This window comes from Nocardioides marmotae (genome assembly GCF_013177455.1).
GTDB lineage: Bacteria > Actinomycetota > Actinomycetes > Propionibacteriales > Nocardioidaceae > Nocardioides > Nocardioides marmotae.
Genome location: NZ_CP053660.1, coordinates 1,470,058 through 1,526,551, shown reverse-complemented (window position 1 = coordinate 1,526,551; position 56,494 = coordinate 1,470,058). Strand labels below are relative to the sequence as shown.

Genomic DNA, 56,494 nt, shown 5'->3' with positions numbered 1-56,494 from the left:
TGGGCGCGGCCGCACGAGGGGCAGGAGACGATCTCGAGCTTGCGGGGGCGCAGGTTGAGGGACTGGAGGATCTGGATGCCGACCTTGACCTCCTCGACCGGCGGGGCCGAGAGCGAGACCCGGATGGTGTCGCCGATGCCCTGGGAGAGCAGCGCACCGAACGCGGTGGCGGACTTGATGGTGCCCTGGAAGGCCGGGCCCGCCTCGGTGACGCCGAGGTGCAGCGGCCAGTCACCCTCGGCGGCGAGCAGCTCGTAGGCGCGGACCATGACGACCGGGTCGTTGTGCTTGACCGAGATCTTGAAGTCGCGGAAGCCGTGCTCCTCGAAGAGGCTGGCCTCCCACTTCGCGGACTCCACCAGCGCCTCGGGGGTGGCCTTGCCGTACTTCTCCATCAGCCGCTTGTCGAGCGAGCCGGCGTTGACGCCGATCCGGATCGAGGTGCCGCGGTCGGCCGCGGCGCGGGCGATCTCCTTGATCTGGTCGTCGAAGCGCTTGATGTTGCCGGGGTTGACCCGGACCGCGGCGCAGCCGGCGTCGATCGCGGCGAAGACGTACTTCGGCTGGAAGTGGATGTCGGCGATGACCGGGATCTGGCTCTTGGCGGCGATCGCCGGGAGCGCCTCGGCGTCGTCCTGGCTGGGGCAGGCCACCCGGACGATGTCGCAGCCGGACGCGGTCAGCTCGGCGATCTGCTGGAGGGTCGCGTTGATGTCGGCGGTGACCGTCGTCGTCATCGACTGCACCGAGATCGGGTGGTCGCTGCCGACCCCGACCTTGCCGACCTGGATCTGACGGGTCTGGCGACGGGGCGCGAGCACCGGCGGCGGGGCCGCGGGCATGCCGAGACTGATGGCGGTCATGGGCCCCAGCCTACGGCTCGGGCCGAGCCGCTCAGGAGCCCGTCAGGCTCAGCGGCACGACCAGGTCGCCGACGATCAGCACGACGCCCATGACCAGCATGGCCGAGGCCACGACGTACGCCACGGGGAGCAGCTTGGCGGCGTCGACGTAGCCCGGGTCCGGGCGCCGGGTGAGCCGGGCGAAGCCGCGCCGGAGGGCCTCCCACAACGCGCTGGCGATGTGCCCGCCGTCGAGCGGCAGCAGCGGCAGGAAGTTGAACATGCCGATGAAGAAGTTGAAGCCCGCGATGAGCAGCAGGAGGAAGGCGGCCTTGTCGCCGCCGGGGATCTCCGCGTGGGAGGTGGTCTCGCCCGCGAGGCGGCCGCCGCCGACGATGCTGACCGGGCCCTCGGGGTCGCGCTCCTCGAGGCCGACGATCGCCTGGGCGACGTCCCAGACCTTCGCCGGCAGGGTGCCGAGCGCGACGACGGTGTCCTTGGCCATCTCGCCCATCTGGCCGAGGGTGTAGCCGACGCCGCCGGTCGCGAGCTCGGTGCTCGGCGAGATGCCGAGGAAGCCGACCTGGGTGAGCGTCTCGTCGTCGGCGGAGGTGGGCCGGGCGGAGACCGTGGTGTTGGTGACGACGGTCTGCTCGCGGCCGTCGCGCTCGATGAGGATCTCGGCGCGGCCGTCGTCGTTGCCGCGGATCAGGCCCTGGAGCTGCTCCCAGTCCTCGACCGGGGTGCCGTTGAAGGCGAGGAACCGGTCGCCGGGCTCGAGCCCGGCCTGCGCGGCCGGGGTGACGGGGTCCTCGTCGGTGCAGACCCGGCCGTCCTCGGCCACGGGCACGACGCACTGCTGGACCGTGCTGACCACCGGCTCGATGACCACGTCGCCGGGGTTGCCGTAGGTGCCGAAGACCGAGGCGTAGATGCCGAAGGCGATCAGGATGTTGACCGACGGGCCGCCGGCCATCACCACGACCTTCTTCCACCACGGCATCTTGTAGAACAGCCGGCCCTCGTCGCCGGGCTCGACCAGCTCCCACTCCGCGGCGCGGGCGTCGCTGATGAGCTGGGTGAACATGCCGGTGTTGGACTTGCGCACCTTGACGACCTGCTGGCCGTGCTCGTCGTACGTCACCTCGTCGGCGACCGCGGTGGCCCCCGGCGGCAGCATCCCGATGATCTTGACGTAGCCGCCGAGCGGGATCGCCTTGAGGCCGTACTCGGTCTCCCCGACGCGCTTGCTCCAGACCGTCGGGCCGAAGCCGATCATGTACTGGGTGACCTTCCCGCCGAACGCCTTCGCCGGGATCATGTGGCCGAGCTCGTGCAGGCCGATCGAGGCGAGGATGGCGACGACGAAGATCACCACGCCGAGGAGGTAGAGCAGGGCGGTCATGCGGGTCCGATCCGGGGGCGGGTCACGGGAGGAGAGCCTCGGCGCGGGCACGGGCCCACGCGTCGGCGGCGAGCACGTCGTCGACGTCGAGGCGCTGCATCGAGGGTACGTCGTGCTCGCTGAGAACAGCCTGAACCGTCGCGACGATGTCGACGAACCGCAGCCGTCCGTCGTGGAAGGCATCGACCGCGACCTCGTTGGCGGCGTTGTAGACCGCGGGCGCCGTGCCGCCGCGCTCCCCCGCCTCCCGGGCCAGGGTGACCGCCGGGAAGACAGCGTCGTCGAGCGGCTCGAAGCGCCAGTCCGCGGCCTTGGTCCAGTCGATCGGGGTCTCGGCGTCGGGGACCCGGTCGGGCCAGGACATCCCGAGCGCGATCGGCACGAGCATCGTGGGCAGGCCGAGCTGGGCGACGACCGCGCCGTCGACGAACTCCACCATCGAGTGGATCAGCTGCTGGGGGTGGACGACCACGTCGATGCGGTCGAAGGGGATGTCGAAGAGCAGGTGCGCCTCGATGACCTCGAGCCCCTTGTTGACCAGGGTCGCGGAGTTGGTGGTGATCACCCGGCCCATCGCGAAGTTCGGGTGCGCGAGCGCCTGCTCGGGCGTGACCTCGGCCAGCTCCGCGGCCGTGCGCCCCCGGAACGGCCCGCCGGACGCGGTGAGCACCAGGCGACGTACCTCCCCGGCGGAGCCGGCGCGCAGGCTCTGCGCGATGGCGCTGTGCTCGGAGTCGACGGGGACGATCTGGCCGGGGCGGGCCCGCTCCTTGACCAGCGGGCCGCCGATGATCAGCGACTCCTTGTTGGCCAGCGCGAGGGTCGTGCCGGCGTCGAGCGCGGCGAGCGTGGGGCGCAGGCCGACCGCGCCGGTGATGCCGTTGAGGACCACGTCGGCCGGCATCGAGGCGGCCTCGACGCTGGCCTCCTCCCCCAGACCGGCGTACGCCGGGCCGAGCTCGGCGACCTGCTGCTCGAACAGCTCGGGGTGGGAGCCGCCGGCGGTCAGCCCGACCACCCGGAAGCGGTCGGGGTTGGCACGCACCAGGTCGATCGCCTGGGTGCCGATGGAGCCGGTCGAGCCGAGGATGACGATGTCGCGGCGCTCTGTCACCGGCCCAGTCTCCCAGGCCCTCCCGATGTGACCCGGACCACACCTAGGCTGGCGCCATGACGACGACGTCCGCCTCCACCACCTCGCCGGCCGCGGGCGGCCCGGCCCTGCCCCAGGAGCGCCGGCTGGTCACCGCGATCCCCGGCCCCGGCTCGCTGGAGCGCCTCGAGCGCAAGCGCGCGCACGTCGCCGACGGCGTCGGCACGACGCTGCCGGTCTTCGTCGTCGCCGCGGGCGGCGGGGTGCTCCTCGACGTCGACGGCAACTCCCTGATCGACCTCGGCTCCGGCATCGCGGTCACCACCGTCGGCAACGCCGCCCCCGGGGTCGTCGACCGGGTCGCGGCCCAGCTGGCGGCCTTCACCCACACCTGCTTCATGGTCACCCCCTACGACGGGTACGTCGACGTGTGCGCCGCCCTGGCCGAGCTCACGCCGGGCGACCACGCCAAGAAGTCGGCGCTGTTCAGCTCCGGCGCCGAGGCCGTGGAGAACGCCGTGAAGATCGCCCGGGTCGCGACCGGCCGGGACGCCGTCGTCGTCTTCGACCACGCCTACCACGGCCGCACGAACCTGACGATGGCGATGACCGCGAAGAACATGCCCTACAAGAACGGGTTCGGCCCGTTCGCGGGCGAGGTCTACCGCGCGCCGATGTCCTACCCCTTCCGCGACGGGCTGTCCGGCGAGGAGGCCGCCCGCCGGGCGATCGACGTGGTCGAGAAGCAGGTCGGGGCGACCAACCTGGCCTGCGTCGTGATCGAGCCGATCCAGGGCGAGGGCGGCTTCGTCGAGCCGGCGCCGGGCTTCCTGCCCGCGCTCGCGGAGTGGTGCCGCGCGAACGACGTCGTCCTGGTCGCCGACGAGATCCAGTCCGGCCTCTGCCGCACCGGCGACTGGTTCGCCTGCGACCACGAGGGCGTCGTGCCCGACCTGGTCACCACCGCCAAGGGGATCGCGGGCGGCCTGCCGCTCGCCGCGGTCACCGGGCGCGCCGAGCTGATGGACGCCGTCCACGTCGGCGGCCTCGGCGGCACCTACGGCGGCAACCCGCTGGCCTGCGCGGCCGCGCTCGGTGCGATCGAGGAGATGCGGACCCACGACCTGGTCGGCCGGGCGCGCGCGGTCGGCGACCTCATGCGCGCCCGGCTCGAGGCGCTGCAGGCCGAGCACCCGGTCATCGGCGAGGTCCGCGGCCGCGGGGCGATGATGGCGATCGAGCTGTGCGCGCCGGGGACCACCGAGCCCGACCCCGTGCGCGCCGCCGCCGTCTCGGCGTACTGCCACGCCCAGGGGGTGGTCACCCTGACCTGCGGGACCTGGGGCAACGTCTTCCGGTTCCTGCCGCCGCTGGCGATCTCCGACGCCCTGCTGGAGGAGGCCTTCGACGTCGTCGCCGACGGGTTCCGCGCAACCGCTTGACGCGCGTCGAGAAGGCCTGTTCGATCCGGTTGTGAGCTACGACACGATCATCAAGGGCGGCCGCTGGTTCGACGGGACGGGTGCCCCCTCGGCGGTCCGTCACCTCGGGATCCGCGAGGGCCGCGTCGCCACCGTCTCGGCGACCCCGCTGGACGAGACCGGCTGCCCGGAGCTCGTCGACGCGACCGGCCGCTGGGTGATGCCGGGGATGGTCGACATCCACACCCACTACGACATCGAGGTGCTCGAGGGCCCCGCCCTGGAGGAGTCGCTGCGCCACGGCGTCACCACGATCCTCCTCGGCTCCTGCTCGCTCTCGACCGTGCACGTGGACGCGGTCGACGCCGGCGACCTGTTCGGCCGGGTCGAGGCGATCCCGCGCCAGCACGTGATCGGATCGGTGGGCAAGCACAAGACGTGGCGCTCGGCCCAGGAGTACGTCGCCGCGCTGGAGTCGCTCCCGCTCGGCCCGAACCTCGCCTCGTTCATCGGCCACTCCGACATGCGCACCGCCACGATGGGCCTGGACCGCGCCACCCGCGACGACGTGCGCCCGACCCGCAGCGAGGTCGAGCGGATGGAGCGGATGCTCACCGAGGCCCTCGACGCCGGCTTCATCGGCATGTCGGCCCAGCAGCTGCTCTTCGACAAGCTCGACGGCGACCTGTGCCGCTCGCGCACCCTGCCCTCGACGTACGCCCGGCGCCATGAGATGCGGCGCCTGCGCGAGATCCTCCGCCGCCGCGGCCGCGCCCTGCAGGCGGGGCCGGACGCCACCCACCCGCACACGATCCTGCTCCAGGCGCTGCACTCGATCGGCGTGCGCGCGCTGGGTCGCAACCCGCTGAAGACCAGCCTGCTCTCGGCCGCCGACCTCAAGGCGATCCCGTTCATCATCTACCTGATGCGGCTGCTCGGCGGCGTGGTCAACCGGGCCGGCGCGGACTTCCGCTGGCAGCACCTGCCGGTGCCGTTCGAGGTCTACGCCGACGGCATCGACCTGGTGATCTTCGAGGAGTTCGGCGCCGGCGCGGCCGCCCTGCACCTGCAGGAGAAGCTCGCCCGCGACGAGCTCATGCGCGACCCGGCGTACCGCGCCCGCTTCCGCAAGGACTACGAGTCCAAGTACGGCCCGCGCGTGTGGCACCGCGACTTCTTCGACGCCCAGATCGTCGCGTGCCCCGACGCCTCGGTGGTCGGCAAGTCCTTCGGCCAGGTCGGCGTGGAGCGCGGCGGCGCGCACCCCGTGGACGCCTTCCTCGACCTGGTGCTCGAGCACGGCACCGCGCTGCGCTGGCGCACCACGATCTCCAACCACCGCCCGAAGATCCTCAAGAAGATGGCGCAGACGCCGAGCATCCAGATGGGCTTCTCCGACGCGGGCGCCCACCTGCGGAACATGGCCTTCTACAACTTCGGCCTGCGCCTGCTCAAGCACGTGCACGACGCCGAGCGGGCCGGCCGCCCCTTCCTCACCGTCGAGCAGGCGGTCCACCGGATGACCGGCGAGCTGGCCGAGTGGTACGGCCTCGACGCCGGCCACCTGCGCGTCGGCGACCGCGCCGACGTCCTCGTCGTCGACCCCGAGCGGCTCGACTCCTCCCTGGAGGAGTACGCCGAGTCGCCGGTCGAGCAGTACGGCGGCCTGTCGCGCATGGTCAACCGCAACGACGCCGCCGTCCCGCTCGTCATGGTCGGTGGCCGCACGGTCTGGCGCGAGGGCCACGCCACGCCGCTCCTCGGCCGCGAGCGCACCGGGCAGTTCCTCCGCGCCGGCGAGACCGTCGACCCGCTGCCCGCCAGCGGCGCCGCCACCCTGCCGTCGGCGAGCTGAGGTCCGGCTCGGCGGCGCGGCCGGGCCGGCGGTTCACTCCCCTCATGCGTCGAGCTCCTGGATCCCCCAGGGGCTGCCGTAGGCGGTGAGCCGGTCGAGGAACGGCACGGCGTCGAAGGCCTCCGGGCCGAGGACACCGGCGCCCTTCCAGGCGCCGGTCGCGAGCAGCTCGAGGGCGACGACGGGGTTGACCGCGGTCTGCCAGACCACGCACTGGTGGCCGTACTCGCGCATCGACCACTCGTTGTCGACCACGTGGTAGAGGTACGTCGACCGCGGCGCGCCGTCGGTGCCGCGGCCGGTCACCCACAGCCCGGCGCAGGTCTTGCCGGTCATCCGCGGGCCGAGCTCGGCGGGGTTGGGCAGGCACGCCGCGACCACGTCGCGCGGGCTGACCTCGACCTCGCCGACCCGGACCTTGTCGGTGCGGTCCAGGCCGAGCTTGTGCAGGGTCTTGAGCACCTCGATGAACTCGTTGCCGAGGCCGTACTTGAACGTCGCGCGGCGGCAGTCGATCCACCGCGGCATGAGGAGCACCTCCTCGTGCTCGACGTTGACGCACTCCACCGGCCCGATGCCCTCGGGGAAGTCGAAGACCTCCGGCTCGGAGAACGGCTCGGTGGTCCGCCAGGCGCCGTCCTCCCAGATCACCGGCGGGTTGAGGCACTCCTCGATGGTGGTCCAGATCGAGAACGACGGCGCGAAGTCGTAGCCGTCGACGGTGAGGTTCGCCCCGTCACGGGTGCCGAGCTCGTCGATCTCGGAGAACAGGTGGTCGGCGGCGTACCGCGCGAAGACGTCGGAGAGGCCCGGCTCGACGCCGATCCCGACCAGCGCGAGCCGGCCGTCGGCCGCCCATGCCTCGGCCGCGGCGAACTGCTCGTCGCCGAGCTTGACGCCGGTCTTCTCGTACGGCGCGTCCGGGTGCGGCCGCGAGAGCGACATCGCCATGTCGAGGTAGTCCGCGCCGGCGGCCCGCGCGCCCTCGAAGACCGGCATCACGAACCGCGGGTCGACGGCGTTCATCACGTGGGTGGCGCGGTGCTCGCGGGCCAGCGCCGCGACCGACTCCGCGCTGGAGGCGTCGACCTGCGCGGCGGTGAACCGGTCGTCGGCCGCGGCCGCCGCACGCTCGGCCGAGGCCAGGGAGTAGTCGGCGACCACGACCGCCTCGAAGAAGTCGCGGCGCACCGCGATGGAGCAGAACGCGGCGCCGACGCCGCCGGCGCCGACCAGGAGGATGCGCATGCGTGCGGTCCCCTCACTCACCGATGTAGCTCATGACGTGCTTGATCCGGGTGTAGTCCTCGAGGCCGTACATCGAGAGGTCCTTGCCGTAGCCGGAGTGCTTGAAGCCGCCGTGCGGCATCTCCGAGACGTAGGGGATGTGGGTGTTGATCCACACGACCCCGAAGTCGAGCTTGCGCGACATCCGCATCGCCGTGGCGTGGTCGCGGGTCCAGACGCTGGAGGCCAGGCCGTACTGCACGCCGTTGGCCCAGCGCAGCGCCTCCGCCTCGTCGGCGAAGCGCTGGACGGTGATGACGGGGCCGAAGATCTCCTGCTGGATCTGCTCGTCGTCCTGGCGCAGCCCGGACAGCACGGTCGGCTCGTAGAAGTAGCCGCTCGCACCCTGCCGGTGCCCGCCGGCGTCGAGGCGCGCGTGGTCGGGGAGCCGGTCGACCATGCCGGTCACCCGGGCCAGCTGGTCGGCGTTGTTGAGCGCGCCGTAGAGGACGTTCTCGTCGTCGGGCATGCCGGTGCGGGTGGCGCGTGCCTGCTCGGTGAGCGCGGCGACGAAGTCGTCGTGGACCCCGGGGCCGACCAGCACGCGGGTGGCGGCGGTGCAGTCCTGCCCGGCGTTGAAGTAGCCGGCCTCGGCGATCGCGGCGGCGGCCCCCTCGACGTCGGCGTCGTCGAAGACGATGACCGGCGCCTTGCCGCCGAGCTCGAGGTGGACCCGCTTGAGGTCGGTGGCCGCGGAGCCGGCGACCTCCATGCCGGCGCGGACCGAGCCGGTGATCGCCACCATCTGCGGGGTCGGGTGAGCGACGAGCGCGCGGCCGGTCTCCCGGTCACCGCAGACGACGTTGAGCACGCCCGGCGGGAGGAACTCCTGGGCCAGCTCGGCCAGCATGGTCGAGGTCGCGGGCGTGGTGTCCGAGGGCTTGAGCACGACGGTGTTGCCGGCAGCCAGGGCGGGGGCGATCTTCCAGACCATCATCGCCAGCGGGTAGTTCCAGGGGGTCACTTGGCCGATGACGCCGATCGGCTCGCGGCGGATGAACGAGGTGTGGTCGGCCATGTACTCCCCCGCCGACTTGCCCTCGAGCACGCGGCACGCGCCGGCGAAGAAGCGGAAGTGGTCGACCGTCGGCGGCATCTCCTCGCTGGCGGTCAGGTGGAGCGGCTTGCCGGTGTCGCGGCTCTCCGCGGCCACGAACTCCTCGGCCCGCGCCTCCAGGGCGTCGGCGATGCGCAGCAGGGCCAGCGACCGCTCCTGGGGGGTCGTGGACCCCCAGCCCTCGAAGGCGCGCTGCGCGGCGTCATACGCCCGGTCGAGGTCCTCGCGACCCGAGCGTGGCGCCCGGGCGTAGACCTCCCCGGTGCTCGGGTCGATCACCTCGTAGGTCTCACCGGAGACGGAGTCGACGGACTCGCCGTCGACGACATTGCGGAACGACTGCTCGGCCATGGCCCGACCCTAGTGATTCCAGCACCGATTGTGGAGGTCTGATCCCGAATCTCCCACGGATTCCGTCGTGAAACCGGGCTGTCACATTCGGATTCGTGCGCGGCGGCTTGCCCTGAGCCCTCTCCGGCACGCACCATGGGCCCATGCACCCGGACTACGACCACCTGCAGCAGGCCGCCAAGGACCACCTGTGGCTGCACTTCTCCCGGCACAGCGCGTACGCCGACGGCGACGTGCCCGTGATCGTGCGCGGCGAGGGCGTCCACCTCTGGGACGCCACCGGGAAGCGCTACCTCGACGGGCTCGCCGGGCTGTTCGTCTCCCAGCTCGGCCACGGCCGCACCGAGCTGGCCGAGGCGGCCGCGAAGCAGGCCCAGGAGCTGGCGTTCATGCCGCTGTGGTCCTACGCGCACCCGCCGGCCATCGAGCTGGCCGAGAAGGTGGCCTCCTACGCGCCGGGCGACCTGAACCGGGTCTTCTTCACCAGCGGCGGCGGCGAGGCCGTCGAGACCGCCTGGAAGCTGGCGAAGAACTACTACAAGCTCACCGGTCGGCCGATGAAGCACAAGGTGATCAGCCGCGCGATCGCCTACCACGGCACCACCCAGGGCGCCCTGTCGATCACCGGGCTGCCGCTGCTCAAGCAGCAGTTCGAGCCGCTCGTGCCCTCGACGTTCCGGGTGCCGAACACCAACGCCTACCGCGCCGACGAGATCACCGCCGGCTTCCTCGACGGCGCCTCGGACCCCGAGGCCTTCGGCCGCTGGGCCGCCGACCAGATCGCCGTCGCGATCGAGAACGAGGGCCCCGACACCGTCGCCGCCGTCTTCCTCGAGCCGGTGCAGAACGCCGGCGGCTGCTTCCCGCCGCCCCCGGGCTACTTCGAGCGGGTCCGCGAGATCTGCGACGAGTACGACGTGCTGCTGGTCTCCGACGAGGTCATCTGCGCCTTCGGGCGGCTCGGCCACATGTTCGGCGCCGAGCGCTACGGCTACCAGCCCGACATCATCACCTGCGCCAAGGGCATCACCTCCGGCTACGCCCCGCTCGGCGCGATGATCGCCTCCGACCGCCTGATGGAGCCGTTCCTGGCGGACAAGGCGATGTTCGCCCACGGCTACACCTTCGGCGGCCACCCGGTCTCCACCGCGGTCGGCCTGCGCAACCTCGAGCTCTTCGAGGAGGAGAAGGTCCTGGAGAACGTCCGCGACAACGAGGCGACGTTCCGGGCCACCCTCGAGCGGCTGCTGGACCTGCCGATCGTCGGCGACGTCCGCGGCGACGGGTACTTCTACGGGATCGAGCTGGTCAAGGACAAGGCGACCAAGGAGTCGTTCACCGCCGAGGAGTCCGAGCGGATCCTCTACGGCTTCGTCTCCAAGCAGCTCTACGCCGAGGGGCTCTACTGCCGCGCCGACGACCGCGGCGACCCGGTCGTCCAGCTCGCTCCCCCGCTCGTCTGCGGCCCCGAGCACTTCGAGGAGATGGAGCAGATCCTCCGGGTCGTCCTGGACAAGGCCTCCTCGCTGCTCTGAGCTTCCTGCCCGCCCCTGCCCGCCCCTGCCCGCCGGCGTCGGCTCAGGCGGGCGCCAGCGCCCGCCCCTCGAGGCGGTGGAAGTCGGGCAGCCGCCGGCGCAGCACCATGTGCACGGCGATCAGGGAGGAGGTCAACGCCGCCCAGACGCACCACAGCGAGGCGAAGGCCTGGACGTAGACGATGGCGACGACCGTGAGCCCGACCAGGTTGAGCAGGCCGAAGGCGACGATCGAGGGGTAGCCCGACAGCACCGACGGACCGATCACCGCCACGATGTACAGCACGGCCCACATCGGCCCGAAGGTCAGGTCGACGTCGTAGACCAGCGCATGGGGCTCCTCCCTGACCAGGAGCGGGCCGTCGAGCACCGCGTAGAGCAGGTACGCCGCGACCACCGCGCCGAGCACGACGAACGGCGCCACGCGTTGGCGCAGCCCCTGGGGCTCGAGCAGCAGCACCGCGAGCGGCACCAGGAACGGGAGGAGCGGGAAGGCGACGAGGACGTAGACCATCGCGGCGGCGTGCTGGACGCCGGCGGAGACGTAGTCGCCCGCGCCGTGCCAGACCAGGGCCTCGGTCAGCTGGTGGAGCGCGAAGATCAGCGGCAGGGAGGCGAACGGCAGCTCCCGGGGCGTGCGCACCTCCCGCAGGCAGACCGCCGCGACGGGGAGCAGGGCCACGCCGGCGATCACGTCCGCGCTCATCGAGAAGCACACGGTCGCCCGGTTGCCCGTGCGGGCCGGCGCAACCCTGCGCGGGGTCAGGTGTGCGGGATCAGGTGTGCGGGCGGGATCAGGTGCGCGCGGCCAGGCGGCGGCGGTTGCCGACCTCGCCGAGGACGACGATGGCGACCGAGACGAGGAACATCAGGGTGCCGATCACGTTGACCTGCATCGGCACGCCGCGCTGGGCGACGCCCCAGACGTACATCGGGAACGTCGTGGTGGTGCCGGCGTTGAGGTTGGTGATGATGAAGTCGTCGAAGGAGAGCGAGAAGCTCAGCAGGGCGGCGCCGAGGATCCCGGGGAAGACGAGCGGGAAGGTCACCCGCCAGAAGGTCTGCGCCGGGGTGGCGTAGAGGTCCATCGCGGCCTGCTCGAGGTGGTCGTCCATGCCGGCCAAGCGGGCCCGCACGGCGACGACCACGAAGGACAGGCAGAACATCACGTGGGCCACGAAGATCGTCCAGAACCCCAGCTGGCCGCTGAACCCCGCGGCCACGAACAGCGCCAGCAGCGAGGAGCCGAGCACGATCTCGGGCGCCGCCATCGGCAGGAAGACCAGCAGGTTGGTCGCCGAGCGGCCGGCGAAGTCGTGGCGCACCAGGGCGAACGCCGCAAGCGTCCCGAGCACGGTCGCCACCAGGGTGGAGAGCAGCCCGATCTGCGCGCTGCGCACGAGGGCGTCGCACATGGTCGGGTCCGCGCACGGGTTGGCCCAGTTGTCGAGGGTGAAGGAGCCGAAGGCGTAGACGTTGCGGCTCGCCGGCTCGTTGAAGCTCATCAGGACCACGACCGCGATCGGCACGAAGCTGTAGGCCAGGACGAGCAGCCCGAGCACCAGCACGAGGTGCTCGCGCACCCACCGCACGGCGCTCACAAGAGCTCCTCGGTCCCGGCGCGGCGTACGTAGACCAGCACCATCACGACGATCAGGACCATCAGGACCATCGACAGCGCGGCGGCCGCCGGGTAGTCGTTGGCGTCGGTGAACAGGCTCTGGACCACCCCGCCGACCATCCGCTGGTTCGGCGAGCCGAGCAGCTCGGCGTTGATGTAGTCGCCCGAGGCGGGGATGAAGGTCAGCAGCGTCCCGGACACCACCCCGGGCAGCGACAGCGGCCAGGTCACCTTGAAGAAGCCGACGACGGGGTGGGCGTAGAGGTCGCTGGAGGCCTCGACCAGCGCGGGGTCGATCTTGTCGAGGCTGGCGTAGAGCGGCAGCACCATGAAGGGCAGGAAGTTGTACGTCAGCCCGGCGACCACCGCGACCGGCGTCGCCAGCAGCCGGCCGTCCTCGCCGACGAGCTGGAGGAGCTGGAGGGTGCCCACGACCCAGCCGTCGTCGGCGAGGATCAGCTTCCACGACAGGGTGCGGACCAGGAAGCTGGTGAAGAACGGCGCGACGACCAGCACCAGCATGAGGTTCTTCCACCGGCCGGCCTTGAAGGCGATGGCGTAGGCCAGCACGTAGCCGAGCACGAGGCAGAAGGCGGTCGCGAGCCCGCCGTACCAGAGCGAGCGGAGCAGCGGGCGCCAGTACTCCTGGAGCGCGTCGACGTAGTTGCCGAACGCCCAGGTCATCTCATAGCCGCGGAAGTCCGAGCCCGCCGGGTCATAGAGGCTGGTCGCGACCAGGGAGTAGAACGGCACGACGAAGAACAGCACCAGCCACAGCGCCGCGGGCAGCAGGAGGAGGTAGCCGGTCCGGCCCCGGTGGCGTCCCGACTCCGGCGGCGGCGGCTCCTCGGTGCCCTGCGGCGCCCCGGGTACGTCGAGGGGCGGGGCGACCCCCGCGGTGCTGGTCACTCAGGCCCCCACGCGCTCGGCGGACCCGGCGGCGGCGTCCTGGCTGCGGTCGAGGAGGAAGGCGTACTCCGGGCGCCACGAGAGCTCCACCTGCTCGCCCTGGGCGAACATCCGGGTGCGGCCGGTGTTCTGGGAGAAGACCTGGAGCTCCTGGCCCCACGGCATCCGCACGAGGTACAGCGTGCTGACGCCCACGAAGCTGACGTCGGTCACCACGCCGCCGGGGATGGTGTTGCCCGGCGCGTCGAGCTCGGCCCCGGGCGGACCGATCAGCACCTTCTCCGGCCGGATGCCGACCCAGCCGTCGTCGGTGGCGCTGTGCACGCGCGGGGTCGGCACCGAGACCTCGATGCCCTGCATGTCGACCGTCGTGACGTCCGCGGCCCGGCGCAGCACCCGGCCGGCGACCAGGTTGGACTGGCCGAGGAAGTTGGCCACGAAGGTGCTGCGCGGGTTCTCGTAGAGCTCCGCCGGCGGCCCCATCTGCTCGATGACGCCACCGTTCATCACCGCGACGGTGTCGGCCATCGTCATGGCCTCCTCCTGGTCGTGGGTGACGTGGACGAAGGTGCGGCCGACCTCCTCCTGGATCCGCTTGACCTCGATCTGCATCGACCGCCGCAGCTTGAGGTCGAGGGCGCCGAGCGGCTCGTCGAGCAGCAGCACCTCGGGGCTGTTGATGAGCGCGCGGGCCAGGGCGACGCGCTGCTGCTGGCCGCCGGAGAGCTGGGCGGGGCGCTTGCGGGCCTGCGAGGTCAGCTCGACGAGGTCGAGCATCTCGTGGACCCGGCGGTCGACGTCCTTCTCCCGGCGCCGCCGCAGCCCGAAGGCGACGTTCTCGAAGATGTCGAGGTGCGGGAAGAGCGCGTAGCTCTGGAAGACGGTGTTGACCGGGCGCCGGTAGGGCTTGGCGAAGGTGATGTCCTGCCCGGCGAGGGTGATGGTGCCCGAGGTCGGGGTCTCGAGCCCGGCGACCATCCGCAGCGTGGTGGTCTTCCCGCAGCCCGAGGGCCCCAGCAGCGCGAAGAACGAGCCGCGCGGCACGTCGAGGTCGAGGGACTGGACGGCGGTGAACCCGGCGAACGCCTTGGTCAGCTGGCGCAGCCGGAGGCCGTCGTACGACCCGGGGTCGCCGCCGGCGGAGGTCCCCGGGCGCGCAGGGGTCGCGGGGGTGTCAGCCACCTGTGACATCGGACCAGTCCCTTTCGTAGGCCGTCGCCTGGCGGTCGTCGAGCGGCATGAACGCGAAGGTCTGCGCGAGCATCTCGGCGTCGGGGAAGATCAGGGCGTTGTCGACCAGCGAGGGGTCGATCTTCTCCATCTCCTCGCGCGCGCCCTCGACGGGGCAGATGTAGTTGACCCAGGCCGCGAGCCGGGCGGCGACGGCCGGGTCGTAGTAGTGGTCGATCCAGGCCTCGGCGTTCGCCTGGTGCTCGGCGCCGTTGGGAACGAGCATGTTGTCGCTCCAGAGCGCCAGCCCCTCCTCGGGGGCGACGAACTTGATGTCGGGGTTCTCGAACTGCAGCTGGATGACGTCGCCGGACCACGCCTCGCAGGCCACGATGTTCCCCGCGGCGAGGTCCTGGATGTACTCGTTGCCGGTGAAGGCCCGCACCTGGCCGTCGCTGACCGCCTTGCGCAGCCGGTCGATCGCGTCGTCCCACTGGTCCTGGGTGAAGTCCTCGGGGTCGGCCCCGGTGGCCTTGAGCGCGAACGCCATCGTGTCGCGCATCTCCGAGAGCAGCGTGACGCGCCCCTTGAGCTCCGGGTCGTCGAGCAGCTCGCTGAAGCTGCCGATCTCGCCGGTCTTCGCCGCGTTGTAGGCGACGCCGGTCAGCCCGGTCTGCCACGGCGCGTGGAACTGCAGGTCGGGGTCCCACGCGACGCCGCGCAGCGGCTCGATGAGGTTGGCGTGCAGGTTCCGCACGTTCTTGCGGGCCAGCGGCTGGATCCAGCCGAGGTTGATCATCCGCGCGGCCATCCAGTCGGTGAGCATCACCATGTCGCGTTCGACCGGCTCGCAGCTGCCGAGCTGGTTGCTCACCTTGGCGTAGAACTCCGCGTTGTCGTTGACGTCGTCGGTGTAGCGCACCGCCACCCCGGTGCGCTCCTCGAACAGGTCGCGGGTGTTGCCCGCGTCGCGCCGCGGGTCGATGTAGCCGGGCCAGTTGGAGACCACGAGGAGACGGTCCTCGGCCGAGCGGTCCGTGGCCCGGCACGCGGCCGGGTCCTGCTGGGCGCCGTCCTTGCCGAACAGCGGCAGCACCGCCAGGCTCCCGCCCACGACGGCGAGGCCGCCCACGCCCCGCAGGACGGTACGACGCGTGGTCGCCGGCCCTCGCGGGCCCGGCGTGACCCTGGGCGCTCGGCGCGTCATCCGGCTCCCCTCGGCGACCGTGCGGCCGCGGCTCGTTGGTGGCTGACGTGCTCCGGATCGTGCCACCGGGGCCCGTCGACGGCAAGGGAAACCGTCGGGACGAAACCTGTTCGCAACGGAATCGATCGTTTCGAGGTGGTCCCACGTGCGTTCCGCCTCGCCCGGCCGGCGGGCCTCATGGGAGAGTGCGGGCCATGAACCACAGGCAGGACCGCACGTCCGTCGTGCTCGACGACGTCTCCAAGGCGATCATCGAGCAGCTCCAGCAGGACGGTCGGCGCTCGTACGCGGCCATCGGCAAGGTCGTCGGGCTCTCCGAGGCCGCGGTCCGCCAACGGGTGCAGCGGCTCATCGAGGGCGGGGTGATGCAGGTCGTGGCGGTCACCGACCCCCTCGAGCTCGGCTTCGCGCGGCAGGCGATGGTCGGCGTGAAGGTGCAGGGCCCGCTCGAGCCGGTGGCCGACGCGCTCAGCGACCTCGACGAGGTCGACTACGTCGTGATCACCGCCGGCTCCTTCGACCTGCTGGTGGAGGTGGTCTGTGAGAGCGACGACCACCTGCTCGACCTGCTCTCCCACCGGATCCGCTCGATCGAGGGGGTCGTGGCGACCGAGACGTTCATGTACCTCAGCCTGCGCAAGCAGACCTACTCCTGGGGTGTGCGCTGAGCCGCCCGCTGTGGCGCGACACCGCGCCGGAGGCCCCCGCCCGCGCGCCGCTGCCGGGCGACCGCGACGCCGACGTGGCGATCGTCGGCGGCGGCTACACCGGGTTGTGGACGGCGTACTCCCTGCTCGTCGCCGACCCCACGCTGCGCGTCGTCGTCCTCGAGGCCGAGCAGGTCGGGCACGGCGCGTCGGGGCGCAACGGCGGTTGGTGCTCGGCGCTGTTCCCGGCCTCGATCGCCGCGCTCACAGCGATGGCCGGGCGCGAGGCCGCGCTGGCCCAGCACCGCGCGATGCGCGAGACCGTCGCCGAGGTGGGCCGCACGACGGCCGCCGAGGGGATCGACTGCCACTACACCCGGGGCGGCACCCTGGTCGCCGCCCGCAGCCGCGCCCAGTGGGCCCGCGCCCGCGCCGAGGTCGCCGAGGCCCGCTCCTGGGGCCGCGCCGAGGACGACCTGCGCCTGCTCGGGGCGGCCGAGGCGAGCGCGGTGCTCGGCGCGCGGGGCGTGCGCGGGGCGACGTACACCCCCGACTGCGCCGCGATCCACCCCGTGCGGCTCGTGACCGGCCTGGCCGAGGCGTGCGAGCGGCGGGGCGTGACGATCCACGAGCGGACCCGCGTGACCGCGATCGAGCCCGGGCGGGCCCGCACGGCGCACGGCGACGTCCGCGCGGAGGTCGTCGTGCGCGCGACCGAGGGGTTCACCCCGCTGCTGCCGGGCCTGCGCCGGGCGGTCGTGCCGGTCTACTCGCTGATGATCGCCACCGAGCCGCTGCCGGCGCAGACCTGGGCCGAGATCGGGCTGGCTCGGCGGGAGACCTTCAGCGACCACCGGCACCTGGTGATCTACGGCCAGCGCACCGCCGACGACCGGCTGGCCTTCGGCGGCCGCGGCGCGCCGTACCACCTCGGCTCGCGCGTCCGGCCGGAGTTCGACCACGACGAGCGGGTCTTCGCGGGCCTCTACGCCACCCTCACCTCGATGTTCCCCGTGCTCGCCGGCACCCGGGTCACCCACGCCTGGGGCGGGCCGCTCGGCATCCCCCGCGACTGGTGCGCCTCGGTCGGGTTCGACCGGCGCACGGGGCTCGCCTGGGCCGGGGGGTACGTCGGCGACGGGGTCGCCACCACGAACCTGGCCGGCCGCACCCTGGCCGACCTGGTCCTCGGCCGCGACACCGACCTGGTGCGGCTGCCCTGGGTGGGGCACCGCTCGCCCGCGTGGGAGGCCGAGCCGCTGCGCTGGCTGGGCATCAACCTCGGCCTGCGGGCCACCCGCCTCGCCGACGTCGAGGAGGCGGTCACCGGCCGGCCCAGCCTGGTCGCCCGCGCCACCGCCCCGCTCCTCGGCGGCTGACCCGGCCCGCCTCCCAGCCCCTCACCGGCTCGCGGCGAGGGCGACGGCGGCCGACGGGGCGAGCGGGAGCGAGGGCAGCAGCAGCGCGTTGAGCGCGTGGTAGGCGTCGGGCTTGCCCGGCCAGGTCAGCGCGGCCGGGGCGAGGTCGGGGCCGAGCTCGTGCAGCCAGGAGCCGTCGGGCTCGACGAGGTGGTCGACGGTGAAGGACCACCAGCGCGCGGCGAGGTCGGCGTACCGCTCCTCCCCCGTCGCCCGGGCCAGCGCGTCCGCCGCGAGCACCGCCTCGCAGTGCACCCAGTGGAACCGCTGGTCGACGACCGGAACCCCGGACCAGTCGGTGGTGTAGGGGAAGCCGGCGCGGCCGCCGTCGGCGTCGGCCGCGGCCCGGTCGAAGAGGCCGCGGGCCGCCTCGAGCAGCCAGCCCGGCGGCGGGTCGCCGGCGCGCTCGTGCGCGGCGTGGAGGTGGACGAGCAGGCGGGCCCACTCCAGGCCGTGGCCGGGGGTGGCACCGTAGGGCCGGAACGGGTCGGCGGGACGGTCGCGGTGGTGCTCGGGCAGCGGCCGCCAGTCGGCGTCGAAGTGCTCCACGACCCGCCACGCGTGGGCGCGGGCGACGCGGTCGACGAGGTGCTCAGCGATCCGCAGGGCGCGCCCGCGCCAGACCGGGTCGCAGGTCGCGTCGGCGGCGACGAGGTAGGCCTCGACGGTGTGCATGCAGCCGTTCGCGCCGCGGTAGTCCTCGGCCCGCGACCAGTCCCCCGACCACTGCTCGACGCACAGCCCGCGGCCCTCGTCCCAGAACCGCTCGGCGTGGACAGCCAGCGCGCGGTCGAGCAGGCCGTCGGCCGCGGGGACCCCGGCGACCGCGGCCGTGGCGGCGGCGAGCACGACGAAGGCGTGGTCGTAGCAGGACTTGGTGTCCCCCATGGGACGCCCGTCGCCGTCCAGGGCGCTCCACCACCCGCCGTGGGCGCGGTCCTCGAAGGGCCCGCCGAGCGTCTCGATGCCGTGCCGCGCGAGGTCGGCCGCGCCGGGGACGCCGAGCAGGGAGGCGAGGGAGAAGACGTAGGTCATCCGCGCGTTGATCCACAGCTCGGGGCCGCGCCCGGTGTTGACCGTGCCGTCGCGGCCCAGGTGGCCGAAGCCCCGCTCGAGTCGCGAGCCGGCCGCAAAGGCCAGCAGCCGCTCCAGCAGGACCGCGCGGTCACCGGACACCGGGCCGACCACGGGACCGACAGCCGCCGGGCCGGTCACGCGAACCCGTTGGCCGCGGTGCGGGCCGGGGGCCGCGGCGCGCGGAGCCAGGCGTCGAAGAACCCGCCGAGGGACTCCCCGCTGACCTCGGCGGCGAGCTGCTCGAGCTCGGCGCCCGAGCCGTGGCCGCCCTCGCGGTCGGCGAGCCAGGTGCGCAGCAGCGTGCGGAAGTTGCGCTCGCCGATGCGCGTGCGCAGCGCCTGGAAGGCCATCCCGCCGCGCAGGTAGACGGGCTCGGAGAAGATCCGCTCCGCTCCGGGGTCGTCGACCGGCACCGCCCAGAAGTCGTCGTGGTCGGCCAGCAGCGCGTGGGTGCCCTCCATCCACCGCTGGGCCTTCATGCCGCCGTGCGCCTCGGCGTACCGCGCCTCCATGAAGGTCGCGGCGCCCTCGTTGATCCAGATGTCGCGCCACCCGCGCACCGCGACGGAGTCGCCGAACCACTGGTGGGCGACCTCGTGGACGACGGTCGCGAGCGCGCCGCGGCCGCTCATCACGGGGTAGGTCGGGCGGGTCTGGTTCTCCAGGGCGAAGCCCGGCTCGAGGCTGGTGGTGAGGCCGCCGGTCGCGCTGAACGGGTAGGGACCCAGCTGCTGCTCGGTCCACCGGACGACGTCGGAGGTGCGCCGCATCAGGTCCATCGCGCGGGAGCGCTCGGGCTGGGGGATGCGGCGGGAGACCGCGACGTACCACGGCAGCCCGTGGTGGACGCCGTGGTCGACCTGGAAGCGGCCCGCGGCGAAGAAGGCGAGGTACGGCGCCATCGGCTCGGCCGCGCGCCAGCGGGTGGTCGCCTGCCGCCCGTGCACCCTGCGCGAGACCAGCCGTCCGTTGCCCACGACCTGCTTGTCGGCCGGCACGGTGACCGAGACGTCCACGTGCGCCTTGTCGCGGGGGTGGTCGTTGGCGGGGAACCACCACGGGGCCATGTGCGGCTGGTTCATCGCGACGACCTCGCCGGGGTCGGCCAGCCAGTTCTGCTCGCCCTGCCACCTGATCCGGCCGGGCCGTCCGGCGTACCGCACGACCACGGTGACGACGTCACCGGCGAGGACCGGCCGCGCCGGGCGGATGCTCAGCTCGTGCCGGTCCGGGCGCGTCCACCGCGCGGGCCGGCCCGCGACCCGGACCTGCTGCACCGGGAGCAGCAGGTCGAGGTTGAACCGGGACAGGTCGTGGATGGCACGAACGCGGAGCCGGGTCCTGCCCTCGAGCCGCCCGCGGTCGAAGTCGTAGGCGATGTCGACGTCGTAGCTGCGGACGTCGATGCCGCCGTTGCCGTCCTGGGGGAAGTAGGGATCCCCGATGCCTGCGGACCCGGGCCGCGGCCGGGCGGCCGGCTCGTCGCCGGCGAGGGCGGTCGCGGAGCCGGCGAGCACGAGCGTCCCGGCCAGCAGGCCGGGGACGAGGCGGCGGAGTGGACGCATCGATGCACGGTATCCCCTGGCACCGACGCGGCGCGGTGGGTTGCGGACCCGACCTCTTTAGTCGAGTATCCCGCTAGACATTGATCAACCGGCCGGCACCCGGCCCAGGAGGAACGATGCACGTCGTCACGATCGAGGTCCCCTCCCTCGGCAACCGCTGCCACCTCGTCCACGACGGGCGCAGCGCGCTGGTCGTCGACCCGCCGCGCGACCTCGCCCCCGTCGAGCGGGCCGCCGAGGCGGCCGAGGTCGAGATCGTGGCGGTGGCCGACACCCACATCCACAGCGACTACGTCTCGGGCGCGTTGGCCCTGGCCCGCCGTCACGGAGCCGACTACCTGCTCGCGGCCGACGAGCGGGTCGACTTCGAGCGGGTCGGGGTCCGCGACGGCGACGAGGTGCCGGTCGGCCGGCTCCGCGTGGAGGTCCACGCGACGCCCGGCCACACCCGCCACCACCAGGCGTTCCTCGTGCGCGAGGGGATGCGGCCGGCCGCGCTGTTCACCGGCGGCAGCCTCCTGCACGGCACGGTCGGGCGCACCGACCTGGTCGACCCCCGCCTGACCCGCGAGCTGGCGCGGCAGCAGTGGCGCTCCGCGCGGGCGCTCTCCCGCCTCCACCCCGCCACCACGCTGCACCCCACCCACGGGTTCGGGAGCCTGTGCGCCGCGACGTCGGTGCCGGCCCACGACCCGGGCCGGGCGATCACGCTCGCCGACCAGCTCACCGCCAACCCCGCGCTGACCACGCCGCAGGAGGCGTTCGTCTCGGCCCTGGTCGCCGGCTTCGGCCCCGTGCCCGCCCACTACCGGCACGTGGCACCGCTGAACCGGGCCGGCGCCGGACGCGCCCACCCCCGCCCCGCCCGGCCGCGCACCGCCGAGGAGGTCGCCGACACGGTGCTCGCCGGCGGCTGGGTCGTCGACCTGCGCGAGCGCTCGCGCTTCGCCGAGGCGCACCTGCCCGGCTCGGTCAGCATCGAGGCCGGCCCCCAGATGGCGACGTACGTCGGCTGGCTGGTGCCGTGGGGCACCGACATCGTGCTGGTCACCGACGACGCCTCCGCGCTCGGGCCGGCGCTGCGCGACCTGGCGGCCATCGGCATCGAGGGCGTCGGGACGCACGTGCTCGACGGGGCCGGCCTGACCGCGACGTACCGCCGCACCGACTGGGCGGGCTACCGCGCCGCGACCGCCCACGACCCCGCCCCGCCGCGCGTCGTCCTCGACGTCCGGCAGCGCGAGGAGTGGGCCGCGGGGCACCTCCCCGGCGCCGTGCACGTGCCCGTCCAGGACGTCGCTGCGCACGCCGCGACCCTCCCCGCGGGCGAGGTGTGGGTGCACTGCCGCTCGGGCTACCGCGCCGGCATCGCGGCGAGCCTGCTGCACCGGCTCGGCCACCACGTCGTGCACGTCGACGACGCCTGGGAGCGGGTCCACGAGCTCGCCATCCCGGTCGCCGGACTCGCCGCCTAAATGCGTTGCGACGCCCGGCCGCGGGCCACCACCCTGGTCCCGGCCGGGTCTTCCGCCCGCCCGCCCCAGCGATCGAGAGGAGCGTGACATGTCCATGACTGTCCTCGCCCTGCCCTCCGCACCCCCTCTCCTCCTCGATCCCTGGAGCACCGTTGACCTCGCACGACCCGCAGCACCCGAGCCTCCGCACCACCCCTGACCCCGACCTCGACCTCCACCCCGCCGTCGACCCCGCCGTCGTCGCCGGCTGGCGCGTCCACGACGACCTGGCCGAGGGCCAGCGCTGGACGACCTGGTACGACGTCGAGCCGCTCGCCCGCGGACCCGAGCCGCGACCCGACTGGGTCGTGACCTCCCGCGGCGCCGTCGACACCGACCTCGGCATCCTCAAGACCGGCAAGGAGGCCGACGTCTTCCTCCTGGAGCGGGCCGACCCGCTCCTGCCCGACCAGGCGGTGGTCCTGGCCGCCAAGCGCTACCGCTCGACCGAGCACCGCACCTTCCACCGGGCCGCGTCCTACACCGAGGGCCGCAGCATGAAGCGCTCCCGCGACCAGCGCGCCGTCAAGCGCGGCTCCACCTTCGGCCGCCAGGTCGCAGCCGCCGAGTGGACCGTCTCGGAGTGGGCCGCGCTGAAACGGCTGTGGTCGCTCGGCCTCCCGGTCCCCTACCCCGTGCAGGTCGACGGCACCGAGCTGCTCATGGAGTGGATCAGCATCGACGGCGAGGACGGCCCCGAGACGGCACCTCGGCTCGCCCAGGCCCGGCCGGCGCCGGCGCTGCTGGCCTCCTACTTCGACCAGCTGCGCGAGGCGATGGCCACGATGACGCAACACGGCCTGGTGCACGGCGACCTGTCGCCGTACAACATCCTGGCGGCCGGGGACCGGCTCGTCGTCATCGACCTCCCGCAGGTCGTCGACCTCGTCGGCAACCTCCACGGCATGGACTACCTGCTCCGCGACTGCACCAACGTGTGTCGGTGGTTCCGGGCCCGGGGGTTGGCCGTCGACGAGCAGGAGCTCTTCGCCGACCTGCTCGCCACCGCCTTCTAGGGCCACGCGTCGAGGACCGCTGGGAGGCCACCCCTAGGTTGACGGGGTGAGGCACACCCACGGCCGCGTCGTCCAGGTCGAGTCGCTGGCGGACTTCGACCGCCGCATGGCCGCGGGGGCGACGTCGCTGTCGGGCTGGCGGGTCCGTGCGGTCGACCTGTCCGACCGCACGGACCGGCTGGCGCGCTGCCGGGTGGCCGGCGCGGCCTTCCTCGGGTGCACCTTCGCCCCGGGGCAGGCCGAGCGGTTGCTCGACCAGGGCGCGCTGGTGCTGCCCGTCGCCCCCGGCGCGCCGCTCGACACCGCCCGGGCCGAGCTCTACACCGCCGCCGAGCTGTACGGCGCGGGCCCCTACGAGTCCTCGCTGGACGCACGCGCCTACGCGTGGTCCCAGGAGCCGCCGACCCCCGAGACCGCGCTGGCCAAGGCGCTCCACGACCACGCCATCGACCAGGCCCTCACCTCCTGGGTGACCGGCCGGCGCCTGGTCGGGGTCATGGGCGGCCACGCGCTCCAGCGGGGCTCGGAGGGGTACGCCGCGGCGGCCGCGCTCGGGCACGCCCTGGGCGGGGCGTGCACGGTCGCCACCGGCGGCGGGCCCGGCGCGATGGAGGCCGCGAACCTCGGGGCGCGGCTGGCGCGGCGGCCCGCCGAGGAGCTGACCGCCGCCCTCGCGGACCTGGCCCGCGTGCCGGCGTACCGGCCCTCGATCGGGGCGTGGGCCCGCGTCGCGCTGGAGGTGTGCGACCGGCACCCCGATCCCGTCGACACCCTGGGGATCCCCACCTGGCACTACGGGCACGAGCCGCCCAACGTCTTCGCCACCTCGATCGCGAAGTACTTCCGCAACGCCACCCGCGAGGCCGTGCTGCTGGAGGTCTGCGACGGCGGGATCGTCTTCCTCCCCGGCGCCGCCGGCACCGTCCAGGAGGTCTTCCAGGACGCCTGCGAGAACTACTACGCCGATGAGTCCTCGCTCGCGCCGATGGTCCTGGTCGGGCGGACCCACTGGACCGAGACCTTCCCCGCCTGGCCCCTCCTCCGCGCGCTGGCGCGCGAGCGGCCGATGGCGCCCCACGTGCACCTTGTCGACACCGTCGCCGAGGCCGCCGCGCTCGTCGCGGCCGGCGCGCCCCGGCCCGAGCGGGACGCCCGGTGAGTTGACCGAATAGCTCCCCAGGTGTCGGTCGTCACACCTAGGGTGATCGCACCATGCCGATGCCAGAGATCTCCCGTCGCCAGCTGCTCCGCTCCGCCGGAGCAGCCGCCCTCGCTGCCACGACCGCCGCCTCGGCGGCCGCCACCTCCGCGGCCTCCGCCGCGTCCTCCGCCGGGTCGACCGCCGCCGCGGCCGTCGCCAAGCGCGGCACCACCCTCGCCCGGGTCATCCGCAAGGGCGCGCCGGGCGCGCTGGGCTACGCCCCGCTCGTCGCCGGCCCCGGTGAGAAGCACCGCCTGCGCCAGGACCTCGGGCTCAAGGCCGCCGCGCGCCGCGCCCGCAAGCGCAAGGGTCTGCTCGCCTTCGCCCAGCTCAGCGACGTCCACGTCCTCGACGCGCAGTCGCCGCTGCGGGTGGAGTGGGTCGACCGCTGGGACGACGCCGACCTCGGCGGCCCCACCCCGGGCAACCAGCTCTCCTCGTCCTACCGGGCCCACGAGATGCTCACCGCGCACATCGCCGACTCGATGGTCCGCCAGATCAACGCCATCGGGAAGGGCCCGGTCACCGGCAAGCCCCTCGCCGTGGCCGTGCAGACCGGCGACAACTCCGACAACAGCCAGTACAACGAGATCCGCTGGAACATCGACGTCCTCGACGGCGGCGAGGTCCGGGTGGACTCCGGTGACACCGAGAAGTGGGAGGGCGTCCACGACCTCGACCCCGACCACTACGACATCCACTACTACCACCCCGACGGGCAGCCCGAGGGCGCCGAGGTCGACCGCCCGCGCGGCACGTTCGGCTTCCCGACCGTCCCCGGCCTGCTCGACGCCGCCCGCCGTCCCTTCGAGGCCGAGGGGCTCGCGATGCCGTGGATCACGGCCTTCGGCAACCACGACGGCCTGGTCCAGGGCAACTTCCCGCAGACCATCGAGGGTCTCTCGGAGTTCGCCGTCGGCTCGATCAAGGCCATCCAGCCCCCCGAGGGCATCGCCAAGCTCGAGGTCCTCGGCGCGCTGCTCGCCCGCGGCGAGGCGGTCGCCCGCCTGCTCAAGCGGATCGCCGAGGCGCCCAACACGCGTACCGTCACCCCCGACGAGGACCGCCGCCTGCTCAGCCGCGCCGAGGTCGTCGCCGAGCACTTCGAGACCACCAGCAAGCCGGTCGGCCACGGGTTCACCGAGGAGAACAAGGCGCAGGGCACGGCGTACTACGCCTACACGCGCAACAAGATCCGCTTCGTCGTCCTCGACTCGGTCAACACCGCCGGCGGCCAGAACGGCTCGATCGACCGCGCGCAGCTGGCCTGGCTCAAGCGCACGCTGAAGCAGGCCAAGGCCGACAAGAAGTACGCCGTCATCTGCTCCCACCACCCCTCGACCTCGATGACCAACAACGAGGGCGGCGACCGGGTCCTGGCCGAGGAGCTGATCAAGGTCCTCCACGCCCACCCGGTCGTCATCGCCTGGGTCAACGGCCACACCCACACCAACCACGTGTGGCCGCGGCCGGTCGTCGCGAACAAGAAGAAGAACAAGGGCCGCGGCTTCTGGGAGATCAACACCGCCTCCCACATCGACTGGCCCCAGCAGTCGCGTCTCATCGAGGTCGCCGACAACAAGGACGGCACGCTGTCGATCTTCGCCACGATGGTCGACCACGGCGGCGCGGTCACCCCGGGTGCCGACCTGGGCGACACCCACGCCCTCGCCTCGATCGGCCGCGAGCTCGCCGCCAACGAGTGGCAGGAGAAGGGCGGCGACCGCCGCGGCACCTCCGCGGACCGCAACGTCGAGCTGCTCATCCGCAACCCGCTGCGCTGACCCGCTGCGGGCCCAGACCCGAAGGACCCGCCCTCCCCGGGCTGCCGCTGCTCCCGGGGTGGAGCGGGTCCTTCGTCGTCCAGGCCTTCACGCCGCCGGTCGGGGCGGCGCCGGGGCGGTCACTCCGCGGCGGCGAGCTGCCCGCAGGCCCCGTCGATCTCGCGGCCGCGGGTGTCGCGGACCGTGGTCGGGATGCCCTTGGCCTCCAGACGGCGGACGAACTCCCGCTCGTCGGCGGGGTCCGAGGCGGTCCACTTCGAGCCCGGCGTCGGGTTCAGCGGGATCAGGTTGACGTGCACCCAGCCCCAGTCGCCGTAGGAGTTGAGCACGTCGCCGAGCAGGTCTGCGCGGTGCGCCTGGTCGTTGATGCCGCGCATCATGGCGTACTCGATGGAGACCCGGCGCTTGGTGGTGCGCGCGTAGTTCCAGGCCGCCTCGACGGTCTCGGCGACCGAGAAGCGGGTGTTGATCGGGACCAGCTCGTTGCGCAGCTCGTCGTCGGGCGCGTGCAGGCTCAGCGCGAGCGTGACCGGGATGCCCTCCTCGGCCAGCTGGTTGATCCGCGGCACCAGGCCGACGGTGGAGACGGTGATGCCGCGCGCGGACATGCCGAGGCCGTCCGGGGCGGTGTCGACGAGGCGTCGTACGGCGCCGATGACCGCCTTGTAGTTGGCCAGCGGCTCGCCCATGCCCATGAACACCACGTTGGAGACGCGGCCCGGGCCGCCGGGGACCTCGCCGCGGGCCATCGACCGGGCGGCGGCGACGACCTGCTCGACGATCTCGGCGGTCGACATGTTGCGCTGCAGACCGCCCTGGCCGGTGGCGCAGAACGGGCAGGCCATGCCGCAGCCGGCCTGGCTGGAGACGCAGACGGTCGCGCGGTCGGGGTAGCGCATGAGCACCGACTCCACGAGCGCGCCGTCGAAGAGCTTCCACAGCGTCTTGCGGGTGGTGCCGCGGTCGGCCTCGAGCGTGCGCAGCGGGGTCATCAGCTGCGGCAGCAGCGCGGAGACGAGCTCCTCGCGCTGGGTGGCCGGCAGGTCGGTCATCTCGGCCGGGTCGTCGACCAGGCGGCCGAAGTAGTGGGTCGAGAGCTGCTTGGCCCGGAAGCCCGGGAGCCCCTGCTCCTCCAGCAGCGTCTTGCGCTCGGCGGAGGTGAGGTCGGCGAGGTGCCGCGGCGGCTTCTTGCGACCGCGCGGCTCGTTGAAGACGAGAGGGAGGGGCTTGGGGTCAGACATCGCCGTCCAGTCTCCCATCCGCGCGGCGCGCGGCTCAATCCTCGGCCCGGGGCCGGCCTCAGGACTGGGTCGAGACCATCGCCCACAGCACCAGCGCGGTGACCCCCGCGACCACCAGCGCCGTGAGCACCATGCCGAGCAGCATGTAGCTGCCGAAGCGACGGCTGCGGCGCACCGCGATCAGGCCCAACGGCACCGCGAGCAGCACCAGGACGTAGGGGAAGAGGTCCTCGGCGGTGCCGGTGTCGAACAGCGCGCCCAGCACCGCGGCGTAGACCCCCGGCACCAAGGTGACGGCGACCAGCCCGGTGAAGAAGCCGGCGAGCGGGGTGAAGACCGGGTGGTCGCGGTGCCACCAGTCGGGGAGGGTGCCCTCGGTCGCTGGGTCGGTCGTCGGGTCGTCCGTGGCCGGATCGCCGGTCGTCGGCTGGGCCGGCGTCGGCTCGTCCGTGCGGTCCTCGATCTCCATCACGCCGACACTAACGGCTCCTCGACGGCGATGACGGCGGGCATGCCGAGCCCTGCCCAGGTCGCCGGGTCCGCCTCCGTGCCGGTGACCGCGGCGTGGACCAGCGCCCAGGCCGTGCCGTGCCCGACGAGGACGACCGGCCCGTCGCCGTGCAGGCGCAGGATCGAGGCGACCGAGCGCACGACGCGCTCCCGGGTCCGGGCCAGCGGCTCCCACCCGTCGTACGCCGCGTGGTCGGGCTCGGCGAACGCGCGCCGGACCGTGGCCTCGAAGTCCGGCAGCCAGTCGGCGGTGTCGCGGACCTGCTCGCGCAGGTCGGCCACCACGCCGACCTCCCCCTCGGTGAGCAGCTGGGCGGTCCCCACCGCCTTCGGCTCCGGCGAGGTGAACCAGGTGCCGCCCTGGGGCAGCCGGTCGCGCAGCGCCCAGACGTCGTCGAAGCCGGCGGGGTCGAGCTCCCAGGTGTGGGCCGGGCGGGTCCGGTCGACCAGCGGCCGGCCGTGCCGGACGAGGAAGAGGGCAGCCATCAGGTCACGACGGTCAGAAGACCGCGTAGTGCAGCAGCAGCCAGATCGGCGCGACCGTGGCCAGCAGCGAGTCGAGCCGGTCCATCAGGCCGCCGTGGCCGGGGATGACCTGGCTCATGTCCTTGATGCCGAGGTCGCGCTTGATCACCGACTCGCACAGGTCGCCGAGGGTCGCCATGACCACGGCAATGATGCCGAGGGCGATGCCGACCCACCAGTCGCCGTCGAGGAGGTAGGTGACCAGCGCCCAGCCGGCGGCGACGGTGAAGACCAGCGAGCCGGCGAAGCCCTCCCACGACTTCTTCGGCGAGATCACCGGCGCCATCGGGTGCTTGCCGAACAGGACGCCCGCGACGTACCCGCCGATGTCGGAGGCGATGGTCACCAGGATGAAGGTGATGATCCCCTGGACGCCGGGGTCGTCGAGGCCCGAGCCGCCGCCGTCGAGACCGGTCCCGCCCTCGGCGAGGAGCAGCGCGACGAACGAGCCGAGGAACGGCACGTAGACCAGGGTGAACACCGACGCCGTGGCGTTCTGCACGTAGCCGTCGATGCCCCTGCGCAGCAGCCAGAGCATCGTCACCAGCGCCGAGACGGCGGTGGCGGTGACCAGCGCGGGCGCGCCGGAGAAGTACGCGACGACGACCATCACGACGCCGCCGATCATCAGCGGCTGCTCGGGCAGGTCGATGCCCTTGGCCAGCAGACCCTTGCGCAGCTCCCAGATCGCGACGACGACCGCCACCGCGACGATCACCATGAACGCCGTCTTCCAGAAGAGCAGCGAGGCGGCGATCGCGGCAAGCAGGACGACCGCCGAGGTGACGGCGGCCTTGAGGTCCCGCCCGGCGCGCCCGTGGTCCTTGGCCGGCGGAGCGGCCGGCATCGGGGATTCGGTCATGGAGTGCCCGCCCCTCAGACCTCGAGGAGCTCGGACTCCTTGTTCTTCAGCATCTCGTCGATGGCGTCGGTGTGCTTCTTGGTCAGGCCGTCGAGCCGCTTCTCGGCGCCGGAGACGTCGTCCTTGCCGACCTCGCCGTCCTTCTCGAGCTTCTCGAGGTTCTGCTTGGCGGTGCGGCGCAGGTTGCGGACGGCGACCCGGCCGTCCTCGGCCTTGCCGCGGGCGACCTTGATGTACTCCTTGCGGCGCTCCTCGGTCAGCTCGGGGAAGACACAGCGGATGACCTTGCCGTCGTCGGCGGGGTTCACGCCGAGGTCGGAGTCGCGGATCGCCCGCTCGATGTTCTTCATCGCGCCCTGGTCGAAGGGCGAGATCAGGATGGTCCGCGCCTCGGGGGCGGTGAAGGAGGCCAGCTGCTGGATCGGCGTCGGCGTCCCGTAGTAGTCCACCATGATCTTGGAGAACATGCTGGGGTGGGCGCGGCCGGCCCGGATCGCGGCGAACTCCTCGCGCGTGGCCTCGACCGACTTGTCCATCTTGCTGTCGGCCTCGTTGAGGATGTCGTTGATCACGGGTCAGCTCCTGTTGGTTCGGGTCGTCCGTCGCTGCGGCTCAGTCACGCGAGACCGTCGTGCCGATCTTCTCACCCCGCACCGCCCGGACGATGGTGCCGGGGGTGGAGAGGTTGAAGAACACCATGTCCATGTCGTTGTCGCGGGCCAGGCTCACGGCCGTCGCGTCGGCGACCTTCAGGTCACGGGTGAGGAACTCGTCGTAGGTGAGCGCGTCGAACTTCGTCGCGTCGGGGTTCTGGTTCGGGTCGGAGTCGTAGACGCCGTCCACGCCCTGCTTGCCCATCAGGATGACCTCGCAGCGGGTCTCCAGGGCGCGCTGGGCGGCCACGGTGTCGGTGCTGAAGAACGGCATGCCGGCGCCGGCGCCGAAGATGACCACGCGGCCCTTCTCCATGTGGCGGATGGCGCGGCGCGGGATGTAGGGCTCGGCCACCTGGCCCATGGTGATCGCGGTCTGGACGCGGGTCTCGACGCCGTGCTTCTCGACGAAGTCCTGCAGCGCCAGGCAGTTCATCACCGTGCCCAGCATGCCCATGTAGTCGGCGCGGGCCCGTTCCATGCCGCGCTGCTGCAGCTCGGCGCCGCGGAAGAAGTTCCCTCCGCCGACGACGATGCCCACCTCGACCCCGGAGCGGGCGACGTCGGCCACCTCGCTGGCGGTCGCGTTGATCACGTCCAGGTCGAGACCGACCTGTCCACCGCCGAAGACCTCACCCGAGAGCTTGAGCAGGACGCGCTTGTAGCCGGTCATGCGGCTTCCCTTCTGTCGGCGGGCATGACGAAGGCCGGCCCGATGGAGTGTGTCTGCTCCATCGGGACCGGCCTCCTCATGATGTCTGGCGAGACCTTAGTGCCTCAGGCGCCGACCTCGAAACGGGCGAACCGCTTCAGGGTCGTGCCGGCCTCGTCGAGGACGGCCTTGACGGACTTCTTGTTCTCGGTCACCGAGGGCTGCTCGAGGAGGACGACCTCCTTGAAGAACCCGTTGAGGCGGCCCTCGGTGATCTTGGCGATCGCCTGCTCGGGCTTGCCCTCCTCGCGGGACTTCTGCTCGGCGATGCTGCGCTCGTGCGCGACGACGTCGGCGGGGACCTCGTCGCGGGTGAGGTACTGCGGGCGCATGGCCGCGATCTGCATCGCGGCGCCGCGGGCGGCCTCCTCGTCACCGTCGTACTCCACGAGCACGCCGACGGCGGGCGGGAGGTCGGCGGCACGCTTGTGCATGTAGACGACGGTCGGGCCCTCGAAGTACGCCACCTCGCCGAGCTCGATCTTCTCGCCGATGGAGATGGCGAGGTCGCCGACGACCTCGCCGACGGTCTTGTCGCCGAGCGCAACGGCCTTGAGCGCCTCGGCGTCGGCGGCCTTGGCCTCGGCGGCGGCGTCGGCGATCCGCTGAGCGGTCGCGACGAACTCGTCGTTCTTGGCCACGAAGTCGGTCTCGCAGCGCAGCTCGACGAGGGCGCCGCCGGAGGTCGCGACGAGGCCGGCGGTGGCCTCGCGCTCGGCGCCGCGGGCCTCGGCCTTCGCAGCACCCTTGACGCGGAGGATCTCGATGGCCTTGTCGAAGTCGCCGTCGGCCTCGGTCAGGGCCTTCTTGCAGTCCATCATGCCGGCGCTGGTGAGCTCACGGAGCTTCTTCACGTCGGCGGCGGAGATGTTCGCCATGGTGTTGTCCCGTCTGGGTCGCAGGAATCGAAAAGAGTCTGGGCCGGGTGCGACGTGGTCGCGAGCCCGGCGGGCCGACCGCCGCGGCGCCGCGCGTACGTCGTACGCGCGGCGCCGCGGTCGGGGTCAGGCCTGGGGCTGCTCGGCAGCCGGCTCCGCGGCGGGCTCGGCGGCCTGCTCGGCAGCGGGCTCGTCGGTCGCAGCAGCAGCGGCGGCGTCCGAGGCAGCGGCCTCGGTGGAGGCGCCGGTCGCCTCGGAGGCCGGGGCGTCGGTGCTCGCGGCGTCGCCACCGGTCGCCTCGACGGCGGCCTTCTCAGCGTCGCCCCCCAGCAGCTCGCGCTCCCACTCGGCCAGCGGCTCGGCGGCGGTCGGCGTGCCCTCGGCGGCGGCCTTGCCACCGGAGCGGGCGATGAGGCCCTCGGCGACGGCGTCGGCGACCACGCGGGTCAGCAGCCCGACGGCGCGGATGGCGTCGTCGTTGCCCGGGATCGGGAAGTCGACCTCGTCGGGGTCGCAGTTGGTGTCCAGGATGCCGATGATCGGGATCCGGAGCTTGCGAGCCTCCTCGACGGCGAGGTGCTCCTTCTTGGTGTCGACGATCCAGACGGCCGAGGGGGTGCGGCCCATCTCGCGGATGCCGCCCAGGGTCTTCTCCAGCTTGTCGCGCTCGCGACGCATCTGGAGGAGCTCCTTCTTGGTGCGGCCCGAGGCGGCGACGTTGTCGAAGTCCAGCTCGTCGAGCTCCTTGAGCCGGTTGATCCGCTGGTGCACGGTCTGGAAGTTGGTGAGCATGCCGCCGAGCCAACGCTGGTTGACGTAGGGCATGCCGACGCGGGTCGCCTGCTCGGCGATCGCCTCCTGCGCCTGCTTCTTGGTGCCGACGAACATGATCGTCCCGCCCTTGGCGACCGTCTCCTTGATGAAGGCGTAGGAGCGGTCGATGTAGGCCAGCGACTGCTGCAGGTCGATGATGTAGATGCCGTTGCGCTCGGTCATGATGAAGCGCTTCATCTTCGGGTTCCAGCGACGGGTCTGGTGCCCGAAGTGAACGCCGCTCTCGAGGAGCTGGCGCATGGTCACGACTGCCATGGTGGTGTTCTCCTGTGTGGTGGAGCCGCCGCCGTGTGCCCACCCTTGCGAACGAGGGCGGACCGGTGACGCGCTCCGGTCGTTTTCAGTTGCCGCGAGCCGACGGGTGCCGGTCGCCCTGACGCCGGCGCGCGACCCGACCCGGCTCTCGCTGGGACCGAGGGTCGTCGCCCACGGGTTGATCGGCCCTCCCCGGGATGGAATCCGGGTGGGACCGCCGCGGTCTGCCGACGTGCGAAGTCAGTACGCGTGGTGACGTGCGGACTGCCCCTCCAGCGTACGCCGTCCGCGCGGTGGCCCGCCAATCGCCGGGAATCGTCCCCGGCGCGGGTCCGCCGCAGCGTCCTCCCCAGGTCGCGCCGGGGCCCGGGCGAGGGGTCCGCTCCCCCGCCAGGGTGGCCCGATGGACCTGGTCACGCTCGCGCTGCTGCTCTCCCTCCGGCCCGCGGCGCCCCCGGACACCGACCCCGTCGGCGAGTGGCCGCTGCGGCCCGAGCCGGCCGTGGTGGAGCACTTCGACCCGCCGGACGGTCCCTACGGCGCGGGCCACCGGGGCGTGGACCTGCTCGGCTCCCCCGGCCAGCCGGTCCGGGCCGCGCTGCCGGGGCGGGTCACCTGGGCCGGGAGCCTGGCCGGCCGCGGGGTCGTGGTCGTCTCCCACGGCGCCACGCGGACGACGTACGAGCCGGTGGGCGCCGCCGTCCCGGTGGGCACCGCCGTCGCCGCCGGCGAGGTGGTCGGCGCCCTGGAGCTGACCGGGTCGCACTGCTTCCCCCGCGCCTGCCTGCACTGGGGCTGGCTGGAGGGCGAGACCTACCTCGACCCGTTGGACCTCGTCGGCGCCGGGCCGGTCCGGCTGCTGCCGTTGTGGCGCGCCGACCCCGTGGGCACCCCGGTGAACGTCCAACCTGTCCGGCCCGTCCACCCGTACGCCGCCTGGCGACCGCCCGGCACCGGGCTCGGCCCGGTGGCCTGAGCCCGCGGCCGGGCCGTCAGGCGCGCGGGTGGGCCTGCTGGTAGGCCCGGCGCAGCCGGTCGGTCGTGACGTGGGTGTAGAGCTGGGTCGTGGCCAGCGAGGCGTGGCCGAGGATCTCCTGCACCGAGCGGAGGTCGGCGCCGCCCTCGAGCAGGTGCGTGGCCGCGGTGTGCCGCAGGCCGTGCGGGCCGATGTCGGGGGCGCCGGGCACGTCGGCGATCCGGCGGTGCACGAGCGTCCGCACCGCCCGCTGGTCGATGCGCCGTCCGCGGACGCCGAGGAACAGCGCCGGCCCGGACCCGTCGACCGCGAGGTGCGGGCGGCCGTGCTTGACCCAGAAGTCCAGCGCCCGGGCCGCCGGGCGGCCGAACGGGACGGTGCGCTCCTTGCGGCCCTTGCCCAGGACGCGCACGACGTTGCGGTCGCGGTCGACGTCGTCGACGTCGAGGCCGACCAGCTCGCCGACCCGGATGCCGGTGGCGTAGAGCAGCTCGATCATCGCCACGTCCCGCAGGCCGACCGGTCCGCCGTCATCGGCGAGCTCCGCGGCGGCCCGCACGAGGTCGGCCGCCTCGTCGGCGCGGAGCACCGGCGGGAGGGTGCGGTGTGCCTTGGGCGAGCCGAGGCTCGCGCCGGCGTCGATGCTCGCCCGCCCGGTGCGCAGCAGCCAGGCGGTGAAGACGCGGGCCGCGGTGGCCCGCCGGGCGAGCGTCGTGCGCGAGCGCCCCATGGTCTGCTGCTTGGCCAGCCAGCTGCGCAGGGCCCGCAGGTCCAGGCCGGCGACGTCGGTGTGGCCGAGCCGGGCGGCGTGCCCGAGCAGGCCGGCGACGTCGGCGGTGTAGGCCCGGACGGTGTGCGGGGTGAGGTCGCGCTCGGCGACCAGGTGGCGCTCGTAGTCGGCGAGCACCCGGGCCATCGGCTCCGGGAGCTCGTCCCGCTCCGCCGGCTCGCCCATGAGGCAGGAGTCTAGGAAGCCGCCGCCCCCTCACCGGTGAGCCAGGGCGGCGAGCCGCCAGCCGTCACCGTCGGCGTCGACCAGGCCGAGGGCGCGCAGGCGCACCAGCGCGTTGCCGGTGTCGGAGAGGCTCAGCCCCGCGGTCCGGGAGATGGAGTCCGCGTGCACCGGTTGACCGACCGGCACCGCGTCCAGCACCTGTTGGTGCCGCAGCGAGAGCCGGTCGCGTGGACGCTCCGGTCCGCGGGGCTCCTCGACGAGGTGGACACCGGAGACGCCGACCAGCTCCAGGACGTCCTCGGGCGACGTCACGAGCGTCGCGGCCCCGGTGCGCACCAGCTGGTGCACGCCCTGGGACGGCGCGCTGGTCACCGGCCCCGGGACGCCCATGACGACCCGGTTGAGGCGGCCGGCCCAGTTGGCCGTGTTGAGGGCACCGCTGCGGGCGGCCGCCTCGACGACGACCGTGCCGCGGGTCAGGGCGGCGATCAGCCGGTTGCGGGCGAGGAACCTCAGGCGCGTCGGCGCCGACCCGGGCGGCAGCTCGGAGACGACCAGGCCATGGCCGGCCAGGTGGTCCAGCAGGCTGCGGTGCGCGGCCGGGTAGGCGCGGTCCACCCCGCAGGCCAGCACCGCGACGGTGGCGCCGTCCACCGCGAGCGCGCCCCGGTGGGCGGCCTGGTCGATGCCGAACGCCGCGCCGGAGACGACCGGTACGCCGGCCCGGGCGACGCCGGCGCCGATGGATGCGGCCACGTCGGCGCCGTACGTCGTGGCGGAGCGGGAGCCGACCACGGCGAGCGAGCCGAGCAGTCGGTCCAGGCGCAGCGGGCCCTTCGCCCACAGGCCGAGCGGCGGACCGCCGCGCCCCTGGACCTCGCCTCCGGCGGCCAGGTCCTCGAGCTGCCGGGGCCACTCCGGGTCGCCCGGCACGACGAACCGGATGCCCAGCTTGGCGGCCAGCTCGAGGTCGCGCGCGGGGTCCATCGAGCCGAGCCGCGTGGCGACGTCGGTGAGGACCCCGCTGCCGGGGTCCCGCTCGTGCAGCAGCGCGTCGTGGAACGCCACAGCGCCCATCTGGGCGGTGAACACGGCGAACCGCGGGTCTCCCGGTTCGCCGAGCCGGGACAGCGCGACCCGGGCGAGCCGGTCCTCGTCGCGCGCCCCGCCGCTCACCCGGCCCTCCTCTCGAGGTCTGCGAGCATCAACGGCTCGGCGGTCCGCAGCCGCAGGGCGGTGCACAGCTCCACCTCGCCCGGTCCGGCTGCTCCGGCCAGGTCGGCCACGGTCCACGCGAGCCGGTGGACCCGGACCGCCCCGCGGCGGGTCAGCAGTCCCTTGCCGACCTTGTCATCCAGCAGCCGTTGGGCGGCGGCCGTCAGCGGCCACGACTCGCGCAGGGCGGGCCCGGGGACGTGTCCGTTCAGGCGCCATCCGCAGCCGACGTACCGCTCGGCCTGCCTGCGGCGGACGGCCGTCACCCGCTCCCGGATCTGCGCCGACGACTCCGGCGGGCCGGTGGTGAAGGCCGCGCCGATGCCGCCGGCCTGCAGCGGGACCACCTCGCGGGTGATGTCGATCCGGTCGCTCAGCGGCCCGGTGATGCGGCTGCGGTAGTCACGTCGCGCCCGTTCGCTGCAGGAGCAGTGGTTGTCCCGGGCGACGGGCGAGTACTCACCACAGGGGCACGGGTTGCACGCGACGACCAGGATCCCGCGCGCCGGGAAGGTGGCGGACTCCTCGCCTCGAGCGATCGTCACGTCGCCGCTCTCCAGCGGTTGGCGCAGCGCCTCGATGACGTCGGTGCGGAACAAGGGGAACTCGTCCATGAACAGCACTCCGTGGTGGGCCCGGCTGATCTCGCCGGGGCGCACGCGCCCGGTCCCACCTCCGATGAGGCTGGCCTTGCTGGCGTCGTGGTGCGGGGCGGCGAACGGCGGCCGCGTCAGCATGCCCGCGGCAGGATCGAGGACGCCGGCGAGTGAGTGCAGGGCGGTCAGCTCCAGCGACTCCTCCGCGTCGAGGTCCGGCAGCAGACCGGGCAGCCGCTCCGCGAGGGTCGTCTTGCCGGCGCCCTTCGGCCCGGTGAGCATCAGGTGGTGGCCCCCGGCCGCAGCCACCTCGAGCGCGTAGCGGGCGTCGGCGAGACCGAGGACGTCCACCATGTCGGTGTCCTCGAGCCGGTCGTCGCCGCGCCAGGTGAGCAGCCGGCTCCCCGACTGCTCGGCCACGGGCGGCGCGTCGGGGACCTCCTCCCCCGCCAGCTGCGCGGCGACCTGCGCGAGCGAGCGCATGCCGTACACCGAGACCCCGGGCACCATGCACGCCTCGGCGGCCTGCGGCTCGGGCACGTAGACCTCGGTGATGCCGCGCCGCGCGGCCGCGAGCACCATCGGCAGGACGCCGGGCACCGACCGCAGGCCGCCGGCCAGCGTCAGCTCGCCGACGAACAGCCGGCCGGCCAAGGCGGACGTCGGCACCTTGCCGTTCGCTCCGAGGACGGCGACGGCCATCGCCAGGTCGAAGTGACTGCCGCTCTTGTGCAGGTCCGCCGGGCTCAGCAGGATCGTCACCCGCTTCGTGGAGGGCCAGCCGAGGTCGCTGTTGGCGATCGCCATGCGGCAGCGGTCGCGCGCCTCGTTCAGGGACACGTCCGGGCGGCCGACGACGACCGTCGCGACGATGCCCGGCGAGACGTCCGCCTGGACCTCGATGAGGTGGCCCACCGCGCCCTGCAACGAGACGGTGTGCGCGGTCGCGACGGCCATCAGCGAGTTGTCCATTTCTCGCACCTGGGCGCTCGCCGCGGGGCTTCCCCCACGGCCGCGCGGCACATCCACCGGTCATGTATGCGGTGCGTCATCGTCACCACCTCCTGCACGCCAGGGTGGCGCCACGGAGGTGGGGCGGCCACACGCTCCGGCGGTCGCTGTGGAGATCGCAGTCGCGACCCGGCCTGTGGAAAGAGACGGGACCAGGGACGGTCGGTCACGAGCGACCAGCTCGACGGCGACGGAGGTGGCGGAGGCGGCGGAGGCGGCGGAGGCGGCGGAGGCGGCGGAGGCGGCGGAGGCGGCGGAGCCCCTGCCGGGCTCCGCCGTGTGTTCGCCGAGCGTTGCCTACGAGCTGGTCCTCCAGCTCGGCGACGGCGAGGCAGACGCACCGACGGCGTACGCCCGGCGTGCCGGGCGTACGCCGACCTAGTGGTTTGGATCACGTTGCGGGACGGAAGAACAGCGCCATGGGGAACACCTCGGGTCTGGGCTCAGGAGCGGCGGCGGGGGGCAACGGCGTGTCGGGCGACGGATCCGCCCTGGGCTCAGGAGCGGCGGCGGGGGGCAACGGGGTGTCGGCCGACGAGTTCGCCAGGATCGTCGACGACCGGCTCGAGGAGATCGCGGTGGCGGCGCTCGACTCCGCGATGTACTGGCACATGCGGGACCACGCCATCTCGGGCGTCCCCGGGTTCGCGGACGACGCGGTCGTCAAGATGGCCGGCAACCCGCTGGACGGATGGGTGGCGGCCGCCGGAAGTGTGCTGTTCTACGTCGTCCGTCGCTACCCGTCGCCGATCACCGGCGCGACCCCGGACTTCGACGTCCGGGCCCTGGACATCGACGTGCCGGAGGTGACGATCGACGACAAGGTCGAGCCTGACGTACCGAGGGGCTACCTCGAGAGCTTCCGCTCCACGCTCCAGGAGATCTTCGAGCGCTGGCGCAGCCTGCCAGCGCCCGAGGGCATCTCCGCCGGGGTCGTCACGCCCATCATGGACGCGATGTACCTCGTCTCCGACGAGCCGAGCGCACTGTCCGCCGCCGACCGCCCGCCGGTGCTGGCCAACAAGGAGTACCACGCGCTCCTGGCCAGGTTCGGGGACGCGACGCCTCACCTCCACGGCGTCGCAATGGACTACTTCAAGGAGAAGTATGTCCAGCAGCTGGGCGTGGTGGTCCCGAACCTCCAGTACGTCATGGGCGAGATCGCCATCGCAGCGCTCGGCAACGCGCTGGCGATCCAGCGCACCCGCGCCGCAGTGCTCACGATCCTCGACGAGGCGCTCGTGGCCATGGACAGGGCGAAGCCTGGCAACGACCACGGCGGCCTCGCGGTCGCCGTCGGCATCCTGGGCGCCGTTGTCGCCGCGGCTGCGACACTCGCCACGGGCGGCACCGCCGCGCCCTTCGCCCTGACCCTCGGCGGGGGTGTTATCAGCGTCCTCGCCGGGACGATCAACGACGACGGTGCGCAGGCACCCGAGGTCGAGCTGGGTGCGAGCGACCCGGACGGCGTGATCGCCAACATCCGCTCGGCGCTGGGCACGACGGACCGCGAGCTGCTGATGGAGGAGCAAGCCGCGGCGTACTCCGCCTTCGACCAGATCGAGCTGCTCGCCGCCCCTCGCGGCCCGGGCGAATCCGACCCGTTCGGCCTCGACGAGCCCAGCGCGAGCAGGGGCCCGCTCGTCATCGAGATCGAGCGCCACCACATGGCCACGTTGTGGGACACGCTGCCGCTCATCGCCGGCCGTCTGCGCCGGGCGGCCGCTCTCCTCGACGACGCGGTCGGGAAGCAAGGGGCCTTTCAGCACGGCAGCGTCGGCCGCTCCACCCTGGGGGCGCAGCCGGACATCGCCAGCGCGGGCGGCGAGGCGTGGCGGGCGCTGCGCGCCCTGGCCAATGACCTCGACGAGGGGGCCCAGGGTCTCAAGGACGTCTGGCGCGACTTCAACGACACCGACGGTCTGACCCGTGAGGAGTTCGCGACCATCAAGACTGGTCTGACTTTCTGGGGCTGATGACGGGCGACGATCCGCCCACGTCGCGGCGAGTCAGCAGACGCGGCAACCTCGCGAACCCCAGGAAGCTGTTGGACTCCGCTCGCCCGTCGGAACCCATCCCAGACGCTCATAGAAGCGACGGCCTCGGTCATGTCCGTGGACACCCTGCTGACCGCCGCGAATCCACCCGCTCGTCCGGGACTCGCGAGTGTTGCGACAGGTCCGCACGTCGGGGCGGACGTGGTGTGCCCCGGCACGTGCTGCGGCGCGTCGTCAGGCACACGAGCCGACAGCGGCCAACTCCCCCAACTTCACAACTGTCGGTGATCCCCACGCAGCGCTGGCGCGCCGCCCTAGGGCACGGACATTCACGGACAGGTCAGCCGATCCCCCGGACGTGCTCGAGCTCGGCCGCCCCGCGGCGGGGCAGCTGGACGCAGACCATGTCCACCCGCGCCTCGAGGTGGGAGAGCCTGTGCTCCTCGAGCCACCGCAGCGCCAGGCGCCGCAGCCGCGCGACCTTGATGTCGGTGACCGCCTCGTGCGGCGTGCCGCCGACGGGCCCGCTGCGGGTCTTGACCTCGCAGATCACCACCGTCCGCCCGTCCCGCAGGACCAGGTCGATCTCGCCCTGCTCGCACCGCCAGTTGCGGTCCAGGAGGGCCATCCCCTCCGCGACCAGGTGCCGGGCCGCGAGCGTCTCGCCGTACTGCCCCACCGCGTGGTTCCGCGCTGCTGTCGTCGTCATGTCCTCGACCTCCTGGGCAGGAGGCTGCCGCCCGCTGGGACGGCGCGCCTGGCCGCGGGCACGGGCTGTGGAGTGCGCGCCGCGCGCCGCACCTGTGGACGACAGGTGGGCCGTCTCAGCGGACCAGGCGCACGACCTTCATCCCGACGACCGGGTCGTGGGCCACGGTGGGCGCGGACTCCTCGCTCGGAAGGGCCGCCTTGTTGAAGACGAAGACCTGGAACCGATGGTCTGGAACCCGAAGCGTAGGGATGTTCACCCAGGTCAGAAGGGTTGATGGTCCGCTCGGACTAGGAGGTCGGACCGGTCGGACAGGCCCCAGAACCACCCACGGTCGCCTAGGAGGAGCACCACGGGTCGACTTGTGAATGAGCTGCGGTTTGGCTCAGTTCGCCAGCGCGGGACTCCCGCAGCTCGGAACCAGCGTCTGCGTGGGAGTGAATTGAGATCCAGCGATGGTCAGACCCAGTGCGTTCTCAAGGACTCCTACACCCATGCCGAGCAGGGGACGCAGCACATCGCCCATCAGTGGCCGCACCAACTCGGTGTCGATCAATTCAATGACATCGCTGACACCGCCTAGGACGGTGCCGAGCACGTTGTCCGGATCGCTAGAAACATCAGCAGTGATGGACAACTTGTCAATCGACAGATCTCCGCTCGGGCCGTCAACAGGTTCACCAAAGTGCTCCGGCACGAGGAGCGTGACATCCTCCGTTGTCGGCACCGTCGAGGTAATCGTGCTAACGACGACGGTAATGGTGGTCGTCTTGACCTCTGGCGGTCCGATCAGCCGGGCACGCGTGTCGGTAATGGTCACGGGTATCCGGATCGTCGCTGGCATGAGCGCGGACCGCGCCGCGATGGTGAGGCTGTCCACCTCACCGTCCGTGCAATTGATCGACTTGAGTGTCCCAGAAGCTTCCGCCAACTTGACGTCGACGAGGAACGGATCGACGTTGACCGACAACGTGTGACCGGTCAGGAGCCCGAGGAGGCCGGTCAGAGCGTTGAGCAACTTAGTCACTCGGTTCGCGGCTGCCAGACTCCCGGAGACCTCGACTCTCGTCTGCGCTGTCGACGCGGTGGGCTTGTTCGAGACTGCGGCACCTTCGGCGCCGCACGCGTTCGCGGGCCCCTGGATGACGTAGGCCTTCGCAACTAGGTCGGCCACGCCAGGCAACGCACCCACGTTCAGTTCGATTCCCCGATTCTTAGTCGCGGCGGCGAGCCCCGCTACGGCGAGATCGAAGGCGTTCACGGCTGCGCCGAGCGCCGCCCCAGCCCCTTGGGACAGTTGGAGAAGTTCACCGACCCTGACCCTGTCCGCTATGTCGCCGACGTTGGCGAGGAAATGGGTGGACAGTGCGTCAGCTGCGAGAACTGCCGTCCCGCCGGAGGAAGTTAAGGCTTCGACCTGCGCCCCGATAAGTTGAGCCAGCGTTATCTCAGCGGTCAAGACTTGGTCCAGAGTCGCGAGATTCAGATCCGCCTTCAGCAGGTTCAGAAACGCCAGGATATCGATTTCTGCGTCGAGGAGTCCGGAGGAGCTCAACAGGGCCAGGTCCAGCGACGTGCCAAGCAATGCAGTGATCGGGCCGAGTACCGTAGAACCCTCGGCCTTGAGGCGCGCAGCGTACGAGTCGACCGAAAAGCACGCGATGCGTTGAGCGAGTCCTACTGCCGACCGGCAAACTTCTCCCGATCCTCGCTTGAAGATGAAGTCAACTGACGACCGCACGGTTACCAGGACGGCGTCTGGCATGGCCCCGGAAGGCGCCTGTCGAAAGTAGGAGTTGTACGGCGACCCTGCGCATCCAAGCGCTTGGTCGGACAGGTACCCCGCCGGTACGACCGTTCCTAACGTGACCTCGATCGTCGGCTCGTTCGCCCCGACGCCACTTGAACCACGACGCATCGCCGCCAGAGCCACGTTCCGGAGTTCGTTGGCGGTCGCGACGCCGGCCGCCGTTGCCTTGCTGGCCGCGAGGGCGCGACCGGCGTCGAGGGCGGCGACATCCGCGATGGCCTGTACGTCACGTCGAGCGACGCGTTGCATCCCGATGTCCACCACGAGCGCCGTGATGGGCAGGAGGACGAAGCACATGACCAGCGCAACGAGGATCGCGACGGCACCGCGGGCATCTCTCCTGCGCTGCGAACGCCTCATTCAACTCACCTGAACAGCGGAGCTGAAGGAAAGTTGCTCTGGCAGCACGAAGCTGTACCCCGGTAGCGACGGCAACAGACTGTGCTGCCGATAGGGATAGTCGAGCGTCACGGTGATGCACGTGTTCGCCGTCCCGCAGCCGCTCGCACTTGGCGCCGGGATCGCGCATACAAGGTGGTTCTCGCCACAAGCCATGCCGTAACCAGCGAGCGCCCTAGAGACAGCAGTCGATGCGGCGAACTGCGCAGGGCATGCGGAACTGAACGGTCCGGTCTGTGCACAGGCGGTGCCCACCTGTGCACCTACGGAGGCCCGCGCGGCCTCGGCCGCGGCCTGAGAGAGTGCCTGCCTAAAGCTGAACATGTAGCCGTAAGCAATGGTCCCGAAAAGGATGTAAAGCAGCGGGGTCACGACAAGCGCTAACTCCACCGCGGCCGCGCCGCGGTCACCGCGGCGCGCGCGTCTGCTTCCCATCACGAGCGTCCCCCGGGCATGCGTGTCGAGGGCGGCCCCCACGACCGCCCTTCACCTCGCCGTTGACCCTAGGTCCGATCCGCCGTGCCGTGGGGTGAAATAGCCCGTTCGGACTACGGCTTCGGCGGATCGATGTCCGAAGGTTGGAGCTCCTCGACGTTCACGTCCTTGAACGTGAGCACCTTGACGTTCTTGGCGAAGCGGGCGGGGCGGTACATGTCCCACACCCACGCATCGGACATGGAGACCTCGAAGAACACGTCGCCGGCCTCGGTGCGCGCCTTCACGTCGACCTGGTTGCACAGGTAGAACCTGCGGTCGGTCTCGACGACGTACTTGAAGATGCCGACGACGTCGCGGTACTCGCGGTAGAGCGTCAGCTCCATCTCGGCCTCGTACTTCTCGAGGTCCTCGGCGCTCATGACATCTCCTCCAGGGCCTCGGCGGCTCCGGGGGGTGCCGCGACCTCATTGTGCACGCCCGGCGAAGGCTCGAGCCCGGCCGCCCGTCGCACGTTGACGAACCGCATGCGGTGCACCGGCGAAGGGCCGTGCTCGAGCAGCGCGGCGGTGTGGGTCTCGGTGATGTAGCCCTTGTGGGTCTTGAAGTCGTACGCCGGCCAGTCGGCGTCCATCTCGCGCATGATGCGGTCGCGGGTGACCTTCGCGAGGACCGAGGCCGCGGCGATGCACGCGGCGACCCGGTCGCCCTTCCAGACCGCGAGCCCGGGCACGCCCAGGCCGTCCACGGGGAACCCGTCGGTGAGCACGTAGGCGGGCGGCACGTCGAGCAGGGCGACCGCCCGGCGCAGCGCCTCGATGTTCGCCACGTGCATGCCGAGCCGGTCGCACTCGTCGTGGGGCACCACGACGACCGACCAGGCCACCGCGCGACGTACCACCTGCTCGTAGCAGCGCTCGCGGGCGCGCTCGGTCAGCAGCTTGCTGTCGGCCAGCCCCGGGACGATGCCTGCCCGGCCCGACGGCAGGATGCAGGCCCCGGCGACCAGCGGCCCGGCGCAGGCACCCCGGCCGGCCTCGTCGACGCCGGCGACGGGGTCGATGCCGTGGCGGCGCAGGGCGCGCTCGTAGCCGTAGATGCCGGCGTCGCGCCGGACGGTGGAGCCGCGCGGGAGGACGCTCACGAGTCTCCAGGCAGGGTCAGGACGGGTCGGGCACGTTCGCGAACGCGTCGGGACGCCCCACCCATTCGAAGCGGTCGGTGGGCCACAGCAGCACGAACACCTTGCCGACGACCGAGTCGACGGGCACGTAGGGGTTCTTGGTGCAGTCGGTCTCCTGCGGCAAGCACAGGTGGGCGCTGGAGTCGGCGGAGTGGCCGCGGTTGTCGCCCATCACGAAGAGGTGCCCCTCGGGCACCGGCCCGGCCGACCAGCTGCAGTTGCCGGTCATCGGCCCGCGGCAGTCGATGCCCTTCTCCTGCTGGACGTAGCCCTCCTCGTTCAACGGCTTGCCGTTGACCGAGATCCGGCCCTTCTTGTCGCAGCAGGTGATGGTGTCGCCCTCGACCCCGATGACGCGCTTCACGAGGTGCCCACCGGTCGGGTAGAGCCCGATCTTGGCCATCAGCGAGGTGAGCCCGTTGGTCGGCTCGCCCTGCTCGGCGTCGCTGAGCCAGCTGCCGGGGTCCTCGAAGACCACGACGTCGCCGCGCTGCGGCTCCCCGAACCAGTAGGAGGGCTTCTGCACCAGGATCCGGTCGTTCTCGACCAGCCCGGGCTCCATCGACTCCGAGGGGATGTAGAAGGCCTGCACGAACAGCGCCTTGATCACCACGGCGAGCACGAGCGCGATGCCGAGCAGCAGGATCGTCTCCTGCCAGACCGGCAGGTGCTTGCGCTTCTTCTCCTCCGTCGCGGGCGACACCGCGGACGCCCCGGAGGCGCCCGCAGACGACGAAGACCGCGACCCGTCCGGAGTGTCGACGGTGTCGTCGACGGGATCGAGGTCGCGGTCTTCGGTGCTCACGCGCAGAGTCTAGGGAGGTGCTGCCTGCCCCGAGGCTCAGGCCTCGCGGCGCTCCTTGATCTTGGCGGCCTTGCCGCGCAGGTTGCGCAGGTAGTACAGCTTCGCGCGACGGACGTCACCGCGGGTGACGATCTCGATCTGCTCGAAGATGGGGCTGTTGAGCGGGAAGGTGCGCTCGACGCCGACGCCGAAGGAGACCTTGCGGACGGTGAAGGTGCGGCCGATGCCGGCGCCCTGCACGCGGATCACGACGCCCTGGAAGATCTGCACGCGGGACCGGTTGCCCTCGACGACCTTGACGTGGACCTTGATGGTGTCACCGGCGCGGAAGGCCGGGACGTCGTCGCGCTTGGCGCTGTTGCCGAGCTCGGCAACGAGGTTGTTGGTCATGACTGCTCCTCGCGAGTGCCACAGGTCAGCCGCGGTTCGGGGTTCGACGGTGCGGGTGGCGCAGTGCGTGTGGCCGGCGGCGCAGGGCTCCCCCTGTGGCAGGAGCCCGACGCAGACCCCCCGCGTGTGTGCTCGGGGCGGTCCTTCGGCCGACTGGGCCGGTGGGCAAGTCTGCCACAGCGCGATCAGCGGCGAGTAATCCGCTTGGTGAGCACCGCCGGCCCCGACGGCCCGTCGAGCACCTCGCGGACACCGAAGCCGGCCTTCTTGTACATCCGCAGGTTGTCGGCGCTGCCCTTCCCGGTGAACAGCCGGTACGACGCCGCGCCGGCCGGCGCCACGGCCTGGGCGTGCTCGAGGAGCAGCCGGCCCAGCCCCCGGCCGCGCTGGTCGGGGGCGACCATCAGCCGTCCGATGTCCCACACGTCGCCGTCGAGCCGGCCGCGGACCGAGCCGACCAGCCGGCCGGCGACCCGCACCACGTAGGTGTCCCACTCCGCCAGGGACTCCGCGACCGTGGCGAGGTCCTCGTGCAGCGGCGGGATGGACAGGTCGTCGTTCGCGACCGCCTCGCGCACCCAGCAGGCCAGCTGCAGGGTGAGGATCTCCGCGGCGTCGGCGCGGACCGCGCGCTCGACCACCCACTCCCCCGTCACCGCGCTGGCGTGGAGGAGGTCCGGGCGGCGCTCGGCCGTGCGGCGTACCGCCTGGTCGTGGCGCCACCGCGCGATCGCGCCGTGGTCGCCGGAGAGCAGCACCGGGGGCACGGCGTGGCCGCGCCAGGACGCGGGCTTGGTGTAGACGGGGTGCTCGAGCAGCCCGCCCTCGTGGGACTCCTCGACCAGCGAGGCGGCGTTGCCCATGAATCCGGGCAGCAGGCGCACGACGGCCTCGGTGATCGCCAGCGCGGCGACCTCGCCACCGTTGAGGACGTAGTCGCCGATGGAGATCTCGCGGACCTCAGCGATCGTCCGGGCGTGGTCGAGCACGCGCTGGTCGATGCCCTCGTAGCGTCCGCACGCGAAGACCAGCCGCTCCCGCGTCGCGAGCTCGCGGGCCAGCGGCTGGGTGAACGGCTCCCCCGAGGGCGTGGTGACGACGACCGTCACGCCCTCACCGCCACCACCAGCCTCGCCGAGGAGCTCGTCGAAGGCCTCCCCGAACGGCTCGGGCTTGAGCACCATCCCGGCGCCGCCGCCGTAGGGGGTGTCGTCGACGGTGCGGTGCCGGTCGTGGGTCCAGCGGCGCAGGTCGTGGACGTGGACGTCGAGGAGGCCGGAGGCGACCGCCTTGCCGGGCAGCGAGAGCTGCAGCGGCGCGAGGTAGTCGGGGAAGATCGTGAGGTAGTCCAGGCGCACGGCCGGGCTCACTCGTCCTCGGGCAGCGGGGTGACCAGGCCCGGGCGGTCGGCGACCACGACGCGTCCGGCCGCCAGGTCGACCTCGGGGACGAGCGCCTTGACGAACGGCACCAGCGTGTCGCGACCGTCGGGGGTCTTGATGGTCAGCAGGTCCTGGGCGCCGCCGTGGACGAGCGCGGTGACGGTGCCGAGCTCGGCGCCGTCCAGGTCGTACGCCGCCAGGCCGACGAGCTGGTGGTCGTAGTACTCGTCGGGGTCGGCGGGCGTCTCGTCGACCGGCACGGTCGCGTGCAGCACGAGCCCGCGGGCGGCCTCAGCGGCGGTGCGGTCGGGGATCTCCTCGAAGGAGACCAGCAGCGTCGTCTGGTGCCAGCGCGAGCCCGCCACCGTCACCTCGCGCAGCGGGGAGGCCGACCCGCGCGGCGGCTCGGCGCGCAGCCGGGCGCCGACGGCGTAGCGCCGCTCCGGCTCGTCGGTGCGCACGTCGACGGTCACCTCGCCACGGAGGCCGTGGGGCTTGCCGATGCGTCCCACGACCAGCTCGATCGTCTCCACTGGTGTCTCCTCGAAGCGTTCTGGAAATGCGAACGGGTGCCGCCCCGGCTGGGGAGCGGCACCCGTGCTGCTGGTCTCGACAGGTCGGCCGAGCAGGCGCTCAGCGGCGCCGGTCGACGTCCACGAAGTCGATCCGCGCCCCGTCGCGCCCGGCCAGGGCCGAGATGACGGTGCGGAACGCCGACGCCGTGCGGCCCCCGCGCCCGATCACCTTGCCGAGGTCGTCGGGGTGCACCAGGACCTCGAGGACCGAGCCACGGCGCAGCTGCTTGTCCCGGACGACGACGTCGTCGGGGTTGTCCACCACGCCGCGGACGAGGTGCTCGAGGGCGTCGGCCAGCATCGTGCTCAGGCCTGCTTGTCCGCGTCAGGACGCTCGGCGTCCGTCGTGGTCTCGGCGGCCTCGGCCTGCTCCGTCGCACCCTCGGGGGTCTCGGCGGCGGGGGTCACGTTGGCCTCGGGAGCGGCGGCCTCGGCCGACTTCTTCGCGGCCTTCTTGGTCGTCGCGTCGCCGCGCGGCTCGCTCTGAGCCTCCTTGAGGGCCTCGTTGAAGATCTCGAGCTTGTCCCGCTTGGGCTCGGCGTGACGCAGGGTGCCCTCGGCGCCCGGCTCACCCTTGAACTTCTGCCAGTCGCCGGTGATCTTGAGGATCGCGGCGACGGCCTCGGTCGGCTGCGCGCCGACGCCCAGCCAGTACTGCGCCCGCTCGGAGACGACGTCGATGTACGACGGGTCCTCCTTGGGGTGGTACTTGCCGATCTCCTCGAGGACGCGACCGTCGCGCTTCTTGCGCGAGTCGACGACGACGATGCGGTACTGCGGCACCCGGACCTTGCCCAGGCGCTTCAAACGGATCTTGACGGCCACAGCTGTGGTGTCTCCTCAGGATGTCGTGTGTGGTGAGGCGCACCGCCACCAGGTGGGGACCGGGCCGGGCTCCTCGGATGGGTCTCGCTGCGCCCGGGTGAGAGGGTCCAGGCGCGCAGGACTCAGCGGGAGAGTCTGCCAGATCGACGACGGCGTGGCGAAATCAGGCAGGGTTCCCCCATGAGCACCTCCCCGCCGCCCTCACCGTACGCCGCCTGGCCGGCCGGCCCCGACCCGCGCAAGCCGCGGCCGAGCGCCTGGTGGTTCGCGCTCGGCGGGGGCCTCCTCCTGGCCGCGGTCGCCGCGGGCGTGGCGCTGTTCGTCTCGACCCTGTCCGCCTTCCTCGAGACCGACGCCACCGTGCCGGCCGACGGCGCCCCGCACACCGTGACGGTGCCGACCGACCGCGACCGGGTCCTCTGGCTGGACCCCGACGAGGCCGTGCGGTGCCAGGTGGTGGACGGCGCGACGGGCCGCCCGGTCGTGATGTCGCCGGTCGGCGCGGACCTGCAGAAGTCCGACGGCGACGGCGAGTGGCGGGCCGCCGCCCGCTTCGACCCGGGGTCGGGCGACCTCGAGGTCACCTGCACCGACGGCGCCGGGGACGGCACCGACACCGGCACCGACACCGGCATCGACACCGGCATCGACACCGGCGAGGCGCAGGTGGGTCCGGCCCCCTCGGTCGGCGGGTTCATCGGCTCGATCGTGCTGGCCATCACCGTGCCGCTCGTGCTCGGCCTCGCCGGCCTGGTCGTGCTGCTGGTGACCGTGGTGCGCTGGGCGACCGGCCGACCGCGCGCGTGAGCGGCCCGGCCGAGGCGTCGGCCGGGCCTCAGCCGGCCGACCGGCCGACGACCGCCCCGCGCAGCACCACGCAGACCGGCTCCCACAGCGCGGTCAGGTCGGTGGCGGGGTCGCGGTCGTAGACCACGAGGTCGGCGCTGGCCCCCTCCTCCAGCCCCGGGAAGCCCAGCCACTCCCGCCCGCGCCAGGACGCCGCGGCCAGCACGTCGGCGGGCGGCAGGCCCAGCTCGGCCATCGCGAGCGCCTCGCCGGCCAGCCAGCCGTGCCGCTGCGCTCCGCCGCCGTCGCTGCCGACGTACAGCGCGACGCCCGCCTCGTGCGCCGACATCAGCACCTCGCGCCGGCGCGCGTAGAGGTCCTCCATGGTGGCTGCGTAGTCGGGGAACCTCTCGCGGCCCTGCTCGACGAAGGTCGGGAACTTCGCGGTCTGCATCACCGTCGGCACCAGCGCGACCCCGCCGGCGGCCATCTGGTCGAGCTGGTCCAGCGAGAGCCCGGTGCCGTGCTCGATGCAGTCGATGCCGGCGTCGAGCAGGCCCTGGAGCACGTCGCGGCCGAAGCAGTGGGCGGTCACCTTCGCCCCCTCGGCGTGCGCGGCCGCGATCGCCTCGGCGAACGCATCGGCGGGGAACGACGGGGCCAGGTCGCCGGTCTCGCGGGAGATCCAGTCGCCGACGACCTTCACCCAGCCGTCGCTGCCCCGCGCCTCCCGCGCGACGTACGTCGCCAGGTCGGCCGGCTCGACCTCGTGGGCGTAGCTGCGGATGTAGCGCTTGGTCCGTGCGACGTGCCGCCCGGCCCGGACCAGCCGCGGCAGGTCCGCCCGCTCGTGGACCCACCGGGTGTCGGCGGGCGACCCGCAGTCGCGCAGGAGCAGCGCACCGGCGTCGCGGTCGGCGAGGGCCTGCGCCTCGACCTCGGAGTCGTCGACGGCGCCGTGGTCCTCCAGCCCGAGGTGGTTGTGGGCGTCCACGAGCCCGGGGACGATCCAGCCGCGCGCGACGGTCTCGGCGCCGGGCTGCGGCTCGTAGGTGACGGTCCCGTCCACGACGTACAGGTCGCGGCTCTCGCCGTCGGGCAGGACCGGTCCGGAGAACCTCAGCGCAGGCATGGCCCGACGCTAGCGGGCCCTCCGCCGGTGTCGCTCGCCCCGCTTCAGTCGATGAGGTCGAGCAGCCACGACGGACCGACGGCGAGCGCGCCGACGCCCTGGACGCGGGCCTGGAGCATCCGGTCGGCGGTCACCACGGTCACCCGGCTCCCCCGCCCCGCGGCGGCGCGGGCCTCGGCCACGATCGTCTCGTCGCCGACGCCCTTCGCGTGCACCGTCCGCACGTGGCCGTCCCGGCCGGCACGGACGCCGCCCTTGGCCGCCCCCTCCAGCACGAGCACGACCTCGTCCTGCGGGGTGTCTCCGACCAGGAGCCGCTCGTGCAGCCGCCGCGCGGCGCCGGCCCGGTCCTTCCACCACCCGTCGGGGCGGCTGCCGACGACGTTCGCGCCGTCGACGACCAGGACCGTGCTCATTCGGGGCTCACGCGGGGCTCACTCGGGGCTCATGCGGGGCTCACTTGAGGAACTTCGAGAAGTCCTTCGGCAGGTTCAGTGCGGCCGCGGCCTGCTCGTAGTCGACGTCCTCGGCGCCGGCGGGCGTGCCGAAGGGGTTGGCGGCGCCTGCGGCGGCGGCCTTCTCCTTCTCCGCCGCGGCCTGCTGGGCGGCCTTGGCCGGGTTGCCCGACCGCTTGGCGCCCTTGCCCTTCTTCGGCTGCGGCTTGGCCTTGCCCTTCTTCGGGCCGCCCAGGCCCGGCATGCCGGGCATGCCCGGGATGCCGCCGCCGCGGGCCATCTGCATCATCATCTTCCGCGCCTCGAAGAAGCGGTCGACGAGCTGGTTGACGTCGGAGACCTGGCGGCCCGAGCCCTTCGCGATCCGGGCCCGGCGCGAGCCGTCGATGATCTTGGGGTTGGCCCGCTCGGCCGGCGTCATCGACTGGATGATCGCCTGGATCCGGTCGATCTCGCGCTCGTCGAAGTTCTCCAGCTGCTCGCGGAACTGGCCCATCCCGGGCAGCATCCCCATGATCTTCGACATCGAGCCGAGCTTGCGGACCTGCTGCATCTGCTCGAGGAAGTCATCGAGGGTGAACTCCCCGCCCTGACCGCTGAGCTTGGCGGCCGCCTTCATCGCCTGCTCGGAGTCGAAGGCCTTCTCGGCCTGCTCGATCAGGGTCATGACGTCGCCCATGTCGAGGATGCGCGAGGCCATGCGGTCGGGGTGGAAGAGGTCGAAGTCGGTCATCTTCTCGCCGTTGGAGGCGAACATGACCGGCTTGCCGGTGATCGAGGCGATCGAGAGCGCCGCGCCACCGCGGGCGTCGCCGTCGAGCTTGGTGAGGACGACGCCGTCGTACCCGACGCCGTCGAGGAAGGCCTGCGCGGTGGAGACGGCGTCCTGGCCGATCATCGCGTCGACGACGAAGAGGACCTCGTCGGGCTGAACGGCGTCGCGGATGTCGGAGGCCTGCTGCATCAGCTCGGCGTCCACGCCGAGGCGACCGGCGGTGTCGACGATGACCACGTCGTGCAGGCGGCGCTTGGCCTCCTCGATCGAGGCCCGCGCGACGGAGACGGGGTCGCCGACGCCGTTGCCCGGCTCGGGGGCGAAGACCGGTACGCCGACCCGCTCGCCGTTGACCTGCAGCTGCTTGACCGCGTTCGGGCGCTGCAGGTCGCAGGCGACCAGCATCGGGGTCTTGCCCTGCTCCTTGAGCCACAGCGCGAGCTTGGCCGCCAGCGTCGTCTTGCCGGCGCCCTGGAGGCCGGCGAGCATGATCACGGTCGGGCCGGTCTTGGCGTAGCGCAGCCGGCGGGTCTCGCCGCCCAGGATCGCCACGAGCTCCTCGTTGACGATCTTGACGATCTGCTGGGCGGGGTTCAGCGCCTGGCTGACCTCCTCGCCGCGGGCGCGGTCCTTGACCGCCGCCACGAACTCCTTGACGACCGGGAGCGCGACGTCGGCCTCGAGCAGGGCGATGCGGATCTCGCGGGCGGTGGCGTCGATGTCGGCCTCGGAGAGCCGACCCTTGCCCCGGAGGTTCTTGAAGGTGTCGGCGAGCCGGTCGGAGAGGGTGGCGAACACGTGAATCCTGACGATCGGTGACGGGTGCGACGGGTGGTCGGACCCTCGAATCGTAACCGGGGCCGATCCCTATCCCACGCCCGCTTCGCATGCGAGGGTGAGGGCAGTCACTCGGGACAGGAGCACACCATGAGCACGGTCACCGACGTCGAGCAGCCGACCCGGCCACCCCGCCGCCCCTCCGGGCGCTCCATCGCGCTGTGGACGGCCGTCGCCGTCGCCGGTGCGCTGTGCTGGGCAGTCCTCGCCCTCTCCCGCGGCGAGGAGGTCTCCGCGCTGTGGATGCTGTTCGCGGCGCTGTGCTCCTACGCCGTGGCCTACCGGTTCTACGCCCGCTTCATCGCCGTCCGGGTGCTCGGGGTCGACGACACCCGGGCCACCCCCGCGGAACGGCTCGACAACGGCGTCGACTTCGAGGTGACCGACCGGCGGGTGCTCTTCGGCCACCACTTCGCCGCGATCGCCGGCGCCGGGCCCCTGGTCGGGCCGGTCCTTGCCGCGCAGATGGGCTACCTGCCCGGCACGATCTGGATCGTCGTCGGCGTGGTCCTGGCCGGTGCGGTCCAGGACATGGTCGTGCTGTTCTTCTCGATGCGCCGCGACGGCCGCAGCCTGGGCCAGATGGTCCGCGACGAGGTCGGCGTCGTCGGTGGCATCGCGGCGCTGATCGCGGTCTTCGCGATCATGATCATCATCCTGGCGGTCCTCGCGCTCGTGGTCGTCAACGCGCTGGCCGAGTCTCCGTGGGGCGTGTTCTCGATCGGGCTGACCATCCCGATCGCGCTGTTCATGGGCTTCTACCTGCGCTTCCTGCGGCCCGGCCGGGTCATGGAGGTCACCGCCATCGGCGTCGTGCTCCTCCTGCTCGCGATCGTCGGCGGCGGGTGGATCGACGGCTCCTCGCTCGCCGACGAGCTCACCCTGTCCAAGGAGGCGCTGGTCCTCTGCCTGGTCGGCTACGGCTTCGTGGCCTCGGTGCTGCCGGTGTGGATGCTGCTGACCCCGCGCGACTACCTCTCGACGTTCATGAAGGTCGGCGTGATCGTGCTGCTCGCGGTCGGCCTGGTCATCGCCGCGCCGACCATCCAGGCCGACGCGGTCACCTCCTTCGCCACCGACGGCAACGGCCCGGTCTTCGCCGGCAAGCTCTTCCCGTTCGTCTTCATCACCATCGCCTGCGGCGCCCTGTCGGGCTTCCACGCGCTGATCGCCTCCGGCACGACGCCGAAGCTGATCGCCAAGGAGAGCCAGGTCAGGATGATCGGCTACGGCGGCATGCTGATGGAGTCCTTCGTCGCCATCAGCGCGCTCATCGCCGCGGTCGTCATCGACCAGGGCCTCTACTACTCGATGAACGCCCCGATCGGCGCCACCGGCGGGACCGTCGAGAGCGCGGCGGAGTTCGTGGCCACCCTCGGCTTCACCATCACCCCCGACCAGCTGGCCGCCGCGGCCGCCGCCGTCGAGGAGGACTCGCTGATCTCGCGCACCGGCGGCGCCCCGACCCTCGCCTTCGGGCTCTCCCAGGTCTTCTCCGAGGCCTTCGGCGGCGGCCTCCAGGCGTTCTGGTACCACTTCGCGATCATGTTCGAGGCGCTGTTCATCCTCACCGCCGTCGACGCCGGCACCCGGGTGGGCCGGTTCATGCTGCAGGACACCGTCGGCAACGTGTGGCCGCGGTTCGGCGACACCTCGTGGCGGCCCGCCTCCTGGATCGCCAGCGCGGTCGTCGTCGCCGCCTGGGGCTCGATGCTCTACGTCGGCGTCACCGACCCCCTCGGCGGGATCAACCAGCTCTTCCCGCTCTTCGGCATCGCCAACCAGCTGCTCGCCGCCATCGCGCTCGCGCTCTGCGTCACCCTGCTCATCAAGCACGGCAAGCTCCGCTACGCCTGGGTGCCCGGCCTGCCGCTCGCCTGGGACCTGATCACCACGATGACCGCGAGCTGGCAGAAGGTCTTCTCCGACGACCCGACCATCGGCTACCTCGCCCAGGCCGACCGCTACCGCGAGGCGCGCGACGCCGGCGAGATCCTCGCCCCGGCCACCGACGCCGGCCAGATGGACCAGGTGGTGTTCAACTCCACGCTCAACGGCGTGCTCCAGGCGACCTTCGCGGTGCTCGTGATCATCGTGGTGGCCAACGCCGCCGTGGTCTGGGTCCGGGCCGCCCGGGCCGGCGGTCTCCCGACGACCGAGGTCCCCTACACCCGCTCCCGCATCGTCGCCCCCTCCGACTTCTTCGCCACCGCCGAGGAGAAGGAGGCGGTGCGCGCCTGGGAGGAGTCCCAGCGGGCCGAGCCGGTCGGGGGGAAGCGGTGAGCGGCCCCCGCCCCCTCACCCCCCGCCGGGCCCTCGACGGGGTGCGCTGGTACCTCAAGGAGATCAGCGGGGAGGCGCGGTGGGAGGCCTACCTGGCGCGGTGCACCGAGGACGGCACGCCGCCGATGACGCGGCGGGAGTACGAGCGGCACCGCACCGACCAGCGCGAGCACAACCCGCAGTCGCGCTGCTGCTGACCGGATCGCCCCAGCCACTCCCCGGACAGCGCTACTCCCCCGACAGCGCCGCCCGCACGGCATGGGCCGCCTCGGCCGCACGGCCGTCGTGCAGCGGCCCGGCGTCGGCCTCCTGCACGTAGAACACGTCGACCGCCTGCGGGCCGAGCGTGTCCACGTGGGCGGAGCGCACGGCGACCCCGAGGCGGGCCAGCGCCGCGCAGACCAGGTGCACCACGCCCGGGCGGTCCGCGGCGCGCACCTCGAGGACCGTTGACTGCTCCGAGGCCTCGGGGCGTACGGCGACGGTGGGCGCGAGCACGTCCGGCCCGGTCGGCCGCAGCCGGGCGGTCGCGTCGACCGCTCCCGAGCGGACGGCGTCGTACCGCGTCCGGAGGACCGTGGGGTCCGGGGCCGGGGCGGCGACCTCCCAGACGCTGACCCCGTGCTCGTCCTGGGCCCAGGCGCGGGCCGCGCGGACGGGCAGCCGCTGGAGGGCGAGCACGGCGGCGAGGTCGGCCAGCAGGCCGATCCGGTCGGGGGCGACGACGGTGACCCGCGAGCCGTCGGCGAGCTCCTCGACCGCGAAGGAGACTCCCCCGCGGCGTACCTCGTCGGGGACGGGCAGCTCCTCGGCGACCACGGCCGGTGAGGCCGCCCCGCTGTCGAGGGCTGCCCTGGCGCGGCGCGCGAGGTCCATGACCAACCCGGCCCGCCAGGAGGACCACGCCTTCGGGGAGGCGGCCTTGGCGTCGGCCTCGGTCAGCGCGGTCAGCAGCGACAGCGCCTCGACCGACCTGATCCGGGAGGTGATCACCTCGACGGTGGCGGGATCGTCGGGGTCGCGGGTGGTGGCGGTCTCGGCCAGCAGCAGGTGCCAGCGCACGAGCGTGCCGACCAGCTCGACGGCCTCCTCGTCGAAGCCGATGCGCCGCGCGATGTCACGCGCGATCGGCTCGCCGGCCACGCTGTGCTCGGTCAGGCTGCCCTTGCCGATGTCGTGGAGCAGCGCGGCGACCATGAGCACGTCGGGACGGGCGACGGTGCGGATCAGCGCGGACGCCTCCACGCAGGTCTCCACGACGTGCCGGTCGACGGTGAAGCGGTGGATGGCCGAGGCGTGCGGCAGGAGCCGGATCCGCTCCCACTCCGGCAGGACCGCCGCGAGCGCGCCGGTCTCCTCCAGGGTCTCCCAGGTGTCCAGCAGCCCCCGGCCGGAGGCGAGCAGCCGCACCAGCAGCTGGCGCGCCTCCGCGGGCCACGGGTCCGGCAGCGGCGCGCCCTCGCGGGCGAGCCGCGCGGCCGTCGGCGGCGCGAGGACGACGTCGCGCTCGGCGGCCTCGGCCGCCGCGCGCAGCAGCAGGGCCGGGTCGTCGGCGGGCCGGGCCCGCGCGTCGAGCACCACCTCGCGGCCGGCCAGCGCCACCCCGGGCGCCAGTGGGGTGAGGAAGGGGCGACGTACGCCGACCGCGGCGGGCCGGGCGAGGTAGTCCTCGACGCGGCGCCAGGTCAGCCGGGAGAGGTGGGTGATCCGCCGGCCGAGCTCGCGGACGTGGACCTGCGCGGCCCGTGCGTCCGGCAGCTCAAGGCGGGTGGCGAGGTCCGCCCACATCTCGGGGGTCACCCGGTCGCTGGGCCGGCCGGCGATCTCGTGCACCAGGTCGCGCACGTCGAGCAGCGCCAGACGGACCCGCTCGAGCTCGACGTGGGGCACGTCGACCAGCCAGGTCGCCACGAGCGCGCGCAGCACGGTGGCGTCGCGGATGCCGCCCTCGGCCTCCTTCAGGTCCGGCACCGAGACGTGCGCGACCTCGCCGACCAGGTCGTGGCGCGCGCGGACGAGCCGCTGCACCTCGGGCAGCCGGGCGCGGGCGGCGCGGCGCCACTGGGCGAGCATCGTGGTGCGCAGGCGCAGGGAGAGACCGGGGTCGCCGGCCAGGTGGCGGACGTCGAGCAGCCCGAGGGCGACCTTCACGTCCACCTCCGCTGCGGTCACCATCTCCGGGAGGCCGCGCACCGAGTGGTCGACCCGGGCGCCGGAGTCCCACAGCGGGTACCACAGCCGCGCGGCGACCTCGCCGGGGTCGACGCCGTCCTCGTGGACCAGGACGACGTCGAGGTCGGAGTGGGGCGCGAGCTCGGAGCGTCCGTAGCCACCGACGGCGACCAGGGCCATCCCGGTCTCGGGTCCGCCGACGCCGTCGTAGGCCTTGAGGCACAGCGCGTCGGCCTCCGCGGTGCGGGCGGCACGGCCGGCGGCGGTCACGGCGTCCCGGGCTGCGTCGTGGGGCGGCGGGCGGGGTACGGCGCGTGCTGAGCGGTCACAGGGCCTCGTCGTCACG

54 protein-coding genes and 1 pseudogene (2 of these 55 running past the window's edge) are annotated in these 56,494 nt (G+C 72.7%); 14 read left to right on the top strand and 41 right to left on the bottom strand.

The genetic code is table 11. The annotated features are described in order from the left end of the window. The 3 genes in view from ispG to dxr are tightly spaced (at most 31 nt apart) and all read right to left on the bottom strand, a layout consistent with a single transcriptional unit that may run on beyond the window. On the bottom strand, positions 1–863 hold the 5' portion of the coding sequence (gene ispG, locus HPC71_RS07330) for a flavodoxin-dependent (E)-4-hydroxy-3-methylbut-2-enyl-diphosphate synthase (RefSeq protein WP_154612053.1). The gene continues 289 nt to the left of window position 1, outside the view; the window shows 863 of its 1,152 coding nt (coding positions 1–863); its start codon is at positions 861–863; the stop codon falls past the left edge of the window. A 31-nt stretch (positions 864–894) separates the two neighbouring features. Further along, complete coding sequence (locus HPC71_RS07325; protein ID WP_154612054.1) at positions 895–2,247, bottom strand: M50 family metallopeptidase; 1,353 nt, start codon at positions 2,245–2,247, stop codon at positions 895–897. A gap of 22 nt (positions 2,248–2,269) precedes the next feature. Further along, complete coding sequence (dxr, locus tag HPC71_RS07320) at positions 2,270–3,361, bottom strand: 1-deoxy-D-xylulose-5-phosphate reductoisomerase (protein ID WP_253943939.1); 1,092 nt, start codon at positions 3,359–3,361, stop codon at positions 2,270–2,272. A 56-nt stretch (positions 3,362–3,417) separates the two neighbouring features. On the opposite strand from dxr, the gene gabT reads away from it, so the two are divergent. Both gabT and HPC71_RS07310 read left to right on the top strand, forming a co-directional pair. Beyond that, positions 3,418–4,782, top strand: a complete 1,365-nt coding sequence (gene gabT, locus HPC71_RS07315) for a 4-aminobutyrate--2-oxoglutarate transaminase (RefSeq protein WP_154612055.1) — start codon at positions 3,418–3,420, stop codon at positions 4,780–4,782. Positions 4,783–4,813: 31 nt separating this feature from the next. Continuing rightward, positions 4,814–6,616, top strand: coding sequence for an N-acyl-D-amino-acid deacylase family protein (locus tag HPC71_RS07310; protein WP_171896424.1), 1,803 nt, complete (start codon positions 4,814–4,816; stop codon positions 6,614–6,616). A 42-nt stretch (positions 6,617–6,658) separates the two neighbouring features. Here the strand turns inward: HPC71_RS07310 and HPC71_RS07305 are convergent, their stop codons facing one another. Together HPC71_RS07305 and HPC71_RS07300 are read right to left on the bottom strand one after the other, a co-directional pair. Then, positions 6,659–7,864 (bottom strand): saccharopine dehydrogenase family protein, encoded by a 1,206-nt coding sequence (locus HPC71_RS07305; RefSeq protein ID WP_154615036.1) that lies wholly within the window; start codon positions 7,862–7,864, stop codon positions 6,659–6,661. Positions 7,865–7,877: 13 nt separating this feature from the next. Beyond that, a complete protein-coding gene (locus HPC71_RS07300) occupies positions 7,878–9,311 on the bottom strand; it encodes a gamma-aminobutyraldehyde dehydrogenase (RefSeq protein WP_154612058.1) in 1,434 nt (477 codons plus the stop codon). Between the two features lie 143 nt (positions 9,312–9,454). Here HPC71_RS07300 and HPC71_RS07295 point away from each other — a divergent pair, with 143 nt between their 5' ends. Continuing rightward, a complete protein-coding gene (locus tag HPC71_RS07295) occupies positions 9,455–10,846 on the top strand; it encodes an aspartate aminotransferase family protein (protein ID WP_154612059.1) in 1,392 nt (463 codons plus the stop codon). 43 nt (positions 10,847–10,889) lie between these two features. On the opposite strand, the gene HPC71_RS07290 is transcribed toward HPC71_RS07295, so the two are convergent. The 5 genes from HPC71_RS07290 to HPC71_RS07270 form a co-directional block, all read right to left on the bottom strand. Next, the gene (locus HPC71_RS07290) at positions 10,890–11,552 is read right to left on the bottom strand and encodes a DUF6629 family protein (protein WP_154615035.1); all 663 of its coding nucleotides are present in this window, start codon (positions 11,550–11,552) and stop codon (positions 10,890–10,892) included. An 88-nt stretch (positions 11,553–11,640) separates the two neighbouring features. Continuing rightward, positions 11,641–12,447, bottom strand: a complete 807-nt coding sequence (locus HPC71_RS07285; protein WP_253943938.1) for an ABC transporter permease — start codon at positions 12,445–12,447, stop codon at positions 11,641–11,643. Then, positions 12,444–13,376 (bottom strand): ABC transporter permease, encoded by a 933-nt coding sequence (locus HPC71_RS07280; RefSeq protein ID WP_171896420.1) that lies wholly within the window; start codon positions 13,374–13,376, stop codon positions 12,444–12,446. Before HPC71_RS07280 ends, HPC71_RS07285 begins: the two co-directional genes overlap by 4 nt. Next, positions 13,377–14,558 (bottom strand): ABC transporter ATP-binding protein, encoded by a 1,182-nt coding sequence (locus HPC71_RS07275; protein ID WP_253943937.1) that lies wholly within the window; start codon positions 14,556–14,558, stop codon positions 13,377–13,379. It abuts the gene before it with no gap. Next, positions 14,551–15,678: a polyamine ABC transporter substrate-binding protein gene (locus tag HPC71_RS07270; RefSeq protein WP_154612062.1), complete on the bottom strand. Its 1,128-nt coding sequence runs from the start codon at positions 15,676–15,678 to the stop codon at positions 14,551–14,553. Before HPC71_RS07270 ends, HPC71_RS07275 begins: the two co-directional genes overlap by 8 nt. Before the next feature lie 269 nt (positions 15,679–15,947). Here HPC71_RS07270 and HPC71_RS07265 point away from each other — a divergent pair, with 269 nt between their 5' ends. Together HPC71_RS07265 and HPC71_RS07260 are read left to right on the top strand one after the other, a co-directional pair. Next, positions 15,948–16,421, top strand: a complete 474-nt coding sequence (locus HPC71_RS07265) for an Lrp/AsnC family transcriptional regulator (protein WP_154612063.1) — start codon at positions 15,948–15,950, stop codon at positions 16,419–16,421. 74 nt (positions 16,422–16,495) lie between these two features. After that, positions 16,496–17,779, top strand: coding sequence for an NAD(P)/FAD-dependent oxidoreductase (locus HPC71_RS07260; RefSeq protein ID WP_253943936.1), 1,284 nt, complete (start codon positions 16,496–16,498; stop codon positions 17,777–17,779). Between the two features lie 21 nt (positions 17,780–17,800). On the opposite strand, the gene HPC71_RS07255 is transcribed toward HPC71_RS07260, so the two are convergent. Continuing rightward, positions 17,801–19,033: an AGE family epimerase/isomerase gene (locus tag HPC71_RS07255; protein ID WP_216656566.1), complete on the bottom strand. Its 1,233-nt coding sequence runs from the start codon at positions 19,031–19,033 to the stop codon at positions 17,801–17,803. Beyond that, complete coding sequence (locus tag HPC71_RS07250) at positions 19,030–20,460, bottom strand: M1 family metallopeptidase (RefSeq protein WP_154615032.1); 1,431 nt, start codon at positions 20,458–20,460, stop codon at positions 19,030–19,032. Before HPC71_RS07250 ends, HPC71_RS07255 begins: the two co-directional genes overlap by 4 nt. A 116-nt stretch (positions 20,461–20,576) precedes the next feature. Between HPC71_RS07250 and HPC71_RS07245 the strand changes: the two genes are divergently transcribed. From HPC71_RS07245 to HPC71_RS07230, 4 genes are all read left to right on the top strand, one after another. Next, positions 20,577–21,935, top strand: a complete 1,359-nt coding sequence (locus tag HPC71_RS07245; protein ID WP_154615031.1) for a rhodanese-like domain-containing protein — start codon at positions 20,577–20,579, stop codon at positions 21,933–21,935. A gap of 152 nt (positions 21,936–22,087) precedes the next feature. Then, positions 22,088–22,990, top strand: a complete 903-nt coding sequence (locus HPC71_RS07240) for a serine protein kinase RIO (protein ID WP_154615030.1) — start codon at positions 22,088–22,090, stop codon at positions 22,988–22,990. 46 nt (positions 22,991–23,036) lie between these two features. After that, on the top strand, positions 23,037–24,149 hold the full coding sequence (locus tag HPC71_RS07235) for a Rossmann fold nucleotide-binding protein (protein ID WP_171896418.1): 1,113 nt from the start codon (positions 23,037–23,039) through the stop codon (positions 24,147–24,149). A 59-nt stretch (positions 24,150–24,208) separates the two neighbouring features. Beyond that, entirely contained in the window at positions 24,209–25,975 is a 1,767-nt protein-coding gene (locus HPC71_RS07230; RefSeq protein ID WP_154615029.1) for a TIGR03767 family metallophosphoesterase, read from the top strand. A gap of 119 nt (positions 25,976–26,094) precedes the next feature. On the opposite strand, the gene rlmN is transcribed toward HPC71_RS07230, so the two are convergent. The 8 genes from rlmN to rpsB all read right to left on the bottom strand — a co-directional run bounded on the left by rlmN (position 26,095) and on the right by rpsB (position 32,445). Beyond that, positions 26,095–27,234 (bottom strand): dual-specificity RNA methyltransferase RlmN, encoded by a 1,140-nt coding sequence (gene rlmN, locus HPC71_RS07225; RefSeq protein ID WP_490713222.1) that lies wholly within the window; start codon positions 27,232–27,234, stop codon positions 26,095–26,097. 40 nt (positions 27,235–27,274) lie between these two features. Further along, positions 27,275–27,685: a hypothetical protein gene (locus HPC71_RS07220; RefSeq protein WP_195849520.1), complete on the bottom strand. Its 411-nt coding sequence runs from the start codon at positions 27,683–27,685 to the stop codon at positions 27,275–27,277. Then, positions 27,685–28,212, bottom strand: coding sequence for a histidine phosphatase family protein (locus tag HPC71_RS07215; RefSeq protein ID WP_154615028.1), 528 nt, complete (start codon positions 28,210–28,212; stop codon positions 27,685–27,687). Before HPC71_RS07215 ends, HPC71_RS07220 begins: the two co-directional genes overlap by 1 nt. A 13-nt stretch (positions 28,213–28,225) precedes the next feature. After that, positions 28,226–29,113, bottom strand: coding sequence for a phosphatidate cytidylyltransferase (locus HPC71_RS07210; protein WP_154615027.1), 888 nt, complete (start codon positions 29,111–29,113; stop codon positions 28,226–28,228). A gap of 14 nt (positions 29,114–29,127) precedes the next feature. After that, on the bottom strand, positions 29,128–29,682 hold the full coding sequence (gene frr, locus HPC71_RS07205; protein ID WP_216656620.1) for a ribosome recycling factor: 555 nt from the start codon (positions 29,680–29,682) through the stop codon (positions 29,128–29,130). A gap of 43 nt (positions 29,683–29,725) precedes the next feature. After that, positions 29,726–30,439: a UMP kinase gene (gene pyrH / locus HPC71_RS07200; RefSeq protein WP_154612071.1), complete on the bottom strand. Its 714-nt coding sequence runs from the start codon at positions 30,437–30,439 to the stop codon at positions 29,726–29,728. A 104-nt stretch (positions 30,440–30,543) separates the two neighbouring features. Beyond that, positions 30,544–31,356, bottom strand: a complete 813-nt coding sequence (tsf, locus tag HPC71_RS07195; protein ID WP_154615026.1) for a translation elongation factor Ts — start codon at positions 31,354–31,356, stop codon at positions 30,544–30,546. Positions 31,357–31,482: 126 nt separating this feature from the next. Then, positions 31,483–32,445: a 30S ribosomal protein S2 gene (gene rpsB / locus HPC71_RS07190; RefSeq protein WP_171896415.1), complete on the bottom strand. Its 963-nt coding sequence runs from the start codon at positions 32,443–32,445 to the stop codon at positions 31,483–31,485. 403 nt (positions 32,446–32,848) lie between these two features. Here rpsB and HPC71_RS07185 point away from each other — a divergent pair, with 403 nt between their 5' ends. Next, a complete protein-coding gene (locus HPC71_RS07185; RefSeq protein WP_154615025.1) occupies positions 32,849–33,421 on the top strand; it encodes a M23 family metallopeptidase in 573 nt (190 codons plus the stop codon). A gap of 16 nt (positions 33,422–33,437) precedes the next feature. On the opposite strand, the gene HPC71_RS07180 is transcribed toward HPC71_RS07185, so the two are convergent. Genes HPC71_RS07180 through HPC71_RS07170 form a run of 3 tightly spaced genes read right to left on the bottom strand, consistent with a single transcriptional unit; the run spans position 33,438 to position 37,159 of the window. Next, on the bottom strand, positions 33,438–34,376 hold the full coding sequence (locus HPC71_RS07180; protein ID WP_154615024.1) for a tyrosine recombinase XerC: 939 nt from the start codon (positions 34,374–34,376) through the stop codon (positions 33,438–33,440). Positions 34,377–34,406: 30 nt separating this feature from the next. Further along, positions 34,407–35,552, bottom strand: coding sequence for a DNA-processing protein DprA (dprA, locus tag HPC71_RS07175; RefSeq protein ID WP_253943935.1), 1,146 nt, complete (start codon positions 35,550–35,552; stop codon positions 34,407–34,409). After that, positions 35,549–37,159, bottom strand: a complete 1,611-nt coding sequence (locus tag HPC71_RS07170) for a YifB family Mg chelatase-like AAA ATPase (protein WP_230084291.1) — start codon at positions 37,157–37,159, stop codon at positions 35,549–35,551. Before HPC71_RS07170 ends, dprA begins: the two co-directional genes overlap by 4 nt. A 563-nt stretch (positions 37,160–37,722) precedes the next feature. On the opposite strand from HPC71_RS07170, the gene HPC71_RS07165 reads away from it, so the two are divergent. Further along, entirely contained in the window at positions 37,723–39,174 is a 1,452-nt protein-coding gene (locus HPC71_RS07165) for a hypothetical protein (protein ID WP_154615023.1), read from the top strand. A gap of 361 nt (positions 39,175–39,535) precedes the next feature. On the opposite strand, the gene HPC71_RS07160 is transcribed toward HPC71_RS07165, so the two are convergent. The 13 genes and pseudogenes from HPC71_RS07160 to rpsP all read right to left on the bottom strand — a co-directional run bounded on the left by HPC71_RS07160 (position 39,536) and on the right by rpsP (position 47,708). Then, entirely contained in the window at positions 39,536–39,904 is a 369-nt protein-coding gene (locus tag HPC71_RS07160; protein WP_154612076.1) for a YraN family protein, read from the bottom strand. A gap of 115 nt (positions 39,905–40,019) precedes the next feature. Further along, positions 40,020–40,163 carry a hypothetical protein gene (locus HPC71_RS07155; RefSeq protein ID WP_154615022.1) on the bottom strand — a complete coding sequence of 48 codons (144 nt, stop codon included), beginning with the start codon at positions 40,161–40,163 and terminating at the stop codon, positions 40,020–40,022. A gap of 126 nt (positions 40,164–40,289) precedes the next feature. Then, complete coding sequence (locus HPC71_RS07150; protein ID WP_154615021.1) at positions 40,290–42,074, bottom strand: pilus assembly protein TadG-related protein; 1,785 nt, start codon at positions 42,072–42,074, stop codon at positions 40,290–40,292. Next, complete coding sequence (locus HPC71_RS07145; protein ID WP_257866206.1) at positions 42,075–42,548, bottom strand: TadE family protein; 474 nt, start codon at positions 42,546–42,548, stop codon at positions 42,075–42,077. It lies immediately after the preceding gene. A gap of 113 nt (positions 42,549–42,661) precedes the next feature. Then, entirely contained in the window at positions 42,662–42,970 is a 309-nt protein-coding gene (locus HPC71_RS07140) for a DUF2469 domain-containing protein (RefSeq protein ID WP_154612081.1), read from the bottom strand. After that, positions 42,967–43,692 (bottom strand): ribonuclease HII, encoded by a 726-nt coding sequence (locus HPC71_RS07135; RefSeq protein ID WP_171896411.1) that lies wholly within the window; start codon positions 43,690–43,692, stop codon positions 42,967–42,969. Before HPC71_RS07135 ends, HPC71_RS07140 begins: the two co-directional genes overlap by 4 nt. A gap of 16 nt (positions 43,693–43,708) precedes the next feature. Further along, positions 43,709–44,536 carry a signal peptidase I gene (gene lepB, locus HPC71_RS07130; RefSeq protein ID WP_171896409.1) on the bottom strand — a complete coding sequence of 276 codons (828 nt, stop codon included), beginning with the start codon at positions 44,534–44,536 and terminating at the stop codon, positions 43,709–43,711. Between the two features lie 36 nt (positions 44,537–44,572). Beyond that, complete coding sequence (rplS, locus tag HPC71_RS07125) at positions 44,573–44,926, bottom strand: 50S ribosomal protein L19 (protein WP_154612083.1); 354 nt, start codon at positions 44,924–44,926, stop codon at positions 44,573–44,575. Positions 44,927–45,111: 185 nt separating this feature from the next. Further along, positions 45,112–45,504, bottom strand: a complete 393-nt coding sequence (locus HPC71_RS21060; RefSeq protein WP_257866205.1) for a GNAT family N-acetyltransferase — start codon at positions 45,502–45,504, stop codon at positions 45,112–45,114. A 93-nt stretch (positions 45,505–45,597) separates the two neighbouring features. Then, positions 45,598–46,284, bottom strand: a pseudogene (gene trmD, locus HPC71_RS21055) (tRNA (guanosine(37)-N1)-methyltransferase TrmD); the annotation flags it as partial. 8 nt (positions 46,285–46,292) lie between these two features. Beyond that, positions 46,293–46,841, bottom strand: coding sequence for a ribosome maturation factor RimM (rimM, locus tag HPC71_RS07115; protein ID WP_171896405.1), 549 nt, complete (start codon positions 46,839–46,841; stop codon positions 46,293–46,295). A gap of 100 nt (positions 46,842–46,941) precedes the next feature. Continuing rightward, positions 46,942–47,184, bottom strand: a complete 243-nt coding sequence (locus HPC71_RS07110; RefSeq protein ID WP_154612084.1) for an RNA-binding protein — start codon at positions 47,182–47,184, stop codon at positions 46,942–46,944. Between the two features lie 5 nt (positions 47,185–47,189). After that, a complete protein-coding gene (gene rpsP / locus HPC71_RS07105; protein WP_171896404.1) occupies positions 47,190–47,708 on the bottom strand; it encodes a 30S ribosomal protein S16 in 519 nt (172 codons plus the stop codon). Positions 47,709–47,888: 180 nt separating this feature from the next. Here rpsP and HPC71_RS07100 point away from each other — a divergent pair, with 180 nt between their 5' ends. After that, on the top strand, positions 47,889–48,515 hold the full coding sequence (locus HPC71_RS07100; RefSeq protein ID WP_154615018.1) for a hypothetical protein: 627 nt from the start codon (positions 47,889–47,891) through the stop codon (positions 48,513–48,515). Positions 48,516–48,543: 28 nt separating this feature from the next. On the opposite strand, the gene HPC71_RS07095 is transcribed toward HPC71_RS07100, so the two are convergent. The 3 genes from HPC71_RS07095 to ffh are packed head-to-tail and all read right to left on the bottom strand — an operon-like array spanning position 48,544 to position 51,654. Next, positions 48,544–49,626, bottom strand: coding sequence for an amidohydrolase family protein (locus HPC71_RS07095; protein ID WP_154615017.1), 1,083 nt, complete (start codon positions 49,624–49,626; stop codon positions 48,544–48,546). A 44-nt stretch (positions 49,627–49,670) separates the two neighbouring features. Beyond that, positions 49,671–50,042, bottom strand: a complete 372-nt coding sequence (locus HPC71_RS07090) for an NYN domain-containing protein (protein WP_154615016.1) — start codon at positions 50,040–50,042, stop codon at positions 49,671–49,673. Between the two features lie 40 nt (positions 50,043–50,082). After that, the gene (ffh, locus tag HPC71_RS07085) at positions 50,083–51,654 is read right to left on the bottom strand and encodes a signal recognition particle protein (RefSeq protein ID WP_171896402.1); all 1,572 of its coding nucleotides are present in this window, start codon (positions 51,652–51,654) and stop codon (positions 50,083–50,085) included. A 129-nt stretch (positions 51,655–51,783) separates the two neighbouring features. Here ffh and HPC71_RS07080 point away from each other — a divergent pair, with 129 nt between their 5' ends. Continuing rightward, positions 51,784–53,976 carry a carbon starvation CstA family protein gene (locus HPC71_RS07080; RefSeq protein ID WP_154612088.1) on the top strand — a complete coding sequence of 731 codons (2,193 nt, stop codon included), beginning with the start codon at positions 51,784–51,786 and terminating at the stop codon, positions 53,974–53,976. Further along, entirely contained in the window at positions 53,973–54,173 is a 201-nt protein-coding gene (locus tag HPC71_RS07075) for a YbdD/YjiX family protein (protein ID WP_171896400.1), read from the top strand. The genes HPC71_RS07080 and HPC71_RS07075 overlap by 4 nt, the downstream gene beginning before the upstream one ends. A gap of 31 nt (positions 54,174–54,204) precedes the next feature. On the opposite strand, the gene HPC71_RS07070 is transcribed toward HPC71_RS07075, so the two are convergent. Continuing rightward, positions 54,205–56,418 carry a [protein-PII] uridylyltransferase gene (locus tag HPC71_RS07070; RefSeq protein ID WP_171896398.1) on the bottom strand — a complete coding sequence of 738 codons (2,214 nt, stop codon included), beginning with the start codon at positions 56,416–56,418 and terminating at the stop codon, positions 54,205–54,207. Between the two features lie 55 nt (positions 56,419–56,473). Then, on the bottom strand, positions 56,474–56,494 hold the end of the coding sequence (locus HPC71_RS07065; protein ID WP_154612089.1) for a P-II family nitrogen regulator. Its footprint extends 318 nt past the window's final position; 21 of the gene's 339 nt are visible here — the last part of the coding sequence; its start codon lies off the right edge, out of view; the stop codon is at positions 56,474–56,476.

Bases quoted from the DNA above. Each gene is read 5' to 3' on its own strand.
- HPC71_RS07325 (WP_154612054.1), bottom strand. From the start codon at position 2,247: ATGACCGCCCTGCTCTACCTCCTCGGCGTGGTGATCTTCGTCGTCGCC.
- gabT (WP_154612055.1), top strand. From the start codon at position 3,418: ATGACGACGACGTCCGCCTCCACCACCTCGCCGGCCGCGGGCGGCCCG.
- HPC71_RS07305 (WP_154615036.1), bottom strand. From the start codon at position 7,864: ATGCGCATCCTCCTGGTCGGCGCCGGCGGCGTCGGCGCCGCGTTCTGC.
- HPC71_RS07300 (WP_154612058.1), bottom strand. From the start codon at position 9,311: ATGGCCGAGCAGTCGTTCCGCAATGTCGTCGACGGCGAGTCCGTCGAC.
- HPC71_RS07295 (WP_154612059.1), top strand. From the start codon at position 9,455: ATGCACCCGGACTACGACCACCTGCAGCAGGCCGCCAAGGACCACCTG.
- HPC71_RS07290 (WP_154615035.1), bottom strand. From the start codon at position 11,552: ATGAGCGCGGACGTGATCGCCGGCGTGGCCCTGCTCCCCGTCGCGGCG.
- HPC71_RS07265 (WP_154612063.1), top strand. From the start codon at position 15,948: ATGAACCACAGGCAGGACCGCACGTCCGTCGTGCTCGACGACGTCTCC.
- HPC71_RS07250 (WP_154615032.1), bottom strand. From the start codon at position 20,460: ATGCGTCCACTCCGCCGCCTCGTCCCCGGCCTGCTGGCCGGGACGCTC.
- HPC71_RS07245 (WP_154615031.1), top strand. From the start codon at position 20,577: ATGCACGTCGTCACGATCGAGGTCCCCTCCCTCGGCAACCGCTGCCAC.
- HPC71_RS07230 (WP_154615029.1), top strand. From the start codon at position 24,209: ATGCCAGAGATCTCCCGTCGCCAGCTGCTCCGCTCCGCCGGAGCAGCC.
- rlmN (WP_490713222.1), bottom strand. From the start codon at position 27,234: ATGGGAGACTGGACGGCGATGTCTGACCCCAAGCCCCTCCCTCTCGTC.
- HPC71_RS07220 (WP_195849520.1), bottom strand. From the start codon at position 27,685: ATGGAGATCGAGGACCGCACGGACGAGCCGACGCCGGCCCAGCCGACG.
- HPC71_RS07215 (WP_154615028.1), bottom strand. From the start codon at position 28,212: ATGGCTGCCCTCTTCCTCGTCCGGCACGGCCGGCCGCTGGTCGACCGG.
- HPC71_RS07210 (WP_154615027.1), bottom strand. From the start codon at position 29,113: ATGACCGAATCCCCGATGCCGGCCGCTCCGCCGGCCAAGGACCACGGG.
- pyrH (WP_154612071.1), bottom strand. From the start codon at position 30,439: ATGACCGGCTACAAGCGCGTCCTGCTCAAGCTCTCGGGTGAGGTCTTC.
- tsf (WP_154615026.1), bottom strand. From the start codon at position 31,356: ATGGCGAACATCTCCGCCGCCGACGTGAAGAAGCTCCGTGAGCTCACC.
- rpsB (WP_171896415.1), bottom strand. From the start codon at position 32,445: ATGGCAGTCGTGACCATGCGCCAGCTCCTCGAGAGCGGCGTTCACTTC.
- HPC71_RS07185 (WP_154615025.1), top strand. From the start codon at position 32,849: ATGGACCTGGTCACGCTCGCGCTGCTGCTCTCCCTCCGGCCCGCGGCG.
- HPC71_RS07180 (WP_154615024.1), bottom strand. From the start codon at position 34,376: ATGGGCGAGCCGGCGGAGCGGGACGAGCTCCCGGAGCCGATGGCCCGG.
- HPC71_RS07170 (WP_230084291.1), bottom strand. From the start codon at position 37,159: ATGGACAACTCGCTGATGGCCGTCGCGACCGCGCACACCGTCTCGTTG.
- HPC71_RS07160 (WP_154612076.1), bottom strand. From the start codon at position 39,904: ATGACGACGACAGCAGCGCGGAACCACGCGGTGGGGCAGTACGGCGAG.
- HPC71_RS07150 (WP_154615021.1), bottom strand. From the start codon at position 42,074: ATGAGGCGTTCGCAGCGCAGGAGAGATGCCCGCGGTGCCGTCGCGATC.
- HPC71_RS07145 (WP_257866206.1), bottom strand. From the start codon at position 42,548: ATGGGAAGCAGACGCGCGCGCCGCGGTGACCGCGGCGCGGCCGCGGTG.
- HPC71_RS07140 (WP_154612081.1), bottom strand. From the start codon at position 42,970: ATGAGCGCCGAGGACCTCGAGAAGTACGAGGCCGAGATGGAGCTGACG.
- rplS (WP_154612083.1), bottom strand. From the start codon at position 44,926: ATGACCAACAACCTCGTTGCCGAGCTCGGCAACAGCGCCAAGCGCGAC.
- HPC71_RS07110 (WP_154612084.1), bottom strand. From the start codon at position 47,184: ATGCTGGCCGACGCCCTCGAGCACCTCGTCCGCGGCGTGGTGGACAAC.
- HPC71_RS07100 (WP_154615018.1), top strand. From the start codon at position 47,889: ATGAGCACCTCCCCGCCGCCCTCACCGTACGCCGCCTGGCCGGCCGGC.
- HPC71_RS07095 (WP_154615017.1), bottom strand. From the start codon at position 49,626: ATGCCTGCGCTGAGGTTCTCCGGACCGGTCCTGCCCGACGGCGAGAGC.
- HPC71_RS07090 (WP_154615016.1), bottom strand. From the start codon at position 50,042: ATGAGCACGGTCCTGGTCGTCGACGGCGCGAACGTCGTCGGCAGCCGC.
- HPC71_RS07080 (WP_154612088.1), top strand. From the start codon at position 51,784: ATGAGCACGGTCACCGACGTCGAGCAGCCGACCCGGCCACCCCGCCGC.